This window comes from Nocardioides lijunqiniae (assembly GCF_015024225.1).
Lineage (GTDB): Bacteria > Actinomycetota > Actinomycetes > Propionibacteriales > Nocardioidaceae > Nocardioides > Nocardioides lijunqiniae.
In genome coordinates, this window is record NZ_JACJGM010000027.1 from 1 (window position 1) to 56368 (window position 56368).

Consider the following 56368-nt stretch of genomic DNA (forward strand, 5'->3'; position numbering starts at 1 on the left):
GCGCAGCCCGAGGCGCCCGCCGCTGCGGCGACGCCCTCGCCCGCCCGCCCGAAGGCGCCGACCCCGGCGCCCCGTCCGGTCGGCAAGCCCAGCGGCACGCCGCGTCCGGGCAACAACCCCTTCTCGTCCAGCCAGGGGATGGGCAAGCGTCCCGCCCCGGCCCCGCGCGACCCCGAGGTCGACGAGGCTCCCGCCGACAACCGCCCGCCGCGGCCGCCCGCCGCGCGTGAGGGTGGCGCGCCCGGTCGCCCGGGCATGCCGCGCCCCAACCCGGCGATGATGCCCAAGTCCCCGTCCGCCTTCGGTCCCGGCCCTGCCGGTCGTGGCGGCCCCGGTGGTCCCGGTCGCGGAGGCCCCGGTGGCGCTCCCGGTCGCGGTGGCCCCGGTGGTGCTCCCGGTCGCGGTGCGCCCGGTCGTGGCGCCCCCGCGGGTGCCGGTGCCCCGGGTCGTCCCGGCGGCTTCGGCCCGAGCGGTGGCGGTCGTCCCGGTGGCGGCAACCGCCCCGGCCAGCGCGGTCAGACCCAGGGTGCCTTCGGTCGCCCCGGCGGCCCGTCGCGTCGTGGACGCAAGTCCAAGCGGGCGCGTCGCCAGGAGTTCGAGGCCATGGAGGCTCCGACCCTGGGCGGCATGCGCGTCCGCAAGGGCAACGGCGAGACCGTGCGTCTCGCCCGTGGCGCCTCGCTGACGGACTTCGCCGACAAGGTCGGCGTCGACGCCGCCCAGCTGGTGCAGATGCTCTTCCACCTCGGCGAGATGGTCACCGCGACCGAGTCGGTGAACGACGCGACGCTCGAGCTGCTCGGTGAGGAGCTCAACTACACCGTCGAGGTCGTCTCCCCGGAGGACGAGGACCGCGAGCTGCTGGAGTCGTTCGACATCGACTTCGGCACCGACGAGGGCGACGAGAGCGACCTGGTCATCCGGCCGCCGGTCGTCACCGTCATGGGTCACGTCGACCACGGAAAGACCAAGCTCCTCGACGCGCTGCGCAACGCCAACGTCGTCGACAAGGAGGCCGGTGGCATCACCCAGCACATCGGTGCCTACCAGGTCGCGACCGAGGTCGACGGCACGGAGCGTCGGATCACCCTGATCGACACCCCCGGTCACGAGGCGTTCACCGCCATGCGTGCTCGTGGTGCCCAGGCGACCGACATCGCGATCCTCGTGGTCGCGGCCGACGACGGCGTCATGCCGCAGACGGTGGAGGCGCTCAACCACGCCCGAGCCGCCGGTGTGCCGATCGTGGTCGCGGTCAACAAGATCGACAAGCCCGACGCCGACCCGACCAAGGTCCGCGGTCAGCTGACCGAGTACGGCCTGATCCCCGAGGAGTACGGCGGCGACGCGATGTTCGTCGACGTCTCGGCCAAGTCCGAGCTCAACCTGGACAAGCTCCTCGAGGCGGTCGTCCTGACGGCCGACGCGTCCCTGGACCTGCGGGCCAACCCCACGCAGGACGCCCAGGGCCTGGTCGTCGAGGCGCACCTCGACCGCGGCCGCGGCCCGGTCGCGACCGTCCTGGTCCAGCGCGGCACGCTCCGCGTCGGCGACTCGATCGTGGCGGGCGCCGGCTACGGCCGCGTGCGCGCCATGCTCGACGAGCACGGCGAGAACATCGAGCAGGCCGACCCGTCGCGTCCCGCGATGGTGCTGGGTCTGACCGCGGTGCCTGGCGCAGGCCAGAACTTCATCGTGGTCGAGGACGACCGCATGGCGCGCCAGATCGCCGAGAAGCGCGAGGCGCGCGAGCGTGCGGCCATGCAGGCCAAGCGTCGCGTGCGTCGCACCCTCGAGGACTTCATGGCCTCCATGGAGAAGGGCGAGAGCCAGGAGCTCAACCTCATCCTCAAGGGCGACGTGTCCGGCTCGGTCGAGGCTCTCGAGGACGCCCTCGCGCAGATCGACGTCGGCGACGAGGTCAGCCTGCGGGTCATCGACCGCGGTGTCGGTGCGATCACCGAGACCAACGTCGACCTGGCGGCCGCCTCCGACGCGATCATCATCGGCTTCAACGTCCGGCCCCAGGGCAAGGCGGGCCAGATGGCCGACAAGGAGGGCGTGGAGATCCGGTACTACTCGGTCATCTACAACGCCATCGAGGAGATCGAGGCAGCGCTCAAGGGCATGCTCAAGCCGGTCTACGAGGAGTCGACCCTGGGTCAGGCGGAGATCCGTGCGATCTTCCGCTCGTCCAAGCTCGGCAACATCGCGGGCTGCATGGTCACCTCGGGTGTCATCCGTCGCAACGCGAAGGTCCGCATCCTGCGCGACAGCAAGGTGATCGCCGACAACCTCGACCTGACCTCGCTGAAGCGGGAGAAGGACGACGCGTCCGAGGTCCGCGAGGGCTTCGAGTGCGGCCTGGTGCTCCGGAACTTCCAGGACATCAAGGAAGGCGACATCGTCGAGGCGTTCGAGATGCGCGAGATCGCCCGCACCTGATCCACCCGTGACGAGTCGGCGCAGTCCCTGCCGGGGCTGCGCCGACTCGTTCGTTTGAGAGAGTAGGAAGCATGACCAGCCCACGCGTGCGCAAGATCGCCGACCGGATCCAGGTGATCGTCGCGGAGATGCTCGAACGCCGGATCAAGGACCCGCGGCTGGGGTTCGTGACCCTGACCGACGTCCGCCTGACCGGTGACGGCCAGCAGGCCACGATCTTCTACACCGTCCTGGGCGGCGACGAGGAGATGGCCGGCACGGCGGTGGCCCTGGAGTCGGCCAAGGGCGTCCTGCGCTCCGAGGTCGCCAAGCAGCTCGGCACCCGCACCGCCCCCACCCTGACCTTCGTCCACGACGCCCTGCCCGAGGAGGCGCGCGCCCTCGACGAGGTGCTCGCCCGCGCCAAGGCGCAGGACGAGGCGGTCGCCGCCGCCCGCGCCAACGCCGCCTACGCCGGCGAGGTCGACCCGTACAAGAAGCCCCGTGAGGACGACGAGGACGACGAGGACGACGAGCTGGACCAGGCCGACGACCTGGCCGGTGCCGCCGATGACGAGGACGACCGGCTCTCGTGACGACCGCCTCCGGCCTGGTCGTCGTCGACAAGCCGGCGGGGGTCACCTCGCACGACGTGGTGGCCCGTGTGCGCCGGCTCGCGGGCACCCGCAAGGTGGGCCACGCCGGCACGCTCGACCCGATGGCCACCGGGGTGCTCGTGCTCGGCGTCAACCGCGCCACCCGGCTCCTGGGGCACCTGATGCTCACGGAGAAGGGCTACGACGCCACGGTGCGCCTCGGCGCCGCGACGACCACCGACGACGCCGAGGGCGAGGTGGTCTCGACGGCCTCGACCGCGGCGCTCACGGAGCCGGTCGTGCGGGAGGCCCTCGCCGGCTTCGTCGGCGAGCTCCAGCAGGTGCCGACGGCCGTGTCGGCGATCAAGGTCGACGGCAAGCGCGCCTACCAGCGCGTGCGCGACGGCGAGGAGGTCGAGCTGAAGGCGCGCGCCGTCACGGTGCACGAGCTGACCGTCGGCGAGGTGCGCCTCGGCGACGACCACGTCGACGTCGACGTCTCGATGCGCTGCTCCAGCGGCACCTACGTCCGCGCCATCGCCCGCGACGCCGGCCGTCTGCTCGGCGTGGGCGGGCACCTCACCGCCCTGCGACGCACGGCGGTCGGGTCCTTCGACCTCGCCGCCGCCTCGACGCTCGACGAGCTGGCCGAGTCGTTCGCGATGCTGCCGATCGCGGACGCCGCCCGCAGCACGTTCCCCAGCCGCGAGCTCGACGACGAGCAGGCCGCCGACGTACGCGTCGGCCGCGCGCTCGACGTGCCCCTCGACGGTCTCACCGCGGTCTTCGCACCCGAGGGGGAGTTCCTCGCCCTCTACGAGCCGCGTGACGGCGTGGCCCGCGCGGCGGCGGTCTTCGTCTGACCGGCGGAGCACCGCCAGTAAGGTTCCTGACGTGCAGATCTGGCGTTCGCTCGACGACATCCCCGCCGACCTCGGGCCCACCGCGGTCGTGGTCGGCAACTTCGACGGCGTCCACCTCGGTCACCAGCAGGTGCTCGCCCGCGCGCGCAGCCTCGCCGACGAGCGCGGGCTGCCGGTCGTGGCGGTGACCTTCGAGCCGCACCCCATGGCGGTGCTGCGCCCCGAGCACGCGCCGACGATGCTCACGACCGTCGAGCGCCGCGCCGAGCTGCTGGCGGAGGCCGGCGCCGACGACGTGCTCGCGCTGCCCTTCGACCGCGACGTCGCCGGCTGGCCGCCGGAGGACTTCGTCCGCCGGGTGCTGGTGGACGGGCTCCGTGCGGCGCTGGTCGTGGTCGGCGCCAACTTCCGCTTCGGCCACCGGGCGGCGGGCGCCGTCGGCACGCTGGTCGCCGAGGGTGCCAAGCACGGCTTCGACGCCGAGGGCATCGCGCTCGACGGCGGGCCCATGGTCTGGTCCTCCACCTACGTGCGCACCTGCCTGGCGGCCGGCGACGTCGCCGGGGCCGCCGAGGCCCTCGGGCGCCCCTACGCCGTACGCGGCGTCGTGGTCCAGGGCGACCAGCGCGGGCGCGAGCTCGGCTACCCGACCGCCAACGTCCCGACCGACGGCCTGACCGCGGCCCCCGCCGACGGGGTCTACGCCGGCCGGCTGCGTCGCCTCGACACCGGCGAGATCCACCCGGCCGCCATCAGCGTCGGGACCAACCCGACCTTCGACGGCGTGCGCGCGCGCCGGGTGGAGAGCTACGTCCTGGACCGCACCGACCTCGAGCTCTACGGAGTCGAGGTCGAGGTGTCCTTCGTCGACCGGCTGCGCGGGATGGTGGCCTTCGACTCCGTCGACGCGCTCGTCGTGCAGATGGAGGCCGACGTCGACCGCGCCCGCGAGATCCTGGGCGCCTGAGGTGTCCCACCCTGCGACGACCGGCGACCCGGTCGCCGACACCGATGCGTGGTTCGAGGCGCAGGGGCTGACTTACTTCGTGCCCGAGAAGCGGGTCTCGGTGCGCTCGGCGATGCGGCCGCGCAGGCTCGCGCCGCTGCTGGTGCTGACGGCGCTGGTGGCCGGGGGAGCCGTGACGGTCCTGGCGCTGGTCGACGAGGGCAGCCTCATCCCGGCGGTCCTGTGGACGCTCGTGGGGGCGGCGTCGACGTGGTACGCGCTCATCGCCCTGGAGGCCCGCTCCATCGTCACCTGGGCGCTGGCCCGCACGTTCGGCAGCCTGTGGACCCTGCTGCCGATGATGACCCGCGCGCTGCCGATGTTGCTGGTCTTCGTGACGTTCCTCTTCATCAACGCCGAGGTGTGGGAGGTCGCGTCCTACCTCGAGACCGGCGAGCTCTGGCTGGTGGCGCTGCTCTTCGGCACCATGGCCGGCGCCTTCCTGCTCGTGCGGCTGCCCGAGGAGGTCGACCGCACCGACGACGACGTCGACGAGGCGCTGCTCCTGCAGTCGACCGCCGGCACCCCGCTGGAGCACGTGGCGCGCGAGCTGGTCGACGACCCGGACGCGGACCCGGCGTCGTACGCCGAGGTGGGCGGCTACGAGCGCTGGAACCTGATCCTGGTGCTGGTCGTCATCCAGGCCACGCAGGTGCTGCTGCTGGCGGTCACGGTCTTCGCGTTCTTCATGGTGTTCGGCTCGCTGATCGTGCAGCCCGAGATCGTCAAGACGTGGACCGGCGGCGCGCCCGACAGCATCCCGTTCCTGCAGGACATCCGTTACCTCGACAACATCTCGGCCGAGCTGGTCAAGGTGTCGGTGTTCCTCGCGGCGTTCTCCAGCCTCTATCTCACCGTGTCGACGGTGACCGACGAGACCTACCGCGAGCAGTTCTTCGGCAGCGTCCTGCACGAGATGGAACGGGCCGTCGGCGTGCGCGCGGTGTACCTCGCGCTGCGCGACCGACGGCCCGCCCCTCCTGAGGTCGACTAGGCGTCCAGGTCCTTCTCGACGAGCGCCGCGATGGTCTCGACGTCGGCCTCGTTGTCGCCCGAGACCTCGACGGTGTCGCCGTTGCCGGCGCCCAGGGTCATCAGCAGCAGCGCGGAGCTCGCGTCGACGGCCTCGTCGCCGGGGATCCCGATGGTGACCTCGGAGTCGAGGTCGCCGGCGGCCTCGGAGATGATCGCGGCGGGGCGGGCGTGGAGGCCGACAGCGGAGCCGACCTTGACGGACTTCGTGGGCATGGTTCTCCTTCGGTGGGTGCTGCGATGGGTGGGTCAGACGGTGGCGAGCTCGGTGCGGCGTGAGCCCGTGGACTTGAGCGCGATGACGGCGGCGGCCCCGACCAGGACGCCGGCGATCAGCGCGATGAAGTAGCCCCAGACGCCATCGACCGCGAAGATCACGAAGATGCCGCCGTGCGGGGCGCGGACGGTGACGTCGAAGGCCTGGGACAGGCCGCCGGTCACCGCGCTGCCGAGCATGATGGCCGGGATGACGCGCAGCGGGTCGCCCGCGGCGAACGGGATGGCGCCCTCGGTGATGAAGGAGGCGCCGAGCAGCCAGCCGGCCTTGCCGTTCTCGCGCTCGGGCTGGGTGAACAGGCCCGGGCGCACCACGGTGGCGAGCGCCAGGGCGATCGGCGGCACCATGCCGGCCAGCATGACCGCGGCCATGATCTTGAGCTCGGGGGCGTCGGCGGCCAGGGAGGCGCCACCGACACCGGCGGCCGCGAAGCTGTAGGCGACCTTGTTGAGCGGACCGCCCATGTCGAAGGCCATCATCAGGCCGAGCACGACGCCGAGCAGGACGGCGTAGCTGCCGCTCATCGAGTTCAGGCCGTCGTTGAGCTGGTCCATGAGCCAGCCGATCGGCTTGCCGAAGACCACGATCATGAGCAGCCCGGCGATGATCGAGGTCAGCAGCGGGATGACCAGGACCGGCATCAGCCCGCGGGCCCAGGTCGGCACCTTCCAGCCGGCGATCCAGTGGGCGATGACACCGGCGAGCACGCCGCCGACGATCGCGCCGAGGAAGCCGGTGGCCGGGAGTGCGGCGGCGTTGTCGAAGTCACCCTCGACCACGCCGAAGATGTTGGCCGCCAGGCCGCCCATGATGAAGCCGGGGGCGATGCCGGGCCGGTCGGCGATCGCGTAGGCGATGTAGCCGGCGAGGGCCGGGATGAAGAAGAGGAACGCGGTCTTGCCGATGATGAAGAAGAGCGCCCCGATGTAGGCCATGAGGCCCGAGCCGAACAGCGCGTGGTCGAGGCCGAGCGCCTCGGGGTCGGGAAGGTCGAAGAGCGTGTTGTTGACGGCGATGTCGCCGTAGGGGCCGACGATCTCGTAGCCGCCGAGCAGGAACGACAGGGCGATCAGCAGACCGCCGGCCGCGACGAACGGGATCATGTAGGAGACGCCGGTCATCAGCACGCGCCGCGTGCGTCCGCCCCAGCTCTCGTGGGCGCTGCCGCCGCCCTCTCCGGCGGTGACCTCGCCCTCGACGCGTGGGGAGCCCGGGTCGTCGGCGTAGCGCAGCGCCTCGGCGATCATCTTGTCGCCCTCGTCGATGGGGCGCTTGACGCCCGAGGAGACGACGGGCTTGCCGGCGAAGCGGCCGCGGTCGCGGACGCCCACGTCGACGGCGAAGATCACCGCGTCGGCCGCGGCGATGGTCGCGGGGGCGAGCGGGGTCGCCCCGGCGGAGCCCTGGGTCTCGACCTCGATGTCGACGCCGGCGCGTGCGGCCGCGGCCTCGAGGGCCTCGGCCGCCATGTAGGTGTGGGCGATGCCGGTGGGGCAGGCGGTGACGGCGACGAGGCGTCGGCGGGCCTGCGGGTCGGCGACGGGGGTCGCGTCGCCGGCGGGCTCGGCGGAGGCGGTGGGCTGGGAAGCGCCGCCGGCCGCGTTGCCGGCGTCCGTGCCCACGCCGGCGCCGCCGGCGGCCGGGGCAGGGGCCTTCTTGGCGGGAGCCGGTGCGTCGACCACGCGGCTGACGACGTCGACGACGTCCTCGGGGGTCTCGGCGGCGCGCAGCCCGTCGGTGAACTCCGGCTTCACCAGCGCGCGGGCCAGCTTGGTGAGGATCTGGAGGTGGGTGTTGTCACCGCCCGCCGGGGCGGCGATGAGGAACGCCAGGTCGGCGGGGCCGTCCTTGGCGCCGAAGTCGACCTTCGGGGACAGCCGGGCGAAGACCAGCGTGGGGACCTCGACGCCGGTGGTGCGGCAGTGGGGGATGGCGATGCCGTCCTTCAGGCCGGTCGAGGACTTCTCCTCGCGGGCCAGGGCGTCGGCGACGAGTGCCTCGACGTCCACGGCGCGGTCGGCCTGCGCGACGACGTCGGCGAGGGCGCGGATGACCGCGTGCTTGTCGGCGCCCAGGTCGGCGTCGAGCCGGACCAGGTCGGTGGTGATCAGGTCGTTCATGTAGGTCAACCTTCGGTGGTGAGGAGGATCTCGCGGACCGGGACCAGGGCGGCGTCGACCTGGGAGGGGCGGGGGATGGTCGTGCCGGGGAGTCCGGCCGCCGCGCTGCCGTAGGCCACGGCCAGCGCGAGTCGTTGGGCGGGTGGCTGGCGGCGCAGGTCCCCGAGGAGGTAGCCGAAGAGGCTGGAGTCGCCCGCGCCGACGGTGCTGACCACCGTCGTCGGCGGGGGAGAGGCGTGCCAGGCGCCGTCGGCGTTGACGAGCACCGCCCCGTGGGGGCCGAGCGTGACCAGGACCTCGTCGACGCCGGCCGCGACCAGGGAGCCGGCGGCGCGTGCCGCCGCGGCCGGGTCGGCCTCGAGGGTGACCGGGTCGTCGCCGGTGAACGAGGCGAGCTCCTCGCCGTTGGGCTTCATCAGGTGCGGCGCGCCGTGGGCCAGCCGCGCGACGAGCTCGCGCAGCGGGGCGTTGCTGGTGTCGACGGCGACCCGGACGCCGCCCGCGCGCAGGCGGGCGACCAGCTCGGCGTACCAGCCGTCGGGCGCGCCCGGCGGCAGCGAGCCGGCGAGCACGACCCAGTCGGCGCCGCTCGCGTGGCGGGTGACGGTCTCGGCGAGCGAGGCGAGGTCGGAGGCGGCCACGTTGGCGCCGGGGCTGTTGAGCTTGGTGGTGGTGCCGTCGGGCTCGCTGATGGTGACGTTGACGCGCATGGGTCCGGCCGGAGGCACGGGCTCGCACGGGATGTGGGCGGCGTGCAGCTCGTGCACGAACGGGTCGTCCGGGTCGGCCGGCAGCACCGCGAGGGTGGCCACCGACGCGCTGACGGCGGCACGCGAGATGTTGACGCCCTTGCCGCCGGCCTGGGAGGTCACGGTCTCGGCGCGCTGGACGGCGCCGCGACGCAGCTCCCCGGCCAGCGTGACCGTGCGGTCGACGCTGGGGTTGGGGGTGAGGGTGACGATCACACGACCACGACCTCGACGTCGGCCTTGCGCAGCTGCTCGAGGTCGTGCTCCGCGATGCCGTCGTCGGTCACGACCGTGTCGACGTCGTCGAGGGTCGCGAAGCGGACCGCGAGCTCACGGCCCAGCTTGCTGGAGTCGGCGAGCACCACGACGCGTCCCGCGGCGCGCACCAGCGCGCGCTTGGTCGCGGCCTCGTCGCGGTCGGGGGTGGTGAGCCCGTGGTCGGGGGACAGCCCGTTGGTGCCGAGGAACACCAGGTCGGCGCGCAGGTCGTCGAGCGCGGCCACGGTGTCGGCTCCCACGGCGGCCTGGGTGGTGGCGCGGACGCGGCCGGGGAGCAGGTGCAGCTCGACCTGCGGGTGCACCACGAGCCGGGCCGCGATCGGCACCGCGTGCGTGATCACCGTGAGGCGCAGGTCGCGGGGGAGGTTGCCGGCCAGCCGCATGGTGGTGCTGCCCGCGTCCAGCAGGACGGTGCCCCCGGCGGTCGGCAGCAGCGACACGGCGGCGCGGGCGATGCGGTCCTTGCTCTCGGTGTTGGCGGCGTCGCGCTCGCCCAGGCCGGACTCGATCGCGGCGAGGGCGCCGGCCGGGACGGCCCCGCCGTGCACGCGGTGCACCAGGCCGAGCCGCTCGAGGGCCGTCAGGTCGCGGCGCACGGTCTCGGTCGTGACGGCGTACTCCTCGGCCAGCGCGTTGACCGACAGTCGTCCGCGTGTGGCGACGAGCTGTGCGATCGCCTGCTGCCGCTCCTCGGCGTACATTGACATGCCCGGTGGCCTCCCTCGCTTCTGTGTATATGTTGTTTTACGTCCGTTTCTGTTGACTGTCAAGGTCCTGGGCGTTTTACTTGTGACCATGGTCACCGACACCAGCACGTCCAGCCCCGACGGCACCGGTCTGCGCGGCACTCCCGTGGTCGGGGGGCTGGCCTACGGCCCGGCCCTCGTCATCCGCACCGAGGTCCCGGCCGAGGCGGTCGAGCGGTTCGGGGACGGCGGCTTCGCCGACGAGGCCGAGGCCCTGGCGGCGTACGACGTCGCGGTGGAGCAGGTCTCCTCGGGCTTCGGGGCCAAGGCCGCGAGCGCGTCGGGGGCGGCGGCGGAGGTCCTCACGGCCAGCGCCGGCCTGGCGCGCGACAAGGGGCTGCGCTCGGCGGTGCGCAAGTCGTTGCGCAGCGGGGACGACCTGCTCGCGGCCGTGCACGCGGCGGTGGAGCAGTTCGTCGGGGTGTTCACCACGATGGGCGGCCTCATGGCCGAGCGCGCCACCGACCTGCGCGACATCGAGCGTCGCCTCGTGGCGCGCCTCATCGGCGAGGCCGAGCCCGGCGTCCCCACCCCCGACCGCCCCTCGGTGGTCGTCGCCGAGGACCTCGCGCCCGCCGACACGGCCGGTCTCGACCCGGCGATCGTGCTCGCGCTGGTGACCGAGCGCGGCGGGCCGACCAGCCACACCGCGATCATCGCCCGCCAGCTCGGGATCCCGTGCGTCGTCGGCACCGCCGGCGCGCTCGAGCTCGACGCCGGGCGACCGCTGCTCGTCGACGGCACGGCCGGCACGGTGCGGCTGGACGCGGACCCGGCCGAGGCCGAGCGTCTCGTCGCGGCCGACAAGGAGGAGCGCGCGGCGCTCGCGACGTGGGCGGGACCCGGCGCCACGGCCAGCGGCGAGGCCGTCAAGCTGCTCGCCAACGTGGCCGACGGCCCGTCGGCGGCGAGCGCGTCGGGCGCGCCCGTGGAGGGCGTCGGGCTGTTCCGCACCGAGCTCTGCTTCCTGAACCGCACCGAGGAGCCCAGCGTCGAGGAGCAGGCCGACATCTACGAGACGGTGCTCGCGCCGTTCAAGGACGTCGGCTACGTCGTCGTCCGCACCCTCGACGCCGGCAGCGACAAGCCCGTCGCGTTCGCCACCCACGAGGGCGAGGAGAACCCCGCCCTCGGCGTCCGCGGCCTGCGCCTCTCCTTCGACAACCCGGGTCTGCTGGAGCGCCAGCTCGACGCGATCGCGCTGGCCGCGGAGCGCTCCGGCACCGAGACGTGGGTGATGGCGCCGATGGTCGCCACCGTCGCCGAGGCGCGCGACTTCTCCGCCGCCGTGCGCGAGCGCGGCCTCAAGGCCGGCGTCATGGTCGAGGTGCCCTCGGCCGCGCTGCTGGCCCCGCGGATGCTGGAGGTCGTCGACTTCATGTCGATCGGCACCAACGACCTCACGCAGTACACGATGGCCGCCGACCGCATGGCCACCGACCTCGCCCACCTCACCGACCCGTGGCAGCCCGCGGTGCTGCAGCTGATCGCGATCACCGCCGAGGCCGGCCGCCTGGCCGGCAAGCCGGTCGGCGTCTGCGGCGAGGCCGCCGCCGACCCGCTGCTCGCCTGCGCGCTCGTCGGCATGGGCGTCACCTCGCTGTCGATGGCGGCCGCTGCCGTCCGCCAGGTCGGCGCCCGGCTGGGCACCACCACCTCCGAGCAGTGCGAGGACGTCGCCGAGGCGGCCCTCGGTGCCGACGACCCCGCCGCCGGGCGGGCCGCGGTGCTGGAGATCCTCGCGCGGTAGCGGCCGAGCAGGGTTTTCAGCAGCTGCTGTTATCCCTGCTCGCTCCTGGGCATTTCCCTGACGTTCTGGGGCGAAATTCCGGCCCAGAACCTCAGGCTTTTCAGCATCTGCGGAAAAACCTGCTCAGGCCCGCAGCCACGCGAGCACGGCCCGCACGCGCCGGTGGTCGTCCTCGGCGGCGGCGAGGTCAAGCTTGGCGAAGATGTTGTTGATGTGCTTGGCGACGGCCTTCTCGGTGACGACCAGGTGGGTGGCGATGGCGGCGTTGCCGCGGCCCTCGGCCATGAGGGCGAGCACCTCGCGCTCGCGGGGCGTCAGCCGGTCCAGCGGCTGGGTGCGGCGCTGGGCCATGATCGAGGCGACGACCTCGGGGTCCAGCACGGTGGCGCCCGCCGCCACCCGCCGTACGCCGTCGACGAACTCCGCCACGTCGGAGACCCGGTCCTTGAGCAGGTAGCCGACGGCGCCCTCGCCGCTGGCGAGGAGCTCGCGGGCGTAGAGGTGCTCGACGTACTGCGAGATCACCATGACCGGGAAGCCGGGTCGGGCGATCCGGGCGGCGATGGCGGCGCGCAGGCCCTCGTCGGTCTGCGTGGGCGGCAGTCGTACGTCGACCACGGCGGCGTCGGCGTCCGGGTCGCGCAGCGCCTCGGTCAGGGCGGGACCGTCCTCGACGGCGTGCAGGATGGTGAAGCCGTTGCTCTCGAGGAGCTGCGTCATGCCGGCCCGGAGGAGGGCGTGGTCCTCGGCGAGGACAAGTCGCACGGAACCTCCAAGGTGACCAGGGTCGGGCCGCGGGGCGGGCTGCTGACCGTCATCGTGCCGTCGAAGGCGGCCAGCCGGCGGCGGACCCCCAGCATGCCCGACCCGCGCGCCGGATCGGCGCCGCCGCTCCCGTCGTCGCCGACGACCGCGCGCAGCCGCCCGTCCTCGTGGCCGAGCGTCACCCAGGCGTGCTCGGCGCGTGCGTGCTTGGCGACGTTCGTCAGGCACTCGGCGACGGCGAAGTAGACCGCCGACTCGACCGGTGCCGCGGGACGCCCGTCGAGGACGGCGTCGACCTGCACCGGGAGCGCCATGTCGAGGGCGAGCGCCTGCACGGCTCCGACCAGGCCGCGGTCGGCGAGCACCGGCGGGTGGATGCCGCGCACCACCGAGCGCAGGTCGCCGATCGCCGCGGAGGTCGTCGCGCGGGCGTCGCTGACCAGTCGGCGGGCGCCTTCGGGGTCGTCGGCGAAGAGCTGGTCGGCCAGGCCCAGGCTCATCGAGAGCGCCACGAGCCGCGCCTGCGCGCCGTCGTGCAGGTCGCGCTCCAGCCGCCGCAGCTCGGCGGCGGAGTGGTCGACGAGGTCGGCCCGGGTCTCGGTGAGCACCTGCACGCGCTGCTCGAGGTGCTCGGTGCGGCTCGCCGCCAGGAACCACAGGTCCACCGAGGACCGGGCCCGCATCTTGGGCCGGAGGCCGAACCACCAGATCGGGAACGTCACCACCAGCAGCAGCTCGAGCAGGCAGATCAGCGCCACCGCGAACCCGAAGGTCGCCGCCCACACCGACCAGGCCAGGTCGCGCCACGTCATCGGGTCGCGCAGCACCACCAGCAGCGCCTCGACCGGACGGCCTCGGGGGAGCGGGCGGTAGGGCCGCGGGACCGGGATGTCGAGCACCCGGGCGGCCATCAGCCGGTGCCGGTCCGCGATCCAGCGCATCGACGGCACCGAGATCGCCAGGATCGCGACGCCCACCCAGACCACGAGCGTCGCCGTGCCGACGATCCCCAGCACGAGGAAGACCAGGGCCGGCACCGCCAGCACCACCTGCGCGAGCGCGTACGCCGTCAGGCGCAGGCGGCTCGGCGGCGCCGGGGTGCTCGGGCTCGGGGTGGTCACCGCCCCATCCTCCCCGAGAACGACCACCGCGGCAGGGGTGCAGGCACCACCTCGGACCGGGGCTCCTGGGCCCCTGACCCCGGGCCTCCGCGTCACGAGGCTGGTGGCACCGCCGACGGGAAGGACCCGCCGGCCGAGTCCCGAAGGGGAGCACCATGTCCGTCACGAACCCGCTCACCGTGCTGCCGCTGCGCGCAGCCCGCTGGAGCGCCCTGCACCCCTGGCGCGCCATCTCGGCCTGGCTGGCCTTCGTCGTGCTCGCGGTCGCCCTGGCCTCCGTCGTGTCGACGGTGGAGACCGACGACACCGACTACCGGCTGGGCGACTCCGGCCGCGCCGACGAGCTCGTGGCCGAGGCCGGCCTCGAGCGCCCCGACTCCGAGAACGTCCTGGTGACCTCCGCCGACGGTCCCGTCGACCGCGCCGCGGCCCAGCAGGCCGCCGACGAGCTCGTCGCCGGCATGACCGGCCTGCCGGGCGTCGACTCCGTCGCGGAGCCGCAGTGGAGCCCCGACGGGAGCGCGCTGCTGGTCGCCGCCCAGCTGGCCCGTGACGGGGACGACGACGTCGACGTCGCGCCGCTGACCGAGGTCACCCGCGACGTGCAGCGGGCCCACCCGGACCTCCAGGTGCGCCAGAGCGGCGACGTGTCGCTCGACGAGGCGATCGACGACCGGGTCGGCGAGGACCTCGCGTCCGCGGAGGGCATCAGCGTCCCGATCACGCTCGTGCTGATGCTGGTCGCCTTCGGCGCCCTCATCGCCGCCGGCCTCCCGGTGCTGCTCGCCTTCACCAGCGTCGCGGCCACGATCGGCATCATGGCGCCGATCTCGCACCTCGTGCCCTCCGAGGGCACGGTCACCAGCATGATCGTGCTGATCGGCATGGCCGTCGGCGTCGACTACTCCCTCTTCTACCTCAAGCGCGAGCGCGAGGAGCGTGCCAACGGCCGTACGACGCTCGAGGCCGTCGAGATCGCCGCGCAGACCTCCGGCCACTCGATCCTGGTCTCCGGCGGCGCGGTCATCGCCTCCATGACGGGGCTGTTCGTGATGGGCGGCGCGACCTTCAACTCCCTGGCCGTCGGCTCGATCATCGTGGTCGCGGTGGCGGTGCTCGGCTCGATCACCGTCCTGCCGGCGCTCCTGGTCAAGCTCGGCCGGTGGGTGGACCGCCCCCGCGTCCCGCTGCTGTGGCGCCTCAACCGGCGCGTCGGTCGGGGCGGCCTGAGCCGCCGCCTGCTGGGCCCCGTGGTGCGCCACCCGCGCGTCGCCCTCGCCCTGTCGAGCGTCGTCGTCATCGCCCTCGCCGCGCCGGCGCTGGGCCTGCGCACGAACGCCGCCAACCTCGAGACGCTGCCGGGCGACATCCCCGAGGTGGCGACCATGCGTGCCCTCACCTCCGCCTTCCCCGCCGAGGGCGCCGCGGCGACCGTCGTGGTCCGTGCCGAGGGAGGACAGCAGGACGAGGTGGCCGCCGCCCTGGCCGACCTCGAGCGGCAGGCGGTCGCGACCGGCGACTTCGCGGCCTCCGACGAGCAATCCGTGACGTCCGAGGACGGCCGCACGACGGTGCTCCGCATCGGCATGCCCTACGACGAGGCCGACGAGCGTGTCAACGAGGCGCTGCGCGACCTGCGCAGCGACCTGGTGCCGGCGTCCTTCGGCGGGCTGCGGGGGACCGAGGTCGTCGTCGGTGGCGGTGCCGCCTCCAACCTGGACTACCTCGACCGGCAGTCCGACCGGCTCCCGCTGGTGATCGCGTTCGTGCTGCTGCTGACCTTCCTGATGATGCTCGCGACGTTCCGCAGCCTGCCGATCGCCCTGCTGTCGACCCTGCTCAACCTGGCCTCGGTCGGGGTGTCGTTCGGGTTCCTCGTGCTGGTCTTCCAGCACGGCTGGGGCGCCGACCTGCTCGACTTCGACAACCCGGGCTTCGTCATCGACTGGCTTCCGCTGTTCGTGCTGGTGGTGCTGCTCGGGCTGTCGATGGACTACCACGTGTTCGTGGTCAGCCGGATCCGCGAGCACCTCGACGCCGGCCTCCCGGCGCGGCTGGCCGTGCAGCGCGGCATCGCGGACACCGCCGGCGTGGTCACCAGCGCGGCGGCGGTCATGGTGTCGGTGTTCGCCATCTTCGCCACGCTGTCGATGCTCGAGATGAAGATGATGGGCGTGGGCCTCTCGGCGGCGATCCTCCTCGACGCCACGCTGGTCCGGCTGGTCATGCTGCCGGCGGCCCTGGTCCTGATGGGCGACCGGGCCTGGTGGCCGCGATGCCCGGAGTCCCCGCGCGGGGACCTCGTGGAGGACCCGGCGTACCAGCTGGCGACCAGCCGCTAGGCCGGGCTCAGGCGGGCGCCACGCTCACCGGGACGCCGGTGAGCGCGGCGTTGCCGGAGAGGTCGAGCAGCGCGGGGTCGGTGAGGTCGTTGATCGAGACGCCCTCGACCCCGCTGGCGTGGCGCAGGCGGGTGCCGGGGACCTGGTGGCCGTAGCCGTGGGGGAGCGAGACCACCCCCGGCATCAGGTCGTCGGACCCGCTCACCTCGACCTCGACGGCGCCGACCCGCGACGTCACGGTGACGCGGCCGCCGTCGGTGATGCCCCGGGCGGCGAGGTCGTCGGGGTGCATCAGCAGGTGGTGGCGCGGGCGTCCCCGCGTCAGTCGCGGGGTGTTGTGCATCCAGGAGTTGTTGTCTCGCTGGTGCCGCCGGCCGATGAGCAGCAGCTCCCCGTCAGGTACGACGGTCGCCGCCAGCGCGGCCCGCAGCCGCTCGAGGTCGCCCACCAACAGCGGTGGCGCGAGGTCGATGCGGTGGTCGGCGGTCTGCAGCCGCCCGGGCAGCGTGGGGCGCAGCGGGCCGAGGTCGACGCCCTCAGGCGTGGCGCGCAGTCGTCGCATCGACACCCGGCGGCCGGTCGCGAGCAGCCCGGTGAGCACGACCGCGGGCGACGCGGCGAGCCGGGCCCTGGCCACCGCGCGGGCGCGCCAGGGCATCCGCACGCCGAGCCGGCGGCCCAGCCGCGTGGCGAGACCGGCGAAGATCTGCCAGTCGTGGCGCTGGTCGCGGGCCTTGGCGAAGACCGCCGGCGTGTAGCGGGCGGTGTTGCGCACCGCGAAGTTGTGGAAGACCAGGTCGTACTGGTCGCGCTCCAGCGCCGAGGTGGGCGGCAGGATGACGTCGGCGTGGCGCGTCGTCTCGTTGACGTAGAAGTCGACCGACACCATGAAGTCCAGCCCCTCGAGGGCCCGCGCCAGGCTCTTGCCGTCGGGCGTGGACAGGACCGGGTTGCCGGCCATCGTCACCATCGCCCGCACCTGTCCCTCGCCGGGCGTCTCGATCTCCTCGCGCAGCACCGACACCGGCAGCTCGCCGCCGAACTCCGGGCTGTCGCGCACGCGGCTGCGCCACGCGTCGAAGTGGCCGGGTCCGATGATGCGCCGCCCGACGATGTCGACGGCCGGCTCGGGGAAGAGCACGCCGCCCTCGCGGTCGAGGTTGCCGGTGAGGATGTTGAGGCACTGGATGGCCCACTGGCAGACCGACCCGAAGCCGTGGGTGGAGACGCCCACCCGGCCGTAGGCGGCGGCGCCCTCGGCGGCGGCCAGCTCGCGCGCGAGCCGGCGGACGACCTCGGCCGGCACGCCGCTGGCCGCCTCGGCGCGCTCGGGGGTGAAGTCGGCGACCGCGGCCTCCAGCCGGTCGACGCCGTCGACGTAGGCCGCCGGGCTGGTGAGTCCCTCGTCGAGCAGCACGTGCACCATCGCCAGCAGCACCGCGGCGTCGCTGCCCGGGCGCACGAAGTGGTGCTCGCTGGCGACCTTGGCGGTCTCGGTGCGCCGCGGGTCGAGCACGACCATGCGCCCGCCGCGCGCCTTGAGGTCGCGCAGCCGCTGCGGGAAGTCGGGCACCGTCATCAGCGAGCCGTTGGAGGCCATCGGGTTGGCGCCCACGACCAGGAAGTACGACGTGCGGTCGAGGTCGGGCACCGGCACCAGCAGCTGGTGGCCGTAGAGCTGCCACGACACCAGCTGGTGGGGGACCTGGTCGACCGACGAGGCGCTGAAGCGGTTGCGCGTGCGCAGCGACCGCACGAACGCGGTGCCGTGCGTGGACGAGCCGAGCGAGTGGGCGCTGGGGTTGCCGAGGTAGACGCCCACGGCATCGCGACCGTGCTCGGTGATCGTCGCGGCGAGCCGGTCGGCCACCAGGTCGAGGGCCTCGTCCCACCCCAGCTCGACCCACTCCTCGCCCACGCGCCGCACGGGGCGGCGCAGCCGGTCGGGGTCGGTGTAGACGTCGGCCAGGGACACGCCCTTGGGGCAGACGTGGCCACGGGAGAGCGGGTCGGCGTCGTTGCCGCGCACGGCGGTCACGGCACCGCGCTCGATCGTCAGCTCGAGGCCGCAGATCGCCTCGCACAGGTTGCAGGCCGCGAGGCGCGTCCCGGAGTAGTCGGACGGGACGGGTGACGCGCTCAGGAGGCCCACGTCGGCATCGTGCCACGGATCCTGCACCGGCCCCGGGGCGATCGCGAGCCGCCGCCGGGGCGCCGCAGGTTTCATCCGCCCGTCGGGCGGAACGCTGGTGGCATGTCCTCAGACGGCGAGACCCTGCAGCCGGCGGCCGACCCGGTGTCCCGTCGGATGCTGGGCGCCTTCCTGTGCGGCCTGGTGCTGGTGCTGCCCCTGCACGGGGCGCTGGGGGCCACCTCGAAGCGGGACCTCCTGCTCTGGCTGCTCGCCGCGGTGCTCCTCGCGGTCGCCGTCGGCATGGTGCTGCGCGTCGTCGGCGTGCCGCAGGCGCTCGGGACCTCCCTGGCGGCCGGTGGCGCCTTCGGCGTCGCCGCGGTGCTGGTCGTGACGGTGATGAGCTGGGTCGGCCTGCCGAGCGGCGACGTCGAGCTGACGCTCCTGGCGGGGGTCCCGGCGGCGGCCGTCGCGGCGCTGGCGGTCGCGGTGGTCCAGCGAGGCACCGGCGATGACGAGCGGTTCGCCGGCACGGTCGGGATCTTCGGGCTGGTGGCGGTGCTGATCGGGTCGTGGCCCCTCTCCGGGCTGCTGGGGGACGCCCGCGACGACATCGCCCAGGGGCGGGTGCTCGAGGCCACCGGGCTGACGCCGTACCTCCCGGAGCTCGACGGGATGCAGCCCAGGTACGAGGGCACCGTCGACGACGAGCTCGAGGGCGGCGGCCCCCAGGTCTCCGGCTACCGCCTGCTCTACCTGGACGAGTCGCTGGACGGCCGCCTGGGGTTCGACGACGCCTACCTCGACCTGGAGGTGGGCTGGGCCCAGGGCGCGCCCTGCGACGAGATCGACACCCTGTACTCCTGCACCGAGAGCGACGGCTACGCCACCGGCAGCCGAGAGGGTGAGCCGGACGTGGTCATCGTCTACCGCGACGACGTGCGGCTGATCGCCCGCCTCCAGGAGGGCGACGGGAAGCTGCCCTCGCCGGACGACGTCGGGGGCGCGCTGTCCGACGCGCGAGCCGCGGACTGGCTCGACGTCGTGTCGCTCCAGGAGGACTGACCGCGCGTGCGTTTTTGGGCCTGCTCGGCCTGCGCGATACGCTTCCTCGGTTGCCCTAGGGCGACACCCCTGCCGTGAAACGGCCGCGGAACGAGAGTGCCCGGGTGAACAGGCCCCGGCGCGCCGCGCAACGAGTGAACCAGAAGGAGCCGCATGTCCATCGGAACCGATGCAGCGACGAAGAAGAAGATCATCGCCGAGTACGGCACGACCGAGGGCGACACTGGTTCGCCGGAGGTGCAGATCGCGCTGCTCAGCCACCGCATCGCCCACCTCACCGAGCACCTCAAGACGCACAAGCACGACCACCACAGCCGTCGTGGCCTGCTGCTGCTCGTCGGCCAGCGCCGGCGGCTGCTCAACTACCTGCGCAAGACGGAGATCGAGCGCTACCGCTCGATCGTCGAGCGCCTCGGCCTGCGCCGCTGACTCACACGTTGGGACTCACCACCTGGTGGGTCCCAACGTTGCATTGCAGGCTCATCACAACTGAACACCCATCACAGGAGCGATCCGCGCCATGCAGGCCCGGTCCTCGGTAGTGATCTTCAGGAGCCCGGTACGCCGGCCTGCTGCGGGTCTCGATCGAAGATCGGCCACCGCTCCCGGCAGATGCCGGGGCACCGTGCGCACGTCGCGGATCGCGCCGCGAACAGGAAGATCAACGTGACAGAACCCGTCATCTCCGCCGTCGAGACCGTTCTCGACAACGGCAAGTTCGGCACCCGCACCGTCAAGTTCGAGACCGGGCTCCTCGCCCGCCAGGCCGCCGGTTCGGTGACCGCCTACCTCGACGACGACACCATGCTGCTCTCGGCCACCACGGCCGGCAAGCACCCCAAGGACCACTTCGACTTCTTCCCCCTGACGATCGACGTCGAGGAGCGGATGTACGCCGCGGGCCAGATCCCCGGCTCGTTCTTCCGCAGCGAGGGTCGTCCGGGCGAGGACGCGATCCTCACCTGCCGCCTCATCGACCGCCCGCTGCGCCCGACCTTCAAGAAGGGTCTGCGCAACGAGGTCCAGGTCGTCATCACCGTCATGGCGCTCAACCCCGACGCCCCCTACGACGTGCTGGCCATCAACGCCGCGTCGCTCTCCACCCAGCTCTCCGGCCTGCCGTTCTCCGGCCCCGTCGGCGGCGTCCGCGTCGCCCTCATCGAGGGCCAGTGGGTCGCCTTCCCGAGCCACAGCCAGCTCGAGAACGCCGTCTTCGACATGGTCGTCGCCGGCCGCGTCACCGACACCGGCGACGTCGCGATCATGATGGTCGAGGCCGAGGCCACCGAGCAGACCTGGACCCTGGTCCAGGGCGGTGTCCAGGCGCCGACCGAGGAGGTCGTGGCCGGTGGCCTCGACGCCGCGAAGCCCTTCATCAAGCAGCTGTGCGACGCCCAGGCCGAGCTGGCCAAGGAGGCCGCCAAGCCGGTGCAGGACTTCCCGGTCTTCCTCGACTACGAGGACGACGTCTACGACGCCGTCGAGGCCGCGGCCTCCGAGGGCGCCTCCGCCGCGCTGGTCATCGCCGACAAGCTCGAGCGCGAGGCCGCGCTCGACACCGTCAAGGCGTCGCTGCTCGACCAGCTCGGCTCGCAGTTCGAGGGTCGCGAGAAGGAGGTCGGGGCGGCGTTCAAGTCCGTCACGAAGTCCCTCATGCGCACCCGCGTGCTGCGCGACAAGGTCCGCATGGACGGACGCGGCCTGGCCGACATCCGCCCGCTGCACGCCGAGGTCGGCGTCATCCCGCGCGTCCACGGCTCGGCGCTGTTCGAGCGCGGCGAGACCCAGATCCTGGGTGTCACCACGCTCAACATGCTGACCCTGGAGCAGAAGCTGGACACGCTCTCCCCGGAGAAGTCGCGCCGCTACATGCACAAGTACATCTTCCCGCCGTTCTCCACCGGCGAGACCGGCCGCGTGGGCTCGCCCAAGCGCCGCGAGGTCGGCCACGGTGCGCTCGCGCGCCGCGCGCTGCTGCCCGTCCTGCCGACGCGCGAGGAGTTCCCCTACGCGATCCGCCAGCTCTCCGAGGCCATGGGCTCCAACGGCTCCACCTCGATGGGCTCGGTCTGCGCCTCCACCCTGTCGCTGCTGCAGGCCGGTGTCCCGCTCCGGGCCCCCGTCGCCGGCATCGCGATGGGCCTCATCTCCGGTGAGGTCGACGGCAAGACCGAGTACGTCGCGCTGACCGACATCCTCGGTGCCGAGGACGCCATGGGCGACATGGACTTCAAGGTCGCCGGCACCCCGGAGTTCGTCACCGCGCTCCAGCTCGACACCAAGCTCGACGGGATCCCCGCCGAGGTCCTGGCCGCCGCGCTGACGCAGGCCAAGGACGCCCGCACGGCGATCCTGGCCGTCATGGACGAGGAGATCAGCGTCCCCGAGGAGATGTCGCTGCACGCGCCGCGCATCATCACGGTGCGCATCCCCGTCGACAAGATCGGTGAGGTCATCGGCCCGAAGGGCAAGATCATCAACCAGATCCAGGACGACACCGGTGCGTCGCTGTCCATCGAGGACGACGGCACGATCTACATCGGTGCGACCAACGGCGAGGCCGCCGAGGCCGCCCGCCAGGCCGTCAACGCGATCGCCAACCCGACCCTGCCCGAGGTCGGCGAGCGCTACCTCGGCACGGTCGTCAAGACGACCAACTTCGGTGCGTTCGTCTCGCTGATGCCCGGCAAGGACGGCCTGCTGCACATCAGCAAGCTGCGTGGCCTGGCCGGCGGCAAGCGCGTCGAGGCCGTCGAGGACGTCCTGTCCGTGGGCCAGAAGGTCCAGGTCGAGATCGCCGAGGTCGACGACCGCGGCAAGCTGTCGCTGATCCCCGTGGTCGAGGAGGCCGGCGACGACGCCGCGTCCGAGCCGACCGCGGACGCCGGGGTCTCGGACTCCGAGTGACCGACGCTCCACAGTCGACCCGCCCGAGCCTCTCGGGGGGGTCGACGCCTTCTCGGGGTGCGGGCCGGACCGCCGGCGCTCAGCCGGTCGGCTCGACCCGCACCCTGCAGACGGTCCGCGACGCCGAGGGACAGGTGACCTCGCGCGTGCGCCGTACCGTCCTGCCCGGCGGCCTCCGGGTCGTCACCGAGCAGCTCGCCGGCGCCCGCTCGGCCAGCATCGGCGTCTGGGTCGGCATCGGTTCGCGCGACGAGACCGGCCAGCTCCACGGTGCCTCGCACTTCCTCGAGCACCTGCTCTTCAAGGGCACGCCCGAGCGCACCGCGCTCGACATCTCGATCGCGCTGGACGCGGTGGGCGGCGAGTTCAACGCCTTCACCGCCAAGGAGTACACCTGCTTCCACGCGCGGGTCCTGGACGAGGACCTGCCGCTGGCCGTCGACGTGCTCGGCGACATGATCACCAGCTCGCGGATCACCGACGAGGACGTCGAGGCCGAGCGCGACGTCATCCTCGATGAGATCGCGATGCACGACGACGACCCCGACGACGTCGTCCACAACCTCTTCGCGGAGCAGGCGTGGGGGAGCGGCTCCCCGCTGGGTCGGCCGATCGCGGGCTCGGTCGAGTCCATCGAGGCCCTGACCCGCACCCAGATCGTGCGCTTCTACCGGCGCCACTACCGCGCCCAGAACATGGTCGTCGCGGTCGCGGGCAACCTCGACCACGCTGCCGTCGTGCGGCAGGTGCGCCGCTCCTTCGCCCGCAACGACTTCCTGAGCGGCGACGCCACCCCCACACCGCCGCGCACCTCGCGCCGTACGACGCGCGTGCAGCCGGGCACGGTCACCGCGACCCGGCCCTTCGAGCAGGTCAACCTCGTGCTCGGCATGCAGGGCCTGGCGCGCAGCGACGAGCGCCGCTTCGCGCTCGGGGTGCTCAACACCGCCCTCGGCGGCGGCACGTCCAGCCGGCTCTTCCAGGAGGTCCGCGAGCAGCGCGGCCTGGCCTACTCGGTGTTCTCCTTCGCCAGCAACCACGCCGACTCCGGCGTGGTCGGGGTCTCGGTCGGCTGCCTGCCGGCCAAGCTCGACGACGTGCTGGCCGTCGTCCGCGCCGAGCTGGCCAAGGTCGCCGCCGACGGGATCACCGCCCAGGAGCTCGCCATCGGCAAGGGCCAGCTGCGCGGCGGCCTGGTCCTCGGCCTCGAGGACTCGGGCTCGCGGATGTCGCGCCTGGGCAAGGCCGAGCTCGTCCACGACGAGCTGCTCGGCATCGACGAGGTCCTCGCCCGCATCGACGCCGTCACCCTCGACGACGTCCGGGCCGTCGCCGCGCACGTCTTCTCGCAGCCGGAGATCCTCGCGGTCGTCGGGCCGGCGTAGCGGGCAGGCTTTTCAGCAGATGCTGAAAAACCTGACGTTCTGGGCCAGAATTCCGGCCCAGAAGCGACAGTTCTCGCCCAGAACCTCCGGCAGAAGGACCGGCCCTACGTCGCCAGCAGGACGACGCCGGCGCACGCGGCCGCCCACAGCACGCTGGTGAAGGTGCCGATGATGAAGCGCTCGGCGGTGCCGGTGTTGTCCTGGTTGCGCAGCTCGGGGTAGCGGCCCAGGCCCTTGAGGGCCAGGGAGATCGCCACCCCCTCGGGCCAGCCGGCGAGCAGGCTGGCGGTGATCGCCGCGCGCTCCAGGCCGCCGATCCAGGCCCCTCCGCGCAGCACGGCCGCGGCGTGGGCCATGCCCTGGCGCCCCGGGGCGTCGTGCCGGTCGACGAACGCAAAGACCCAGGCCGTCACCGGGCCGCCGCCGGCGACCGCGAGCAGCCCGGCGAGCGCCATCGCGACCGCGACCGGGGTCTGCTCCTCCACGTGGGCGGGTACGGCGGTCGCGAGCGCGGCGGCCAGCACGGCCAGCGAGGCCGGCGGCCAGATCGTCCGCCCCGCGGACGTCCACCCCCAGGCCGCCGCCACGACGCCGGCCCCCAGGAGGGCGAGGACGAGGGCACCGGTCTCCTCAGGCGTCATGGCGGTCTCCTGGGGTGTCGGTGGGCTGGTCGAGGAGCTGGTCGATGAGCTGGCCGGCGAGGTAGGTGACGAGCTCCCGGGCGCGGCGGCCCTCCACGATGCCGGCCGCCTGCGCGCGCTGGCTCACGGCCGACTGGGTGATGCCCAGACGGCGCCCGGCCTCCTCGTAGGACAGGCCGCCCGCGTCGACGAGGTCGGCGACCTCCCACCCGCGCGGCGTGCGGCGGGCCAGCACGGCCGCCCACAGCCACAGGGTGGTCTCGAGCGCCCTCGCCGGACCGGCGCCGGTGCCGTCGACGACCCGCAGGTGCCACGGGCTGGACTTGGCAGCGGTGACCGCGTCGCGAGCGTGCAGGAAGGCCGGTCCCGAGCCGGCGCGGGTGGAGCTGGGGAGGGGCAGGTCGACCTCGCCGAGGCCGAGGCCGACGTTCCACTCCCCGGAGCGCAGCAGCAGCTCCAGCGCGGCGGCGAGGGCGGCCGGGTCGTCGAGCACGCCCTGGAACTCGTCGCCCGCGGTGCGCTCGAAGGCCCGCAGCTGCGGTACGTCGGCGAGGCGCTCGAGAGCGTCGGGGACGCGGTCGGGCCCGGTGCGGCTGTGCTGCTGGTCAGCCGTCAGCACGGCGGGCATCGCGTCACCTCCTCGATCAGGCTCCTGCCTGATGACCACCTTACATTAGGCGATAACCTAATGTCGAGGACTCATAAGGTTCAGGCCTTATCGCCGGCCGATGATCCCGACGACCGCCGGCTGCTTCTGGTCGATGACCGAGACGCGGAAGCCGCCGCCCGCCAGTGCGGCCGAGGCCCGCTCGACCACGCGCGGCACGTCCTGCGGGGCGGTGGTCTCGTAGAAGAGGTAGACGGCACCGCCGGGAAGGACCCGCTCGTGGAGCAGGGCCACCTCGTCGGCGCAGTCGCGCACCCAGAACAGGTTGACGTTGAAGCTGAAGACCTTGGTCAACCGCTTCACCGGCACCCGCAGGGTCGCGAGGTCGATCTGACGCACCGTGAGCCGGCCGGACTCCACGTGAGCGGCGTTGCGGCGCTTCGTGCGGTCGACGCCGGACTCCGAGCGGTCGATGGCGAAGAGCTTGCCGGTCTCGAGCTTCGCGCAGATCAGCTCCGCCGCAGCGCCCGGTCCGCACCCGATCTCGAGGACGTGGTCGGCCGGCTGGACGTCCATGAACTCCACCGCCCAGCGGATCCGCGCGGGGATCGTGTTCGCAGCCATGGCTCCAGCCTGCCAGACGCGGGCGTCCCCTGCGCGCAGGGGACGCCCTGGCGTCGCGCTAGATTGCTCGCGTGGCGACGACGATCAGGGTGGGTGTGCTGGGTGCGCGCGGCAAGGTCGGGGCCGAGGTGTGCGCCGCCGTCGAGGCCGCCGCCGACACCGAGCTGGTCGCCGCGGTCGACCAGGGCGACGACATCGCCGCCCTCGTCGACGGGGGTGCGGAGGTCGTCGTCGACTTCACCCACCCCGACGTGGTCATGGACAACCTCGCCTTCTGCGTCGACCACGGGCTGCATGCCGTCGTCGGCACCACCGGCTTCGACGACGGCCGGCTCGCGGTCCTGCGCGAGCGGCTCGCGGACGCCCCGGGCGTCGGCATCCTGATCGCCCCCAACTTCTCGATCGGCGCGATCCTGATGATGCGCTTCGCCGCCGTCGCCGCGCCGTTCTACGAGTCGGTCGAGATCACCGAGCTGCACCACCCCGACAAGGCCGACGCGCCCTCCGGGACCGCACGCCGTACGGCGGAGCTGGTCGCGGCCGCGCGCCGCGACGCCGGCACCCCGCCCTCGCCCGACGCCACCTCCACGTCGCTGGACGGCGCTCGCGGCGCCGACGTGGACGGCGTGCGCGTCCACGCCCTGCGCCTGCGCGGCCTGGTCGCCCACCAGGAGGTGCTGCTCGGCGGCGTGGGGGAGACGCTCACGATCCGCCACGACTCGATGGACCGGGCGTCGTTCACGCCGGGCGTGCTCACCGGCGTGCGCCAGGTCGCGGCCCACCCCGGCCTGACCGTGGGGCTCGAGCACTTCCTCGACCTCGACTGAGGCGCCGCGGCCGGCCCGCCGGCACCGGTTCTGCAACTTTGTGCAGTGCACACACGTGCACCAGTCTCACCGGTGCGCGGGCCGCGCGGATGCGCCACAGTGGACAAGGGCCCGTGCCGGACGGAACCGGCACGGGCCCTCCATGTCAGCCCGTCGGCCTACGGCTCGACGGTCACCTTGATCGCGGCGCCGCGCTTGACGATGTCGAAGGCGTCGAGCACCCGCTCGAGCGGGATGTGCTCGGTGATCAGGTCCTTGACCGGGACCTGGCCGCTGGAGATGTACTCCAGCGCCCGCTTGTTGTGCTCGGGGGCGGAGCCGTTGGCGCCGTGGATGTGCAGCTGGCGGTAGTGCACGACGTTGGAGTCGAGCGTGATGGTCGGGTCGGTCTTGGGCAGGCCGCCGAAGAAGGAGATCCGACCGTTGCGGGCGGCCATGGCGACGGCCTGCTCCTGGGTGACGTTGGCGGCGGTCGCGGTGATGACGACGTCCGCGCCGCGGCCGCCCGTGAGCTCCATGACGCGCTCGACGACGTCGACCTCGGCGCCGTTGATGACCTTGTCGGGCTGCACGGCGTCGGCCGACATCGCCAGGCGCTCGGCGTTGACGTCGATCAGGAAGACCTTGCCGACCCGGTGGACGCCGCGGGCGATCCGGATGTGCATGCACCCGATCGGCCCGGCGCCGAAGACGACGACGGTGTCTCCCTCCTCGATGCCCATCAGCTCCTGGGCGTTGATCGCGCAGGCGAACGGCTCCGCCGCCGAGGCCTCGTCGTAGCCGACGTTGTCGGGGATCCGGTTGAGGCCGTCGACCTTGAGGACCTGCTTCGGGACGATCATGTACTCCGCGAAGCCGCCGTCGTACTGGTAGCCGACCGAGGTCTGGTTCTGGCACACGGCCATCCAGCCCTTGCGGCACTCGTGGCACTCGCCGCACGGCACGGCCGCGATGACCTGCGCGCGGTCGCCGACCTTCCAGTCGCCGCCGTACGTCGCCTGGACGTCGGCGCCGACCTCCACGACCTCGCCCGCGATCTCGTGGCCGATGGTGCGCGGGGGAGTGAGGTTCTGGTGGCCGTTGTGGAAGATCTTGACGTCGGTGCCGCAGGTGGAGCAGTTCTTCACCTTCAGCTTGACCTCGTCGGGGCCGCAGGTGGGCTCCGGGACGTCCTCGATGCGCACGTCCTCGGGGGCGTAGAACCTCAGGGCCTTCATTCGTCCTCCAGCTGCTGGTGTGGGTGCGGGGTGTGCCCTCCGTCACTGTAGAGCGGCGGGCGAGCGGCCCAGACTACTACCGCATCTGTGGATTTGTCTCTGATCATGTGGGTTTCAACCCTTGACGCGCCCAATGGCGCCGGGATATGAAGACATTCAAAGATCGTGATCGGCATCACACGCCGCTCACCTCGCCCGGTCGCCTCAAGGGAGAGCTCGATGACCACCAGCACCACCACAGCACCCGCCGCCGGCGGGATGCGGATCCAGGTCCAGCGCTTCGGCACGTTCCTGTCCAACATGGTCCTGCCCAACATCGGCGCGTTCATCGCGTGGGGCCTGATCACCGCCCTGTTCATCGAGACCGGCTGGATCACGCTGATCGGCAAGGACGTGTTCGGCTACGAGGGCGGCTACGGCTTCGTCGAGGACCTCGGGGCCTGGGGGTCCGGGGCCGACGGCACCGGGATCGTCGGGCCGATGATCACCTACCTGTTGCCGCTGCTCATCGGCTACACCGGCGGCCGGATGATGTACGACGACAACATCCGCGGCGGCGTCGTCGGCGCGATCGCCACGATGGGCGCCATCGCGGGAGCGACCGTGCCGATGTTCCTCGGCGCCATGGTCATGGGACCGCTCGCCGGCTGGTCGATGAAGCGGCTCGACGCCCTGTGGGCGCACAAGATCCGGCCCGGCTTCGAGATGCTGGTCAACAACTTCTCGGCCGGCATCTGGGCGGGCTTCCTGGCGATCATCGGCTTCGTCCTGGCCGGCCCGTTCGTCGAGGAGTTCAGCAAGCTCGCCTCCAACGTCGTCAACACGCTGGTCGACAACAACGTCCTGCCGCTGACCTCGATCTTCATCGAGCCGGCCAAGATCCTCTTCCTCAACAACGCCATCAACCAGGGCATCCTGACCCCGCTCGGCACCACCGAGGCCCGCGACACCGGCGAGTCCATCCTGTTCCTGCTGGAGGCCAACCCCGGCCCGGGCCTCGGTCTCCTGCTGGCGTTCGCGGTCTTCGGCAAGGGCGCGGCCAAGGCCTCGGCCCCCGGCGCGATCCTGATCCAGTTCGTCGGCGGCATCCACGAGATCTACTTCCCCTACGTCCTGATGAAGCCGATCCTGGTGCTGGCCGTCATCGCCGGCGGCATGTCCGGCGTCGCGGTCAACGTCGCCTTCGACTCCGGCCTGCGCTCCCCGGCCTCGCCGGGCTCGATCATCGCGGTCTGGACCGCCTCGCCCCCGGGAAGCCTGCTGGGGGTCACCCTGTCGGTCGTCGTGGCCGCGGCCGTCTCGTTCGTCGTCGCGTCGTTCCTGCTGAAGATCGACCGCAAGGGCGACGGCGACCTGAGCGCCGCCACGGCCGACATGGAGGCCCGCAAGGGCAAGCGGTCGTCCGTCGCCGGGATGCTCACCGGCGACGGTGCCCGCCCGGGGGCGATCCGCTCGATCGTCTTCGCCTGCGACGCCGGCATGGGCTCCTCGGCCATGGGCGCGTCGGTGCTGCGCAAGAAGATCCACGCGGCCGGCCACCCCGAGGTCACGGTCGTCAACAAGGCGATCTCCAACCTCACCGACACCTACGACCTGGTGGTCACCCACCAGGACCTCACCGATCGCGCCCGGCAGAGGACGGGCTCGGCCGTGCACGTGTCGGTCGAGAACTTCATGAACAGCCCGCGCTACGACGAGATCGTCGAGCTGGTCGATCAGTCCGCCGACGGCGGTGCCGGGCCGACCGGGGCAGCCTCCTCCGCGGAGGCGTCGGCCGGCGTGGGCGACCTGCTGTCCGCCGAGTCCATCGTGCTCGACGGCGGCACCGGCAGCCGCGAGGAGGCGATCACCCGCGCCGGGGAGCTCCTGGTGGCCGCGGGGGCCGTCGAGCCGTCGTACGTCGACGCGATGCACGCCCGCGAGCAGTCGGTGTCGACGTACATGGGCAACCTGCTCGCGATCCCGCACGGCACCAACGAGGCCAAGCCCGCCATCAAGCGGACCGCGATCTCGTTCGTGCGCTACGCGGACGGGGTGCAGTGGAAGAACAAGGAGGTCAAGTTCGTCATCGGCATCGCGGCCCAGGGCGACGACCACCTCAAGCTGCTCGGGCAGATCGCGGAGGTCTTCCTCGACTCCGAGCAGGTGGCCCGCCTCGAGGCGGCCACGACCCCCGACGAGGTCCAGCAGGTCCTCGGCGCGGTCCAGCCGGTCTGACGCGTGGTCGGTGCCGCCCTCACAGCAGCCGCAGCAGGGCGGCGACGAGGGCGGCACCGAACACCACGACGAGGAACGGCGCACGCAGCAGGAGGAGCACGACCGCCACGGCCAGGGCCGCGGCCCGGGCGTCGAGCGCCAGGTCCGGGCCGGTGCTGAACACCTGCACCGCCACCAGCCCCGCGAGCAGAGCCACCGGGATCAAGTCGGCCACCCGGGCGACCAGCGGCCGCTCCAGCACGCTCGGCGGGACCGAGAGCCCCGCGAGCTTCAGCAGGTAGCAGCCCACGCCGGCTACCAGGATGGCGAGCCAGGTCATGCGTCCGCCCCCTGTCGCAGGAGCAGGCCGGCCAGCAGCGCCACGCCGCCCGCGACCAGGACCGGCACGCCGGCCGAGGTGATCGGCACCGCCCCGAGCGCGACGAGCGCCGCCAGCAGACCGACCACGAGGTTGCGCCGCTCGCGCAGGCGCGGCCACAGCAGCGCCAGGAACGCCGCCCCCACGGCCGCGTCGAGACCGTAGGTGCGGGGGTCGCCCATGGCCGTGCCGGCGAGGGCGCCCACGAGCGTGAACAGGTTCCAGAGCACGAAGATCGAGATCCCGGTGGTGAGGAAGCCGGTGCGGGCGCCCTCCCGGGTCGTGCGGGTCACCGCCATCGCGGTCGACTCGTCGATGAGGACATGCGCGGCCGCGAGCCGCCGCCGTCCGGTCCAGCCCAGCAGGGGGGCCAGGCGCAGCCCGTAGAGCGTGTTGCGGGTGCCGAGCAGCAGGGCGGTCAGCGCTCCCGACAGCGGGGCGCCGCCGGAGGCCAGCACACCCACCAGGGCGAACTGCGAGGCGCCGGTGAACATCAGCAGCGACAGCGCGCACGTCTGCAGCACGTCGAGCCCGGAGCCGACCGCGACGGCGCCGAACGACACGCCGTACGTGCCTGTCGCGACGCCGACGCCGAGGCTGTCGCGGACGATCTGCCGGCGATCGTCCTCGGGCGGCTCGCTCACGAGAACGCGGTGTGGAGACGCACCTGCTTGACCTGGGTCGTGCCGCTGCCGTCGAGGTCGAGGGTGCGGTGGGCGCCGTCGGGGGCCCAGCCGGCCTCGCTGAGGAACACCCGGGTGGCGTCGTCGGTGGACATCGTCCAGGTCACGGCGCGGTTGAACCGGTCGGCCAGCAGGGTGTCGACGGCCGCCTGGAGCAGCCGCGAGCCGTGGCCCTTGCCCCGCTCCTCGGGCGCCACGGTGAGCTCCTGCATCTCGCCGTCGGCGACGGGGTCGCAGTCGGGGTCGGCGGCCGGGCCGACGACGACGAAGCCGCAGACCCGGTTGCGCTCGAGGGCGACGAGCACCCGGTTGCGGGCGTCGCGGGGCTTGCGCAGCGAGTCGGCCCACGCCGCCGCGGCCGCCTCGACGTCCTGGGGGAGCGCCTCGGGCGGCAGCACCCCGGCGTACTGCTCCGGCCACGTGCGCAGCTGCAGGCCGGCGATGGCCGGGGCGTCGTCGGCCCAGGCGATGCGCACGGAGACGTCGGCGGTGGGGCTGCTCACCGCAGCATCCTGACAGGCGGAGGGTGGAGCCGCTGGGGTGGGCGTCCTAGTGTCGAGGTCATGGAGATTCGTAACCTCGGAGCAAGCGGCCTGAAGATCTCGGCCATCTCGTACGGCAACTGGCTGACCCACGGGTCGCAGGTGGAGGAGGACGCCGCGCTGGCGTGCGTGCGGCAGGCGCTGGAGGAGGGCATCACCACGTTCGACACCGCCGACGTCTACGCCAACACCGCCGCCGAGACCGTCCTCGGCAAGGCGCTCGCGGGCGAGCGGCGCGCGGGCCTGGAGATCTTCACCAAGGTCTACTGGCCGACCGGGCCCGGCGCCCACAACGACCACGGGCTCTCGCGCAAGCACATCATGGAGTCGATCGACGGCTCGCTGTCGCGGCTCGGCACCGACTACGTCGACCTCTACCAGGCCCACCGCTACGACCACGAGACCCCGCTCGAGGAGACGATGGAGGCCTTCGCCGACGTCGTGCGCGCCGGCAAGGCGCTCTACATCGGCGTCTCGGAGTGGCGCGCGGAGGAGATCCGGGCCGCCCACGCGCTGGCGCGCGAGCTGCGCGTGCCGCTCGTCTCGAACCAGCCGCAGTACAACATGCTGTGGCGCGTGATCGAGGCCGAGGTCGTGCCCACCTGCGAGGAGCTCGGGATGGGTCAGGTCGTGTGGTCCCCGATCGCCCAAGGCGCGCTGACCGGCAAGTACAAGCCGGGCGAGCAGCCGCCCCCGGGCTCGCGCGGCACCGACGAGAAGGGCGGGTCGAACATGATCTCGCGCTGGCTCAAGGACGACGTGCTCGAGCGCGTGCAGCGCCTGCAGCCGATCGCGGACGAGGCCGGGCTGAGCCTGGCGCAGCTCGCGGTGGCGTGGGTCCTGCAGAACCCCAACGTCTCCAGCGCGATCATCGGCGCGAGCCGCCCCGAGCAGGTGACCGAGAACGTCAAGGCGGCGGGCGTGACGCTCGACGCGTCGACGCTGAGCGCCATCGACGAGGTCGTGGGCGACGTCGCCGAGCGCGACCCGCAGAAGACCCAGTCGCCGGCTAAGCGCGACTTCGGCTGACCGCGACGGCGCCGGCGGTCGCGAGCACGAGCCCGACCGCCACGCCGGGGGCCCAGCCCTCCCGGACGCCGTCACCGAGGAGCACCACCCCGATCGCCGCCGGCACCAGCGTCTGGCCGACGATCATGGGGGCGGTGGTCCCGGTGACGGCGCTGGAGTGCATGCCCAGCGAGTACAGCCAGAACGACACCAGCCCGAACGCCGGCACCGCCAGGCCCGCCAGCACGACCGCCGGCTCCAGCGGCCACGTCACCCCGCGCACCGCCAGCGCCGACCCGGCGTACCCGAGGCCCGCGAGGGTGCCGAGCAGGGGCCCGGGCCAGTCCCGGCCCACGAGCGCGACGGCCACCAGCGCCACGACGCCGAGGACGACGGGGACCGCGAAGGTCCAGGTGGTGACCACGTCACCCGGCTCCCCGGAGCCGAGCGCGGTGAGCACCAGTCCGCCGGTCACGGCGGCGACCCCCAGCCAGTCGGCGGGACGGAGCTGCTCGCTCACCCGTCGCGACGCCAGCGCCGTCACCGGCAGCGACAGGGAGATCAGCGCCTGCGCCAGGTAGAGCGGCACCAGCCAGATCGCGACGGCGTGCAGCACGAAGCCGCCGAGGTAGGCCGCCACGACGAGCATCGTGAGCGGGTCGCGCACGGAGCGGGTGACGAATGCGACGAGGTGCGTGGGGCGCTCGTCCGCCCGGCGTACGGCGGAGGCCTGCGCGACGGCGGCCACCCCGAACAGCCCGGCGGCCACCAGACCCGCGAGGAGCCCGGCGACCTGGTCCGTCACGAGTAGTGCTCGGGCAGCTCCTGGCCGATCTTGACCTTGGACTTGGGCATCCGCATGAACTTCATCTGCATCGCGCGGGTGACGGTGTAGTACGTCGTGCCCTTGAGCGGCTCACCCGGGAAGCGCCGCGCGATCTCCTTGCGCACGCGCCGGCGCAGCAGGAGCAGGTCGACGATGACCAGCAGCAGGGTGCCGAGCAGCAGCGTGTTGCCCATGCTGCGCAGGTCGGGGTTGCCGGAGTAGCCCAGGACCATGGTGACGATCAGCAGCGGGATCATCAGCTCGACGATGGAGAACCGCGCGTCGACGTAGTCGCGGATGAAGCGCCGCACCGGGCCCTTGTCGCGCGGCATCAGGTAGCGCTCGTCGCCGGTCTTCATCGCCGAGCGCACCTGCTGGCTGGACTCCATGCGCGCCTGGCGCTGCGCCTGCGCGAGCTCCTTGCGCGTGCGCGGCACCTTGGCCCGGGCCTTGGCCGCGGCCTCGGCCTCCCGGCGGGTCGGGGTCGGTCGACCCTTGCCGCCTTCCTTGACGACGAGCGGCTCGGTGGCGGTGGACTCTGACTTGCTACGACGGAACACGAATGGCCTTCAGCGCGAGGACGGGACGACAGGCCCCAGACTACTGGTGCCACGCTCCCGCCGAGACCCCCTGACCCGAGCGCCGCCACCACGGTGGTTGAGGTGCGAGCGCAGCGAGCCTCGAAACCACCCCGCCGGTGGTCGAGCAGCGAGGAGCGCCAGCGACGAGCGGCCGTCGGGACCCGGTGAGCCACGCGCCGCCCTTCGGTGGTTGAGGTGCGAGCGCAGCGAGCCTCGAAACCACTTACCGGTGGTCGAGCAGCGAGCGCCAGCGAGCGGCCGTCGAGACCCCCGCACCTCTGAAGGTGGCCTCGGGGCCGGACTGGGGTGCCGCGCGCGTAGCCGGTCGCGTCTCCGCGTCAATGAGCTTCGCCCGCTTCGCGGCGGCCTGCGGCCGTCCTTGACCCGGAGCCTCTCTCGACCGGCTTGACGGCGCACGGGGCGGACACGGCTTCGCCGCGCCGCCCGCGCAATGCGCGGCACCCCCCTGGTGGGGCTGGTGTGACTGGTGGTGCGTCCACCGACACTCAGCGTCGGCAGTTGGTCACCACCCCGGCCCGGCCAAGCGTGGAGAGGCCGGCCCGAGGCTCGAACTGCCGACATGGGTGCCTAATCGCGCGGGCCACCCGAGCCACGCAGAGACCAGGTGGTTTCGAGGCTCGCTGCGCTCGCACCTCAACCACCGAAGGTCGGCGCTTGGCTACGGGGTCTCGACGGGCGCTCGTCGCTGGCGCTCCTCGCTGCTCGACCACCGGCAGAGACGCACCGCAGGTGACGCACGCCGCGGGCCGATCACCGCAGCCGCTCGACCAGCACGCCCTCGCGGTCCTCACCGCTCGCGCCGTAGGGTGAGGGGGCCACGCCGTTGTGTCCGCTCCATCTGAGAGGGATCGTCCGAATGAGCCTCATGAAGCGCGTCAGCCTGATCTTCCGGTCGAAGGCCAACACGGCCCTCGACCGCGCCGAGGACCCGCGCGAGACGCTTGACTACAGCTACCAGCGCCAGCTCGACCTCCTCTCGAAGGTACGCCGGGGCGTCGCCGACGTGGCGACGAGCCGCAAGCGCGTCGAGCTCCAGGTCGCCCAGCTCGAGCAGCAGGCCGGCAAGCTCCAGTCGCAGGCCGAGAAGGCGCTGAGCATGGACCGCGAGGACCTCGCCCGCGAGGCGCTGACCCGCAAGTCCGCCCTGGCCGGCCAGATCAACGACCTCAAGGTCCAGCACGCCAACCTCCAGGGCGAGGAGGAGAAGCTCACGCTGGCCCAGCAGCGCCTGCAGGCCAAGGTCGAGTCCTTCCGCACCCGCAAGGAGACGATCAAGGCCAACTACACGGCCGCGGAGGCGCAGACCCGCATCGGCGAGGCCATGTCCGGCATCGGCGAGGAGATGGGCGACGTCGGCATGGCGATCCAGCGCGCCGAGGACAAGACGGCCAACATGCAGGCGCGTGCGGGCGCGATCGACGAGCTCATCGCCTCCGGCGCGCTCGACGACGCCTCGTCCCTCAACGCCGGCGACGACATCAGCCGCGAGCTGGAGTCGATGAGCTCGCAGTCCGACGTCGAGGCCGAGCTGGCACGCATGAAGGGGCTGTCGTCCGCGCCGGCCCCCGACGCGATCGAGGCCGGGTCGGAGCAGCCGGAGGGGGAGCAGCCGCGATGACCGCGCTGATCATCCGGATCCTCGGAGAGGGCCAGTACGACGTGGCCGACCACGCGATCGACAAGCTCAACGACCTCGACGCGACGCTCGAGGCGGCCGTGGAGAAGGGCGACGAGGCGTCGTTCCGCGACGCCCTCGGCGCGCTGCTCGACGGCGTGCGCACCGTCGGCGTCGCCCACCCGCTGGACTCCCTCGACGAGTCCGACCTGATCCTGCCGCCGCCCGACGCGACCATCGAGCAGGTGCGCGAGCTGCTGGCGGGCGACGGTCTGATCCCCGGCTGAGCGTTCGCACGGGTCGCTCAGGTGGCTCTTGGGTGGACCGGGGAGAATGGCCCCATGGCTCGCACACGGTTCGTCGGTGACTCGGGACTCACCGCCCGCATGACGCTCGTGATGTTCCTGCTCGGGGCGGTCTTCGTCGCCCTGATCGGGGGCCTCATGGTGATCCTCGGCGGTCAGGGAGGCATGGGACTCGCGGTGCTCGTCGGGCTCGCCGGCATCGGCGTCGCGATCTACCAGTGGTACTCCTCGGACAAGGTCGCGATGCGCGCGATGCGGGCCCGCGAGGTCAGCCCGCAGGAGGCCCCGGAGCTGCACGGCATGATCGACCGGCTGTGCGCGCTGGCCGACATGCCCAAGCCCCGCGTCGGCATCGCCGACTCGCGCGTGCCCAACGCCTTCGCCACCGGCCGGTCCCCGGACCGCGCGGTCGTCTGCGTCACGACCGGCATCCTGCAGACCCTCACTGCCGAGGAGCTGGAGGGGGTCCTGGCGCACGAGCTGTCCCACGTCGCCCACCGCGACGTCCTCGTGATGACCGTCGCCTCGTCGGCCGGCATCGCTGCCGGGATGCTCACCCAGGGCGCGCAGTACGGCGCGTTCTTCGGCGGCAACCGCCGCGACAACAACAGCAACGGCCTGCCCATCTGGCTGGTCGTGCTCGTCGTCAGCCTGGTCGTCTACGCCGTCAGCTTCGTGCTGCTGCGCATCCTCTCGCGCTACCGCGAGCTGTCCGCCGACCGCGCGGGCGCCTACCTCACGATGAAGCCCGCCGCCCTGGCCTCGGCCCTGCAGAAGATCACCGGCGAGATCAACCAGATACCGCAGAAGGACCTCCGCCAGATGGCCGCCGCGAGCGCGCTGTGCATCGCCCCGGCCGCGGCCGGCGTCTCGCTGCGCACGCTCACCTCGACCCACCCGTCGCTCGAGCAGCGCCTCGAGCAGCTCGCCAAGATCCAGGCCGAGCTCGGCCGGCCGACCGTCTGATGGGCTTCTGGCAGGCGGTCACGGGCCGCTCCCGGCCCAAGCAGGCCGACCTCGACGCGCTGTTCCTCATCCCCAGCGCCGCGATCACGCTGCAGACCACCATCGGGCTCACGCCCACCGGGGTCGGCTCGGTCTGCTACCGGGCGGCCGACGGGGCCGGCTTCGCCGACACCCAGAAGGACGTCGTCTCGTTGATCACCGGCGCGGTCGACGCGCCGGAGGTCGAGGTCTCCGGCGACGGCTTCGGCTTCACCTGGCTGACCGTGCACCGCGAGCCCGACGACGTCGGGGGGCTCTGCACCGACCTGCACGCGGTCAACACGACGTTGGAGGCGGAGGGGTTCGGCCCCTCGCTGCTGTGCTCCCTCGTGCCGTTCGCCGACTCCGCCGGCCGTCGGATCGGTCTGGTCTACCTCTACAAGCAGTCGTCGTTCTACGCCTTCGCCCCGACCGGACCGCAGCAGCGGGACAACCTGCTGGAGATCCAGGTGCGCGACACCCTCGCCTCCGAGATCCCGATGGAGCAGGACCTCTCCCGGTGGCTGGCCGTCTGGGGCGCCCCCGGCCTCTGAGGACCGCCCGTTCCCGCACGAAAGGATGGGAGACTCCTGGGATGACGACCAGCACTCTCGAGGACCAGCGACGCGCGGCAGGCATCGCGGCCTACGACCTGCTCGAGCGGCCGCCCCGGCGCGACCTGGTCGCCCTGGTCGAGCTCGCGGCGCTGGTGTGCGACGTCCCGATGGCCACGATCAACCTGATCACCGACGCCCACCAGCACCAGGTGGCTGCGGTCGGCTTCGACGCCTCGGTGTGCCGGCGCGAGGACTCCATGTGCGCGGCGGTGCTGGACGCCGACACCCCGATCGTTGTCACCGACGCGCGGCTGGACCCCCGTTTCCAGGACAACCCGTTCGTCACGGGCGCGATCGGCGACGTGCGCTTCTACGCCTCGCACAAGCTCGTGACGCCCGCGGGCATCGCCATCGGCACCCTGTGCGTGTTCGACACCGAGCCGCGTGCGCTCGACACCCAGCAGGTGGGCGCGCTCGCGACCCTCGCCGACCGGGTCGTCGACGTCCTGGAGCTCTCGCTCACGACCAAGCGCCTGGCCGAGACCCTGTCGCAGGTCGAGGACTCCAACCAGCGGCTGGCGTCGTTCGCCGGTCAGGTCAGCCACGACCTGAAGTCGCCGCTGACCAGCGTCACCATGTCGCTGGAGCTCGTGCACGACCACCTCACCGAGGGCGCCGACCCCCAGGAGGCCCGGTGGCTGGTCGACCGTGCGCTCCAGGGCTCGCAGCGCATGGCCCTGCTGATCGACGACGTCCTCGACTTCGCCCGCGTGAGCGGCTCCCTCAAGCTCACGTCGGTCGACGTCGGCGCCCTGCTGGGTGACGTGCGCGTCGACCTCGAGTCGGCTCTCGCCGACGTGCGGCTCGAGGCGGGGCCGCTCCCGACCGTCCCGGGCGACGAGGTCCAGCTCCGCGCCCTGCTGCAGAACCTCGTCGGCAACGCCGCCAAGTTCCGGGTCGCCGGCCGTCCGCCGGTGGTACGGGTCGGGGCTCGTCCCACCGCCGGCGGCTGGCGGATCGAGGTCACCGACAACGGGCCGGGCGTCCCGGCCGGCGACCGCGAGCGGGTCTTCCTGCCGCTGGCACGGGCCGCGAGCAGCGTCGACGGCTCCGGCATCGGGCTGGCGACCTGCCGGCGGATCGTCGAGGCCCACGGCGGAGCCATCGGGCTCGACGAGGCCGATGGCGGCGGCACCGTCGCGTGGTTCGAGCTGCCCCAGTGACGGGGGAGTGACGGCGGAGTGACGGGGGCCCGGGTCAGTCCTTGTGGGACTTGCCGGGCAGGTCGAGCATCCGCTGCAGCGCGACGAGCGCGTCGCGCTCGGTGTCGTCGTCGACGTCGATCTGGTTGACCACGATCCCGTTGACCAGCGACTCCAGCGCCCACACCAGGTGCGGGAGGTCGATCCGGTTCATCGTGGAGCAGTAGCAGACGTTCTTCTCGAGAAAGACGATGTTCTTGTCCGGGTGGTCCTGCGCGAGCCGCTTCACGAGGTTCAGCTCGGTGCCGATCGCCCAGGTGGAGCCGGCAGGCGCCGCCTCGATCGTCTTGATGATGAACTCCGTCGACCCCACCAGGTCGGCCTTGAGCACGACCTCGTGCGTGCACTCGGGGTGCACCAGGATCTGGATGTCCGGCACGGTGGCGCGCAGGGTGTCGATGACCTCGGGGGAGAAGCGGCCGTGCACCGAGCAGTGGCCCTTCCACAGGATCATCGTCGCGTCGACCAGCTGCTGCTGCGTCAGGCCGCCGTTGGGCTTCTGCGGGTCCCACACGACGCAGTCGTCGAGGGTGAGGCCCATCTTCAGCACGGCGGTGTTGCGACCGAGGTGCTGGTCGGGGAAGAAGAGCACCTTGCGCCCGGGGCCGCCGGCCTCGAGGGGCTGCTTCTGGTCGAAGGCCCACTCCAGCGCGGTCTCGGCGTTGGAGGAGGTGCACACGATGCCGCCGTTGCGGCCGCAGAACGCCTTGATGTCGGCGCTGGAGTTCATGTAGGTCACCGGGACGACGGCGTCCTGGACGCCGGCCTCGGCGAGCGCGTCCCAGGCGTCCTCGACCTGGGAGAGCACGGCCATGTCGGCCATGGAGCACCCGGCGGAGAGGTCGGGCAGCACCACGCGCTGGTGCGGGCCGGTGAGGATGTCGGCCGACTCGGCCATGAAGTGGACGCCGCAGAAGACGATGTACTCGGCCTCGGGGCGCCCGGCCGCGTCGCGGGCCAGCTTGAACGAGTCGCCGGTGACGTCGGCGAACTGGATGACCTCGTCGCGCTGGTAGTGGTGGCCGAGCACGAACACGCGCTCGCCCAGCGCCTCCTTCGCGGCCCGGGCTCGGGCGACGAGCGAGGGGTCGGAGGTCTCGGGCAGGTCGCCCGGGCACTCGACGCCCCGCTCGGAGGAGAGGTCGACCCCGCGGCCGAGCGGCAGGAGGGGCAGGTCGACGGTCGTCATGGCACCGATCCTAGTTCGCTGGGAGGTCCGCTAGAGCAGGGCACCGGAGTGAACGTACGGCGACGGCGGGCTCATTCCCCGCAGTCCGAGGTAGCCCTCGGAGTGCAGCTCGAGGCGCGCGGCCATCCCCACGTCGATCGCCCACTCGTTGGCGGCCGTGACGTGGGCGATCGTCTGCTCCGCCGGACCGTCCGCGACCGCCGCCCAGAGCAGCCGCGTGGCGGTCGCGCGCGTGGTCGCCGCGAGCAGCTGGACGGCCCCGCTGCCGTCGACGTAGGCGTAGCCGGAGCCCGTGGTCGAGTCGGACACGAGGGGGCGCCAGAGCCGCTGCATCAGCGGGTGGTCGGGGCCGTGCGCCGCGTCGCGCACCTGGCGGTCGATCGAGTCCATCAGGTCGGTGTCGGAGGCCGAGCCCTCACGCACCCGTTCGACGACCGGGATCGCCGAGCGGTCGACGGTGCCGGTGAGGTGCATCTGCGGGTGCAGCGTGAAGCCGGCCAGCCGGTAGCGCCGCGCCGACCTCGGGTCGCTGCCCGCCGACAGCATCCCGCGCAGGCAGCCCCGCCCGTGGTGCAGGGCCGCCTCCAGCAGCTGGCGGCCGATCCCGCGCGACTGCAGCCCCGGCCGCACGGCGTACGTCGCCAGGCACCAGGTCTTGTCGCGGACGAACGACGTCGCCATGCCGATCAGGCCGCTGTCGTCGTCGGCCACCCAGCAGCCGCCGGGGTCGGTCTCCAGGAGGTGCCGGGTGCGGAGCAGCCACGCCTCGCGCCGCGCGGGCGGGCGCAGCTCGGGATCGGGCGCGTCGCGGCGCTGCATCCTCCGGTCGAGGTCGAGGAAGCTCTCGGCGCTGAGGCGCTCGGCGTCCGCGACGTCCTCGGGCCGCATCGGGCGGATCGTCACCTCGGTCACGTGACGAGCCTAGGTCTCGGTCAGGATGGGCCGCATGCGAGTTCTGGTGGCGCCCGACAAGTTCGCCGGCACGTTGACGGCGGTGGAGGCGGCGCGTGCCATCGCCGAGGGCTGGGCCCGGCGGGCGCCCGCCGACGAGCTGGATCTCGCTCCGATGTCGGACGGGGGCCCGGGCTTCGTCGACGTGCTGCACGCGAGCCTCGGCGGGGAGCTGCTCGCGGTCACGGTCAGCGGCCCGTTCGGCGCGCCGACGCCCGCGACCGTCCTGGTGGTCGGGGACACCGCCTACGTCGAGACCGCCCAGGCCTGCGGGCAGCCGCTCGTGGCGGGGCAGGACGTCGAGCGCGCCAGCACCGTCGGCGTCGGCGAGCTGCTGCTGGCCGCCGCCGGGACCGGCGCCACGACGGTGGTCGTGGGCCTGGGCGGCAGCGGCACCAACGACGGGGGAGCCGGCCTGCTCGCGGCGCTGGGCGCCACCTCCAACGGGGTGCTCGACGGCGGTCCCGCCGCTCTCGCCGGCCTCACGGAGGTCGACCTCGGCCCCGCGCGCGAGCGCGTGGCCGGCCTGAGGCTGGTGGCCGCCACCGACGTGGACATCCCCCTGGCCGGGCTCTTCGGGGCGACCAAGGCGTTCGGGGCGCAACGCGGCATCGCCGAGGACCGGCTCCTGACGGTGGACGGCTGGCTGGAGGCCCTCGCGGTCGCCACCGACCGTCGTACGGCGCTGGACAAGGGCGCCGGTGCGGCGGGCGGGCTCGGCTTCGCGCTGCTGTGCCTCGGGGCCGTCCGCGAGCCCGGCATCGCGCTGGTGGCCGCGGCCGTCGGTCTCGCCGACCGGGCACGGACCGCCGACCTGGTCCTGACCGGGGAGGGCGCCTTCGACTTCTCCAGCCGCTCCGGCAAGGTGCCCTACGGCGTGGCCGAGGTGGCGCAGCAGGCGCTGCGCCCGTGCGTGGCGCTGGCCGGCCAGGTGCTCGTCGGCTCCCGCGAGATGCGCGCGCTCGGCGTCGAGTCGGCGTACTCGCTGGTCGACCTGGTGGGCGATGAGCGTGCCTTCGCCGACCCGGCCGGCTCCCTGGCCGCGCTCGCGGAGCGCGTCGCGCGCACCTGGTCTCCTCGAACAGAGGAATAACCGGGCGTGTGCGACGATTGGAACCGGTAAGAAACCCGCACACGGACTGGGAGTCACCACATGACCGAGCAGGTCGAGACCACCACAGAGCGCCGCACCGACCAGATCAACCTGAGCCCGGTCGCCGCTGCGAAGGTGCAGAGCCTTCTCGCGCAGGAGGGTCGTGACGACCTCCAGCTGCGCATCTCGGTGCAGCCCGGCGGTTGCAGCGGCCTGCGCTACCAGCTGTTCTTCGACGAGCGCAGCCTCGACGGTGACGTCGTCACCGACTTCGACAGCGTCAGCGTCGTGGTCGACCGGATGAGCGTCCCCTACCTCAACGGCGCGATGATCGACTTCGTCGACAGCATCGAGAAGCAGGGCTTCACGATCGACAACCCCAACGCCACGGGCTCGTGCGCGTGTGGAGACTCGTTCCACTGATCGCAGCCGCCGATCCCTCGGCAGCAGCAGCCTGACGCACCAAGCAACAGCCCCCCGCCGGTCACCGGCGGGGGGCTGTTCGGTCTCAACAGGCCTGAGGGAGAGGAGGGGTCGGCCTGTCGAGGGTTGGGGGGATCAGTCGAGATGGAGCTGCAGCGCATTGGCGAGGCGGGTCGCCGCGTCGGAGATCCGGATCTCGCGCTTGGGGACCTCGCGGGGGAAGTCGGCGAACAGGATGCTCGGCGCGGGCCGCGAGGCGTCGCGGGCGACGCGCTCGAGCCGCGACTCGAGGCGCAGGTTGCGGCCCGCCGCCTCGCAGTCGGCGCGCATCTGCTGGGGGCTGGTGAGCTCCTCGTACGGCGTCATGCCTCGACGCTATTGGCTACTCCCGCGTAGCCCCAGCAGTACCCGTCGGTAGTGTTCCGTGTCATGTCCTCTGGCTCGCTCCTCATCGCCGGCTCCATCGCCTCCGACCACCTGATGACCTTCGGGGGGAGGTTCGAGGACTCGCTCGTCGTCGAGCAGCTGCACAACATCTCCGTGTCGTTCCTCGTCAACGACCTCGAGATCCGGCGCGGGGGAGTGGCGCCCAACATGTGCTTCGGTCTCGGGCGCCTCGGGCTGCGGCCCGTCCTGGTCGGGGCGGCCGGCGAGGACTTCGCCGACTACCGCTCCTGGCTCGAGCGCCACCACGTCGACTGCCACTCGGTGCACATCTCCACGACCAAGCACACCGCGCGCTTCGTCTGCACCACCGACTCGACGATGGCGCAGTTCGCGTCGTTCTACCCCGGGGCGATGAGCGAAGCCCGCCAGATCGAGCTGCAGCCCATCGTGCAGCGGGTCGGCGAGCCCGACTACGTCCTGATCGGCGCCGACGACCCCGAGGCGATGCGCCGCCACACGCACGAGTGCCGGCAGCGCGCCTACCCGTTCATCTCCGACTGCTCCCAGCAGCTGGCCTTCTCCGACGGCGAGCTGATCCGCGACCTCATCGACGGCGCCGCGATCCTCTTCTCCAACGAGTACGAGTCGCACATGATCGAGCAGAAGACCGGCTGGTCGGCCGAGGAGATCCTGTCCCGGGTCGGCACCCAGGTGGTCACGCTCGGCGCGCAGGGCGCCCGCATCACCCGCGCCGGCGAGCCCGTCATCGAGGTGCCCGCCGCCAAGGACGTCACGGCCGTGGAGCCGACCGGCGTCGGCGACGCCTTCCGGGCCGGCTTCCTGGCCGGCCTCAGCTGGGAGCTCGGCCTGGAGCGGGCCGCGCAGGTCGGCTGCGTGCTGGCGGCGTACGTCGTCGAGACGGTCGGCACGCAGGAGTACACGTTCTCCCACGCCCAGTTCGTCGCCCGGGTCGAGGACTCCTACGGCCCGGAGGCCGCGGCCGACGTGGCCGCGCACCTCTGACGGCTAGGACAGCCGGCGCACCACGAAGCGGGGCGCGCCGTCGTCGGCGGTGTCCTCGCCGACGTACTCCTGGCCGCGCATGCGGCACCACGCCGGTACGTCGTGACGTGCGGCGGGGTCGTGGGCGACCACCGCGAGCAGCTCGCCCACGCCCACGTCGGCGAGGTGACGGCCCAGCTCGATGATCGGTCGGGGGCACGGCAGCTCGCGGCAGTCGAGCTCGACGGCGGGGGTCACAGCCCGACGTCCGCGCGGATCTCGGCCACCGCGCCGGGCAGCACGGCCAGGAACCGCTCGACCTCCTCGGGGCTGGTGTCGCGGGCGAGGGAGAGCCGCACGTTGCCGTGCGTGAGGGCGCCCATGGCCGCCAGGACGTGGCTGGGCTCCAGCGTCGAGGCCGTGCAGGCCGAGCCGCTCGCGACGCCGAAGCCGTGGCGCCCCAGGGCGTGCACGAGCGCCTCGCCATCGACGTAGAGGAACGAGAAGGTCACGAGGTGGGGGAGCCGGTCGACGGGGTCGCCCACCACGTCGGTGTCGGGGATCTCGAGCACCGCCGCGCGCACCCGGTCGACCAGGGCGGCCTGGCGTGCGGCGGTCTCGTCGCGCTCGGCCACGACGGCCTGCAGCGCGGCAGCTGCGGCCAGGGCGGCCGGGACGTTCTCGAAGCCGCTCGCCCGGTCGTCGACGCGGTCGTCGCGCGGGAAGGGGCTGGTCCAGCGCGCGCCCTTGCGCACGAGCAGGACGCCGACGCCTGCCGGGCCTCCCCACTTGTGGGCCGACGCGGCGGCGGCCGACCATCCCGTCGGCAGCCCCACCCGGCCGGCGGCCGCACAGGCGTCCACGAACAGCGGGACGCCGGGGAGCCGCTCGGCGACGTCGCCGACCGGCTGGAGGGTCCCGACCTCGTGGTTGGCGGCCTGCAGGGCGACGACCGCGGCGCCCTCGGACGCCGCGACCAGCTCGTCGACGAGGACCCGCCCCAGGGCGTCCACGGGCGCGGAGACCGTCTCGCCGGGCGCCCACGCGGCGGCGTGCAGCACCGCCGAGTGCTCGACCGCACTGTGCACGATCCGGTCCGAGACGCGAGCCCTGGCACGGTGCAGGCCGAGCAGGCCGCGATGCACGGCCTCGGTGCCCGAGGAGGTGAACGTGACCTCGTCGGGGCGCACCCCCAGCGCGTCGGCCAAGACGGCGCGCGCGTTGTCGAGCAGGAGGCGCGCGTTGCGCCCCGGGCGGTGCAGCCGCCGCGGGTCGGCGTAGCCCTGGTCAAGCGCGGCGAGGAGGGTGTCGCGAGCCGCCGGGTGGAGGGGCTCGGCGGACGCCGAGTCGAGGTACCCGCCGCCGGGTCCGGTGGCGGCGTCCGCGGGATTGGTCACAGTCGGAGGCTACCGGCGACCCGGTCCGTCATCGGAGGCACGATTCGGATAGTCTTCCGAGTGTTCGTGACCGTCTGAGAGGAAGGCTCGTTCGTGGGTCTGCAACTCCCCGAGCGCAAGGCAGGATCCGGCGTTCTCGGTCGCCGGCTGACGCTCCTCGCCCTGCTTGGCCTCGGCCTGCTCGCCCTCACCGGGTGCGGCTCCGACTCAGGTGAGTGGGAGCGCCTCGCCATGCCCGACCCGGGCACCGAGCAGGGTGAGTCCATTCTCGCCCTGTGGCAGGGCGCGTGGATCGCTGCGCTCATCACCGGCGTCGTCGTGTGGGGCCTGATCTTCTACGCCTCCTGGCACTTCCGCCGGCGCAGCGACGACGAGATCCCGATCCAGACGCGCTACAACCTGCCGCTGGAGATCTTCTACACGATCTTCCCGGTCATCATGGTGATCGTCTTCTTCTCGCACACCGTCCGTGTGCAGAACGAGGTCCTCGACGACTCCCCGCCCGACAACACGATCACCGTCGTGGGGCAGCAGTGGAGCTGGACCTTCAACCACCCCTACGACGACGAGAACGTCTACGTCCAGGGTGACGGCAACACCATCCCGACCCTCTACCTCCCGGTCGGCGAGACGACGCGCTTCAACCTGGTCACCCCCGACGTCATCCACGACTTCGGCGTGCCCGGCTTCCTGATGAAGATGGACGTCGTCCCCGGCCAGATGAACCACTACCAGGTGACCCCGACGCGCACCGGCGAGTACGCCGGCAAGTGCTTCGAGCTCTGCGGCACCTACCACTCGCGCATGCTGTTCAACGTCGAGGTCGTGACGCGCGCCGAGTACGACGACTACCTCGAGGGCCTCGCCGAGAACCCCGAGAACGTCAGCGAGGAGCCCGTCATCGGCGGCTCCTACGCCGACACTCCCGCCGGCCTGGAGTCCGACGAGTCCGAGAAGGGGGCCGAGTGACCACCACCGCGGCGCGACCGACAGAGCCGACCGACCTGAGCGCCGGGCGCAAGCCCCTGGGTCAGCAGCTGGTCACGATCATGACCACGACCGATCACAAGCTGATCGGCAAGCTCTACCTGATCACGTCGTTCGCCTGGTTCATGGTCGGCGGCCTCATGGCCATGCTGATCCGCTCCGAGCTCGCCTACCCCGGCCAGCAGGTCGTCAACGAGGAGCTCTACAACCAGCTCTTCACGATGCACGGCACGATCATGCTGCTGCTGTTCGCGACGCCGCTGTTCTTCGGGTTCGCCAACGTGATCATGCCGATCCAGATCGGCTCGCCCGACGTGGCGTTCCCGCGGCTCAACATGTTCAGCTACTGGCTGTTCCTCTTCGGCGGCCTGATCGCCGCGTCCGGCTTCCTGACGCCCCAGGGCGCGGCCGACTTCGGCTGGTTCGCCTACACCCCGCTCTCCGACGCGATCCGCTCGCCCGGCGTCGGCGGTGACCTGTGGATCATGGGTCTGTGGATGGCCGGTCTCGGCACGATCCTGGGTGCGGTCAACTTCATCACCACGATCATCTGCATGCGCGCGCCCGGCATGACGATGTTCCGGATGCCGCTGTTCGTGTGGAACACGCTGATCACCAGTCTGCTGGTCCTGATCGCGTTCCCCGTGCTGGCCGGCGCGCTGCTCTCGCTCGAGGCCGACCGGATGCTCGGCGCCCACGTCTTCGACACCGCCCACGGCGGCGCGATCCTGTGGCAGCACCTGTTCTGGTTCTTCGGGCACCCCGAGGTCTACATCATCGCGCTGCCGTTCTTCGGCATCGTGACCGAGATCCTCCCGGTCTTCAGCCGCAAGCCGATCTTCGGCTACGTCGGCCTGGTCGGCGCCACCCTCGGCATCGCGATCCTGTCCGTCGCCGTGTGGGCCCACCACATGTTCGTGACGGGGTCGGTCAACCTGGCCTTCTTCTCCGGCATGACGTTCCTCATCGCGGTCCCGACCGGAGTGAAGTTCTTCAACTGGATCGGGACGATGTGGGGCGGGTCCATCTCGTTCGACACGCCCATGCTCTGGTCGATCGGCTTCCTGACGACGTTCCTCTTCGGTGGCCTGACCGGCATCATCCTGGCCTCGCCGCCGCTCGACTTCCACGTGTCCGACTCCTACTTCGTGGTGGCGCACTTCCACTACGTCGTGTTCGGCACGGTGGTGTTCGCGATGTTCGCGGGCTTCTACTTCTGGTGGCCGAAGATGACCGGCCGGATGCTCGACGAGCGCCTGGGCAAGGTCCACTTCTGGCTGCTCTTCGTGGGCTTCCACCTGACGTTCCTCGTGCAGCACTGGCTGGGCGTCGAGGGCATGCCGCGGCGCTACGCCGACTACCTGCCGGGCGACGGGTTCACCGTGCTCAACCAGGTGTCCACGGTCGGAGCGTTCCTCCTGGGCGCCTCCACGCTGCCCTTCCTCTACAACGTCTACATCTCCCGGCGTTCGCCGCTGGTGGGCGTGGACGACCCGTGGGGCTGGGGCCGGTCGCTGGAGTGGGCCACGAGCTCGCCCCCGCCGCGCCACAACTTCGTGACGATCCCGCGGATCCGCTCGGAGTCGCCGGCGTTCGACCTGCACCACCCCGAGATCGCCGCGATCGAGCTGGACGAGAACGCCTCGGCCCGCGACGGCGACTTCGCCGACGCCCCCGACATGGAGGGTCGCGAGCAGCTCATCGAGGAGAACCTGGACGGCGACACCGACCAGAGCCAGCGCCAGCGCCCGGAGGATGACGCTCGATGAAGTCCGAGACCTGGATCTTCGCCATCTGCACCGTCTTCCTGGTGCTGGTGACGCCGGCCTACTGGTTCATCACGGACGGGTCCGACAAGGGCCCGGACTGGACCGGCACGTCCGCGCTGACGATGACGGCGCTGCTGACGCTCATGGTCGCCCTCTACCTCGGCTTCCACGCCCGGAAGATGGACCCGCGTCCCGAGGACCGCAAGGACGCCGAGATCGCGGACGGTGCCGGCGAGCTCGGCTTCTTCCCGCCCTACAGCTGGTGGCCCCTGTGGTGTGCCCTCACGCTCGGCGTGATGGTGGCCGGGGTGGCCGCCGGTGCCTGGTGGCTGGTCATCATCGGCAGCGTCCTGGGTGCGATCGCGCTCAGCGGCCTGGTCTTCGAGTACTACCGCGGCGAGCACGCCCACTGACCGTCGGGGCGCGCGCACGCCCCGGTGATCCAGGATTCTCGGCCTCGCCGCGTATCCTGGCTGCGGTCGACCGCACGGTCGGCCCCTGTCGCGTCCAGCAACATCTCCGGGAGTTCCACCATGTCCAGCCGCCGCCTGGTCGGCGCCTCCGCGCTGCTCCTCGCCAGCCTCACCCTCGCCGCCTGCGACGCCGGGTCGGCGCTCTCGGGTGATCCCGACGACGGGTCGTCGAGCTCCTCGGGGGCCTCGGGCGGCTCTGGCGGCGCGGACGCAGCGGGGCAGAAGCCCGCGGGCCGCGTGGCCACCAACGTCAAGCGCGGTGCCACGGTGGGTGTCGACAGGGTCGTGCAGGTCACCGCGAAGGACGCCCGTCTGACGTCCGTCACTCTCTCGTCGGCCTCCGGTGCCGTCGACGGGGCGATCGCCGACGACGGCGCCCGCTGGACCGCCTCCGACCGCCTGGAGCCGGGGGAGACCTACACGGTCAAGGCCCTTGCGGAGGGCGCCGACGGCAAGCCCGTCCGGCGTACGTCGCGCTTCGAGACGTCCCCGCTCTCGCTCGAGCAGCAGACCTACCCGTCGGTGTCGCCGCTGGCGGGGGAGACCGTCGGCGTCGGGATGCCGGTCGTCGTCTCCTTCGACGTGCCCGTGACCGACCAGGCGGAGTTCGAGCGGCACATGACGGTGACCTCGAAGCCCGCCCAGCGCGGCACCTGGCACTGGCTGAGCGCCACCGAGGCGCACTGGCGCCCCGCGATGTACTGGCAGGCCGGCACGAAGGTCTCCGTGGCGGTCGACGTCAACGGCGTCGCCGCCGGCAACGGCATCTACGGGCAGGAGGACCGCGTGGTCGACTTCGAGGTCGGCGACGCCCACGTCTACAAGGTCAACGCCAAGACCCACCAGATGAAGGTCTACTCCAACGGCAAGCTGCTGCGCACCCTGCCCATCACGACGGGCAAGCCCGGCTTCACCACCCGCTCCGGCACGAAGGTGATCCTGGAGAAGTTCGACCGCAAGCGGATGAACTCCGAGACGGTCGGCATCGCGGCCGGCAGCGCCGAGGCCTACGACATCGACGACGTCCAGTGGGCCATGCGCGTCACCTACTCCGGCGAGTTCATCCACGCCGCCCCCTGGTCGACCGGCTCCCAGGGTCACGCCAACGTCTCCCACGGCTGCACCGGCATGAGCACCGCCGACGCCGGCTGGCTCTACGACCTCTCCCGCCGCGGCGACGTCGTCGAGTACACCGGCACCGACCGCCCCATGACCCTCGACAACGGCTACGGCGACTGGAACGCCTCCTTCAAGGACTACGCCCAAGGCTCCGCCCTCCGCTGACCATGGCTTTCGGTGGTTGAGGTGCGCGCGCCAGCGAGCCTCGAAACCACTTACCGGTGGTCGAGCAGTGAGGAGCGCCAGCGACGAGCGCCCGTCGAGACCCCGTGAGCCGAACGCCGACGTTCGGTGGTTGAGGTGCGAGCGCAGCGAGCCTCGAAACCACCCGCCTGTGCGGGGCTGGTGTTGGCCCGCGCGCTAGCAGCCCGGGTCTCGGCGTCAAGGAGCTTCGCCCGCTTCGCGGCGGCTTCGCCGTCCTTGACTCCGAGCCTCTCCCGGGCTGCTGTGGCGGCGCACGGGCGGCGGCGGCTTCGCCGCGCCGCCCGCAACAGCGCGGGCCCTGCCTATCGGTCACCTATGTCGGCAGTTCGAGCCTGACGCCGAGCTCTCGACGCTCGGTCAGCCTGGTGTGGTGACGAACTGCCGACGCTGAGTGTCGGTCGTCGCACCACCAGTCACACCAGCCTCATGAGGAGGGGTGCCGCGCTTTGCGCGGGCGGCGCGGGCGGAGCCCGTGTCGCCCCGTGCGCCGTCAAGCCGGTCGAGAGAGGCTCCGGGTCAAGGACGACCGCGGGCCGCCGCGAAGCGGGCGAAGCTCCTTGACGCGGAGACGCGACCGGCTACGCGCGCGGCACCCCAGTCCGGCCCCGAGGAGACAGCCAGAGGTGCAGGGGTCTCGACGGGCGCTCGTCGCTGGCGCTCCTCGCTGCTCGACCACCGGTCGGGTGCGGCGGCGTGGTTTCGAGGCTCGCTTCGCTCGCACCTCAACCACCGTGGGTCGCCGCTGGGCGGTCGGGTCACCGGGTCTCGACGGGCGCTCGTCGCTGGCGCTCCTCACTGCTCGACCACCGGAGGCGTGGTTTCGAGGCTCGCTTCGCTCGCACCTCAACCACCGTGGGTCGCCCCTGGGCGGTCGGGTCACGGGGTCTCGACGGGCGCTCGTCGCTGGCGCTCCTCACTGCTCGACCACCGACGCTGGGGGAGGGGCCGAAATGACACTGACCCGCCCGAGAGGCTCGGGCGGGTCAGCGGTGGTGCGGTGGGTCAGTGGTCGCCGCGAAGGTTCTCGCCGTCGACCGCGTGGTGACCGTCGAACTGGTGTCCGTCGGCGGGCTGGCCGTCGAGGGAGGCCTGGAGCTCGTGCTCGTGGTCCGCGTGGTGGTGGGCGGCCTCGAGCTCCTCCTTGGTCACCGGCTGCACGTTGTCGGCGTACATCAGCGTCGACAGCTTGGCGCGCAGGCCGTCGAAGCGACCACGCTTGGCCGGCACGCCGTTCGCGTCGGTCTCGTCGCCCGGGGTCCAGACCTCCTCGCGCTCACGCGCGGTGAGGGTGTAGGCCTCGGTCTCGTTGACCGGCAGGTGCCGCTCGGAGTAGCCGCCCTCGGCCGAGCGCATGATGATGCCCGTCTCGTAGCCGTGGAGGAGCTTCTGCTCGTCGTGGCGCTGGAGCGAGATGCACCAACGGCGCGTGATGATGAACGCGATCACCGGCCCGATGAACACCGCAGCACGCATGAAGTACGTGATCTGGTTGATGCTCAGGTGCAGCTTGATGGCGATGATGTCGTTGCCGCCCGCAGCCCACATGAGGCCGTAGAACGTCATCAGCGCGACCATGACCGCGGTCCGGGTCGGAGCGTTGCGGGGACGCTGCAGCAGGTGGTGGTCCCGCTTGTCGCCGGTGATCCAGGACTCCAGGAACGGCAGCATCATCAGGATCGTGAACATCAGTCCGGGCAGCACGATGATCGGCAGGAAGACGTTCCAGGACAGGGTGACGCCCCAGAAGTGGGACTCCCATCCCGGCATGATCCGCAGCGCGCCGTCGGGCCAGCCCATGTACCAGTCAGGTTGCGAGCCCGCCGTCACCTTCGTGGGGTCGTAGGGCCCGAACTTCCACACCGGGTTGATCGTCAGCAGACCACCCATGAGGGCGCTCACGCCGAAGACGATGAAGAAGAAGCCGCCGGCCTTGGCCGCGTAGACGGGGAGCATCGGGAACCCGACGACATTCTCCTCGGTGCGTCCGGGGCCGGGCCACTGCGTGTGCTTGTGGTAGACGAGCAGCAGCATGTGGGCCGCGATCAGCGCCAGCAGGATGCCCGGGATCAGCAGCACGTGGACGGTGTAGAGGCGGGGGATGATCGACTCGCCCGGGAACTCGCCGCCGAACAGGAAGAACGACATGTAGGTACCGACGACGGGCATCGACTTCATGAAGCCGTCGGCGGCGCGGATGCCGGTGCCGGAGAGCAGGTCGTCGGGGAGCGAGTAGCCGGTGAAGCCCTCGAGCGTGCCGAGCAGCAGCAGCAGGCTGCCGATGACCCAGTTGAGCTCACGCGGCTTGCGGAACGCGCCCGTGAAGTAGACGCGGAGCAGGTGGATCATCATCGAGGCGATGAACAGCATCGCCGCCCAGTGGTGCATCTGCCGCATGAGCAGACCGCCACGGACGTCGAAGGAGAGTCTGAGCGTCGAGGCCATGGCCTCGGACATCTCCACCCCGCGCAGGGGGTTGTAAGACCCCTGGTACTCGACCTCACCCATGCTCGGCGTGTACCACAGCGTGAGGAAGACACCGCTCAGGAGCAGGACGACGAAGCTCCACAGCGCGATCTCGCCGAGCATGAACGACCAGTGGTCGGGGAAGACCTTCCGCAGGTTCTTCTTCATCAGGGTGCCGAGCCCCAGGCGCTCGTCGGCCCAGTTGGCGACGACGCCCGCCTTGCCCGGCTTCTTCGGCGTGGCGGCGGTCCCGGCGTTGGTGTCGGCGACCTTGCTGGTATCGACGCTCATCAGCCACGCTCCCAAAAGCTTGGTCCCACGGGTTCGGTGAAGTCGCTCTGGGCGACGAGGAAGCCCTCTTCGTCGACCATCAGCGGCAGCTGGGGAAGGGCCCGTGCCGCAGGACCGAACACGACCTTCCCCGAGTCGGCCAGGTCGAACGTGGACTGGTGGCAGGGGCACAGCAGGTGGTGGGTCTTGCGCTCGTTGAGCGAGATGGGGCACCCGACGTGCGTGCAGATCTTCGAGTAGCAGACGATGCCGTCGACGGACCAGTTCTCACGGCCCTTGCCGGGCGTGATGTCCGAGGGGTCCATGCGGAGCAGGATGACGGCGGCCTTGGACTTGGCCACCTGCAGCTCCACGCCGTGCAGGACGTGCTCGCCGTCCTCGTCGACCGCGAACACGATCTCGGGCTCGGCGTTGACCAGGTCGCCGATCTCCAGGTCGGCCTGGTTGATCGGGGTGCCCACGACGTCGCGGACGACACGCATGCCCTTCTCCCAGACCGTGCTGTAGAGCTTGTTGCCGGGCAGCGGGCCCAGGTCGCGCAGCATCACGATGGCCGGGAGGCCGAGCAGGCCGACCGCGCCGAGCAGCGAGTTGCGCACGAGCGGGCGCCGGCCGATGCCGGACTCCTCGGCACCGAGGGCGAGGGCCTTGAGCGTCTCCTCGCGGTCCTCGTCGGAGGAGCGGGCGGGGTGACGCATCTCCGAGATCTCGTGGTCGCCCATGAGCTTGCGGGCCCACTGGATGATGCCGATGCCGATGAACAGCAGCGCGCCACCGAGCGTGGAGCCCAGTGCGATCGTGGAGGCGCCGAAGCCGGCGAACGTCGTGTGGTTGTCGCCGACGTCGAGGGTGAAGTAGGAGACGAGGAAGAGCAGCACGCAGACCGAGGAGAGGCCGAACAGCGTCGCGACCTGGCGCTCCGCGCGCTTGGCGAGACGCTCGTCGACGTCGGTGGGACGCCAGGTGTGCTCGGGAAGACCCGGGTCCGGGATCGCCGGCAGGTTCTTCTCCGAGTCGGCCGCGCGGGTCACGTCCCGGCCGTGGTCGATGCTCACGCGTCGGCTCCCTTCGAGGGCTGCTTGGTCGAGCGGGTGGTGTGGGCCGCGATCCAGACCGCGAAGCCGACCAGGGAGCCGATGCCCACGAGCCAGGCGAACATGCCCTCGCTCACGGGGCCGAGGCCGCCGAGGCCGAAGCCGCCGTACTCGGGCTGCTCACGCAGCTGGCTGACGTAGGCGATCACGTCGCGCTTCTCCTCCGGCGAGAGGTTGCCGTTGGAGAACACGTCCATGTTGCCGGGGCCGGTGAGCATGGCCTCGTAGATGTGCTCGGGGGTGGTGCCCAGGATGCTGGGCGCCGCGCCACCGCGCGGCATGGCGCCGCCGTTGCCGCTGAAGTTGTGGCAGGCGGTGCAGTTGGTCAGGAAGATCTGGCTGCCGCGGGTGACCGCCTCCTGGCGCTCCTCCGCGGTGAGGCCCTCGACGCTGTAGTCGGACTCGTCGGGCACCGCGGGGCCGGGGCCCAGCGAGGCGACGTACGCCGACAGCGCCTCGATCTCGTCGTCGTTGAAGACCGGCGTCTTGACCGCGACCTGCTGGCCGGGGCGGGCCAGCGGCATGCGGCCGGTGCCGAGCTGGAAGTCGGCCGACGCGGCGCCGACGCCCGCCAGGGACGGGCCGTACTGCGTGCCGCCCTCGGTGAGGACGCCCTCGCCGTTCTTGCCGTGGCAGAAGGAGCAGCTGACGAGGAACAGCTCGCGGCCCTCGGCCACCAGCGCGGCGTCGGACTCGGCGGAGTCGGCCTGCGCCGGGGCGAAGACGGTGTAGAGACCGCCGGTCAGCACGAGGCCGACCATCAGCATCACCACACCGGCGAGGCGGCCGCGGCGGTGCCGGGAGATGCGTCCGGCGGTTCGGTTCAGGAGGCGCACAATGAGTCCTTGCGAGTCACTGGATGAGGTAGATCGTGGCGAACAGCCCGATCCACACGACGTCGACGAAGTGCCAGTAGTAGGAGACGACGATCGCGCTGACCGCCTGCTCGTGGGTGAACTTGCGCGCGATGTAGGTGCGCCCGAGAACGAAGAGGAAGGCGATGAGCCCGCCGGTCACGTGGATCCCGTGGAAGCCGGTCGTGAGGTAGAACATCGTGCCGTAGGCCGAGTCGGGGATGGTGATCCCCTCCTGGATGAGCGTGGCGTACTCGACGGCCTGGCCGGCGATGAAGATGGCCCCCATCAGGTAGGTCAGGATGAACCACTCGCGCAGGCCCCAGCCCTTGATGCGCAGCACCGAGCCGGTGCGACCGACCTGGCCCCGCTCGGCGGCGAAGACGCCCAGCTGGCAGGTCAGCGACGACAGCACGAGGATCGTGGTGTTGACGGCCGCGAAGGGCACGTCGAGGAAGGCGGTGTTCTGCGCCCAGAGGTCCGTGCTCACCGCCCGGATCGTGAAGTACGACGCGAAGAGGGCAGCGAAGAACATCAGCTCACTGGAGAGCCAGATGATCGTCCCCACCGCGACCATGCTCGGACGGTCGTGATGCCCGTGCAGCCGGGATGCTGGAATCGAAGCTGAAGCAGTCGTCGCCACGCCCTCATTATGTCCGTCCCCGGAGCCGAGGGCGACCCGACCCCCTCACTGACGGGGTCATAAAGTTCACACTGTGCCCGGACCACCCCTGATCGCCGCTCTGACCGCCGCCGAGAGCCTGCCCGAACCCTCCTTCGGGGCGTTCTTCACGCAGTGGTCCCTGGCGCCGCTCCCGCTGGTCCTGACGGTCTGGGCGGTGGGGCTCTACGTCCTCGGGCTGCGTGCGCTGCGACGGCGCGGGGACCGCTGGCCGGTGGGCCGCACGATCGCGTTCGGCGTCGGGATCGGGGCCTTCTACGTCGCGACCTCGTCGGGCCTGGCGGCGTACGACACGACGCTGCTGAGCCTGCACATGGTCCAGCACATGGTGCTCTCGATGGTGGTGCCGCTGGCCCTGGCGCTCTCGGCCCCGGTGACCCTGGCGCTGCGCACCCTGCCGAAGGCGCCGCGCCGCTGGCTGCTCGCCGCACTGCACTCCCGGGTCGCCAAGGTCCTGGCCTTCCCGCCGCTGGCGTTCGGCCTGTACGTCGTGTCGCCCTGGGCGCTCTACTTCACCGGCTGGTACGACGCCTCGCTGGAGTCGGTCTTCGTGCACGAGATGATGCACGTGCACCTGGTGCTCGTCGGCAGCCTCTTCTTCTGGCCGCTCATGGGCGTCGACCCGCTGCCGGGCCGGGTGGGCTACCCGTTCCGCGTCCTGCTCACGATGATGACGCTGCCCTTCCACGCCTTCCTCGGCGTCACGATCATGGGCCAGGACACGCTGCTGGGCGGCGACTGGTACCCGTCGCTGGCCGACGGGCCGATGGGCGCGTGGCTGCCCGACCCCTACGACGACCAGCGTCTGGCCGGCGGGATCCTCTGGGGCGCCGGCGACCTGGTGGGCCTGTCGTTCTTCGCCGTGCTCTTCGCGCAGTGGGTCCGCTCGTCGTTCTCCGAGGCCCGCCGAGAGGACCGTCGCCTCGACCTGGAGGAGGCCCGCGAGCGCGCCGCCGCGCCTACCGGGGGCGGGACCGACCCCGAGCGGTAGCATCTGGCGCGTGAGCGACTCGACGAACCGCAAGCTCAAGGTCCTGGTCTACAGCGACGACGTCACCACGCGCGAGCAGGTGATCCTCGCCTTGGGGCGACGGCCGCACCCCGACCTGCCCGAGCTGACCTACGTCGAGGTGGCCACCGAGCCGGTCGTCATCCAGAACATGGACTCCGGGACGATCGACCTGGTCATCCTCGACGGCGAGGCCGTCCCCGCCGGCGGCATGGGCATCGCCAAGCAGCTCAAGGACGAGATCTACCAGTGCCCGCCGGTGCTCGTGCTCATCGGCCGCCCCCAGGACGCCTGGCTGGCGACGTGGTCGCGCGCGGAGGCGGCGGTCCCGCACCCGATCGACCCGATCCAGCTCGCCGAGTCCGTGGTCGCGCTGCTGCGGGCACGCGTCCCCGCCCAGGCGTGACCTGGCCCGACGTCCTCAGCGCCCTCGTCGCGGGCTCCGACCTCACCGCGGAGCAGACCACCTGGGCGATGGGCGAGATCCTCTCCGGCGAGGCAACCCCGGCCCAGATCGCCGGCTTCGCGGTGGCGCTGCGCGCCAAGGG

The 56368-nt window shown here is 72.0% G+C and carries 54 protein-coding genes (1 of these 54 cut by a window edge); 29 read left to right on the plus strand and 25 right to left on the minus strand.

The window, feature by feature from the left end; all coding sequences use genetic code 11:
- From infB to IRQ30_RS15835, 5 genes are all read left to right on the plus strand, one after another.
- On the plus strand, positions 1-2445 hold a 2445-nt coding region (gene infB, locus IRQ30_RS15815; RefSeq protein WP_193613972.1), incomplete at its 5' end, for a translation initiation factor IF-2.
- Positions 2446-2516: 71 nt separating this feature from the next.
- Positions 2517-3020, plus strand: a complete 504-nt coding sequence (gene rbfA, locus IRQ30_RS15820; protein ID WP_193613973.1) for a 30S ribosome-binding factor RbfA — start codon at positions 2517-2519, stop codon at positions 3018-3020.
- On the plus strand, positions 3017-3883 hold the full coding sequence (gene truB, locus IRQ30_RS15825; RefSeq protein WP_193613974.1) for a tRNA pseudouridine(55) synthase TruB: 867 nt from the start codon (positions 3017-3019) through the stop codon (positions 3881-3883). The genes rbfA and truB overlap by 4 nt, the downstream gene beginning before the upstream one ends.
- 31 nt (positions 3884-3914) lie before the next feature.
- On the plus strand, positions 3915-4850 hold the full coding sequence (locus tag IRQ30_RS15830) for a bifunctional riboflavin kinase/FAD synthetase (RefSeq protein ID WP_193613975.1): 936 nt from the start codon (positions 3915-3917) through the stop codon (positions 4848-4850).
- A gap of 1 nt (position 4851) precedes the next feature.
- On the plus strand, positions 4852-5883 hold the full coding sequence (locus tag IRQ30_RS15835; protein WP_193613976.1) for a hypothetical protein: 1032 nt from the start codon (positions 4852-4854) through the stop codon (positions 5881-5883).
- Here IRQ30_RS15835 and IRQ30_RS15840 read toward each other — a convergent pair.
- From IRQ30_RS15840 to IRQ30_RS15855, 4 genes are read right to left on the minus strand one after another with little or no spacing between them, the layout of a single operon-like run.
- A complete protein-coding gene (locus tag IRQ30_RS15840) occupies positions 5880-6137 on the minus strand; it encodes an HPr family phosphocarrier protein (protein ID WP_193609374.1) in 258 nt (85 codons plus the stop codon). The two genes, IRQ30_RS15835 and IRQ30_RS15840, sit on opposite strands and share 4 nt — an antisense overlap.
- 33 nt (positions 6138-6170) lie before the next feature.
- On the minus strand, positions 6171-8318 hold the full coding sequence (locus tag IRQ30_RS15845) for a PTS fructose transporter subunit IIABC (RefSeq protein WP_193613977.1): 2148 nt from the start codon (positions 8316-8318) through the stop codon (positions 6171-6173).
- Between the two features lie 5 nt (positions 8319-8323).
- Entirely contained in the window at positions 8324-9283 is a 960-nt protein-coding gene (locus IRQ30_RS15850) for a hexose kinase (RefSeq protein WP_193613978.1), read from the minus strand.
- Positions 9280-10053: a DeoR/GlpR family DNA-binding transcription regulator gene (locus IRQ30_RS15855; protein ID WP_227464395.1), complete on the minus strand. Its 774-nt coding sequence runs from the start codon at positions 10051-10053 to the stop codon at positions 9280-9282. Before IRQ30_RS15855 ends, IRQ30_RS15850 begins: the two co-directional genes overlap by 4 nt.
- Before the next feature lie 88 nt (positions 10054-10141).
- Between IRQ30_RS15855 and ptsP the strand changes: the two genes are divergently transcribed.
- Positions 10142-11842, plus strand: coding sequence for a phosphoenolpyruvate--protein phosphotransferase (gene ptsP, locus IRQ30_RS15860; protein ID WP_193613979.1), 1701 nt, complete (start codon positions 10142-10144; stop codon positions 11840-11842).
- 123 nt (positions 11843-11965) lie between these two features.
- On the opposite strand, the gene IRQ30_RS15865 is transcribed toward ptsP, so the two are convergent.
- Together IRQ30_RS15865 and IRQ30_RS15870 are read right to left on the minus strand one after the other, a co-directional pair.
- Entirely contained in the window at positions 11966-12607 is a 642-nt protein-coding gene (locus IRQ30_RS15865) for a LuxR C-terminal-related transcriptional regulator (RefSeq protein WP_193609370.1), read from the minus strand.
- Complete coding sequence (locus IRQ30_RS15870) at positions 12559-13728, minus strand: sensor domain-containing protein (protein ID WP_193613980.1); 1170 nt, start codon at positions 13726-13728, stop codon at positions 12559-12561. The genes IRQ30_RS15865 and IRQ30_RS15870 overlap by 49 nt, the downstream gene beginning before the upstream one ends.
- A gap of 155 nt (positions 13729-13883) precedes the next feature.
- Here IRQ30_RS15870 and IRQ30_RS15875 point away from each other — a divergent pair, with 155 nt between their 5' ends.
- Positions 13884-16070 (plus strand): MMPL family transporter, encoded by a 2187-nt coding sequence (locus IRQ30_RS15875; protein ID WP_227467689.1) that lies wholly within the window; start codon positions 13884-13886, stop codon positions 16068-16070.
- Positions 16071-16077: 7 nt separating this feature from the next.
- Here the strand turns inward: IRQ30_RS15875 and IRQ30_RS15880 are convergent, their stop codons facing one another.
- Positions 16078-18222, minus strand: a complete 2145-nt coding sequence (locus IRQ30_RS15880; RefSeq protein WP_338089742.1) for a molybdopterin-dependent oxidoreductase — start codon at positions 18220-18222, stop codon at positions 16078-16080.
- Positions 18223-18324: 102 nt separating this feature from the next.
- On the opposite strand from IRQ30_RS15880, the gene IRQ30_RS15885 reads away from it, so the two are divergent.
- The 4 genes from IRQ30_RS15885 (at position 18325) to IRQ30_RS15900 (ending at position 23558) form a co-directional block, all read left to right on the plus strand.
- A complete protein-coding gene (locus IRQ30_RS15885; RefSeq protein WP_193613982.1) occupies positions 18325-19266 on the plus strand; it encodes a hypothetical protein in 942 nt (313 codons plus the stop codon).
- 153 nt (positions 19267-19419) lie between these two features.
- Positions 19420-19695, plus strand: coding sequence for a 30S ribosomal protein S15 (rpsO, locus tag IRQ30_RS15890; protein WP_134738691.1), 276 nt, complete (start codon positions 19420-19422; stop codon positions 19693-19695).
- A gap of 237 nt (positions 19696-19932) precedes the next feature.
- Positions 19933-22173 (plus strand): polyribonucleotide nucleotidyltransferase, encoded by a 2241-nt coding sequence (locus tag IRQ30_RS15895; RefSeq protein ID WP_338087922.1) that lies wholly within the window; start codon positions 19933-19935, stop codon positions 22171-22173.
- Positions 22174-22319: 146 nt separating this feature from the next.
- Positions 22320-23558, plus strand: a complete 1239-nt coding sequence (locus tag IRQ30_RS15900) for a M16 family metallopeptidase (protein WP_338089743.1) — start codon at positions 22320-22322, stop codon at positions 23556-23558.
- Between the two features lie 104 nt (positions 23559-23662).
- Here IRQ30_RS15900 and IRQ30_RS15905 read toward each other — a convergent pair whose 3' ends face one another.
- From IRQ30_RS15905 to IRQ30_RS15915, 3 genes are all read right to left on the minus strand, one after another.
- Positions 23663-24199, minus strand: a complete 537-nt coding sequence (locus tag IRQ30_RS15905) for a hypothetical protein (protein ID WP_193609366.1) — start codon at positions 24197-24199, stop codon at positions 23663-23665.
- Positions 24189-24827: a transposase gene (locus tag IRQ30_RS15910; RefSeq protein ID WP_193613984.1), complete on the minus strand. Its 639-nt coding sequence runs from the start codon at positions 24825-24827 to the stop codon at positions 24189-24191. The genes IRQ30_RS15905 and IRQ30_RS15910 overlap by 11 nt, the downstream gene beginning before the upstream one ends.
- A gap of 87 nt (positions 24828-24914) precedes the next feature.
- On the minus strand, positions 24915-25430 hold the full coding sequence (locus IRQ30_RS15915; protein ID WP_193609364.1) for a class I SAM-dependent methyltransferase: 516 nt from the start codon (positions 25428-25430) through the stop codon (positions 24915-24917).
- 71 nt (positions 25431-25501) lie between these two features.
- On the opposite strand from IRQ30_RS15915, the gene dapB reads away from it, so the two are divergent.
- Positions 25502-26257, plus strand: coding sequence for a 4-hydroxy-tetrahydrodipicolinate reductase (gene dapB / locus IRQ30_RS15920; RefSeq protein ID WP_338089744.1), 756 nt, complete (start codon positions 25502-25504; stop codon positions 26255-26257).
- A gap of 158 nt (positions 26258-26415) precedes the next feature.
- Here dapB and IRQ30_RS15925 read toward each other — a convergent pair whose 3' ends face one another.
- The gene (locus tag IRQ30_RS15925; RefSeq protein ID WP_193613985.1) at positions 26416-27474 is read right to left on the minus strand and encodes a zinc-dependent dehydrogenase; all 1059 of its coding nucleotides are present in this window, start codon (positions 27472-27474) and stop codon (positions 26416-26418) included.
- A gap of 219 nt (positions 27475-27693) precedes the next feature.
- Between IRQ30_RS15925 and IRQ30_RS15930 the strand changes: the two genes are divergently transcribed.
- Complete coding sequence (locus IRQ30_RS15930) at positions 27694-29691, plus strand: PTS mannitol transporter subunit IICBA (RefSeq protein ID WP_193613986.1); 1998 nt, start codon at positions 27694-27696, stop codon at positions 29689-29691.
- Positions 29692-29710: 19 nt separating this feature from the next.
- Here IRQ30_RS15930 and IRQ30_RS15935 read toward each other — a convergent pair whose 3' ends face one another.
- From IRQ30_RS15935 to IRQ30_RS15945, 3 genes are read right to left on the minus strand one after another with little or no spacing between them, the layout of a single operon-like run.
- The gene (locus tag IRQ30_RS15935) at positions 29711-30010 is read right to left on the minus strand and encodes an AzlD domain-containing protein (protein WP_193609361.1); all 300 of its coding nucleotides are present in this window, start codon (positions 30008-30010) and stop codon (positions 29711-29713) included.
- The gene (locus IRQ30_RS15940) at positions 30007-30693 is read right to left on the minus strand and encodes an AzlC family ABC transporter permease (protein ID WP_193613987.1); all 687 of its coding nucleotides are present in this window, start codon (positions 30691-30693) and stop codon (positions 30007-30009) included. The genes IRQ30_RS15935 and IRQ30_RS15940 overlap by 4 nt, the downstream gene beginning before the upstream one ends.
- Entirely contained in the window at positions 30690-31235 is a 546-nt protein-coding gene (locus tag IRQ30_RS15945) for a GNAT family N-acetyltransferase (RefSeq protein ID WP_193609359.1), read from the minus strand. Before IRQ30_RS15945 ends, IRQ30_RS15940 begins: the two co-directional genes overlap by 4 nt.
- Before the next feature lie 60 nt (positions 31236-31295).
- On the opposite strand from IRQ30_RS15945, the gene IRQ30_RS15950 reads away from it, so the two are divergent.
- Entirely contained in the window at positions 31296-32303 is a 1008-nt protein-coding gene (locus IRQ30_RS15950; RefSeq protein WP_193613988.1) for an aldo/keto reductase family protein, read from the plus strand.
- Here the strand turns inward: IRQ30_RS15950 and IRQ30_RS15955 are convergent.
- On the minus strand, positions 32284-33087 hold the full coding sequence (locus IRQ30_RS15955) for a hypothetical protein (RefSeq protein ID WP_193613989.1): 804 nt from the start codon (positions 33085-33087) through the stop codon (positions 32284-32286). The two genes, IRQ30_RS15950 and IRQ30_RS15955, sit on opposite strands and share 20 nt — an antisense overlap.
- Complete coding sequence (locus IRQ30_RS15960) at positions 33084-33668, minus strand: DUF3043 domain-containing protein (RefSeq protein WP_193613990.1); 585 nt, start codon at positions 33666-33668, stop codon at positions 33084-33086. Before IRQ30_RS15960 ends, IRQ30_RS15955 begins: the two co-directional genes overlap by 4 nt.
- 898 nt (positions 33669-34566) lie before the next feature.
- Here IRQ30_RS15960 and IRQ30_RS15965 point away from each other — a divergent pair.
- The 5 genes from IRQ30_RS15965 to IRQ30_RS15985 are packed head-to-tail and all read left to right on the plus strand — an operon-like array spanning position 34567 to position 38394.
- Positions 34567-35328, plus strand: a complete 762-nt coding sequence (locus IRQ30_RS15965) for a PspA/IM30 family protein (RefSeq protein WP_193613991.1) — start codon at positions 34567-34569, stop codon at positions 35326-35328.
- On the plus strand, positions 35325-35612 hold the full coding sequence (pspAA, locus tag IRQ30_RS15970; protein ID WP_338089745.1) for a PspA-associated protein PspAA: 288 nt from the start codon (positions 35325-35327) through the stop codon (positions 35610-35612). The genes IRQ30_RS15965 and pspAA overlap by 4 nt, the downstream gene beginning before the upstream one ends.
- A gap of 54 nt (positions 35613-35666) precedes the next feature.
- Positions 35667-36596: a zinc metalloprotease HtpX gene (gene htpX / locus IRQ30_RS15975; protein ID WP_193613992.1), complete on the plus strand. Its 930-nt coding sequence runs from the start codon at positions 35667-35669 to the stop codon at positions 36594-36596.
- A complete protein-coding gene (gene pspAB, locus IRQ30_RS15980) occupies positions 36596-37168 on the plus strand; it encodes a PspA-associated protein PspAB (RefSeq protein WP_193609353.1) in 573 nt (190 codons plus the stop codon). The genes htpX and pspAB overlap by 1 nt, the downstream gene beginning before the upstream one ends.
- A 41-nt stretch (positions 37169-37209) precedes the next feature.
- A complete protein-coding gene (locus tag IRQ30_RS15985; RefSeq protein WP_193613993.1) occupies positions 37210-38394 on the plus strand; it encodes a sensor histidine kinase in 1185 nt (394 codons plus the stop codon).
- A gap of 34 nt (positions 38395-38428) precedes the next feature.
- Here the strand turns inward: IRQ30_RS15985 and nadA are convergent, their stop codons facing one another.
- Positions 38429-39622 carry a quinolinate synthase NadA gene (gene nadA, locus IRQ30_RS15990; RefSeq protein ID WP_193613994.1) on the minus strand — a complete coding sequence of 398 codons (1194 nt, stop codon included), beginning with the start codon at positions 39620-39622 and terminating at the stop codon, positions 38429-38431.
- A 30-nt stretch (positions 39623-39652) separates the two neighbouring features.
- Positions 39653-40534 (minus strand): GNAT family N-acetyltransferase, encoded by an 882-nt coding sequence (locus IRQ30_RS15995; RefSeq protein WP_338089746.1) that lies wholly within the window; start codon positions 40532-40534, stop codon positions 39653-39655.
- A gap of 34 nt (positions 40535-40568) precedes the next feature.
- On the opposite strand from IRQ30_RS15995, the gene IRQ30_RS16000 reads away from it, so the two are divergent.
- Both IRQ30_RS16000 and erpA read left to right on the plus strand, forming a co-directional pair.
- Positions 40569-41666 carry a glycerate kinase family protein gene (locus IRQ30_RS16000; protein ID WP_193613995.1) on the plus strand — a complete coding sequence of 366 codons (1098 nt, stop codon included), beginning with the start codon at positions 40569-40571 and terminating at the stop codon, positions 41664-41666.
- 60 nt (positions 41667-41726) lie between these two features.
- Positions 41727-42089, plus strand: a complete 363-nt coding sequence (gene erpA / locus IRQ30_RS16005) for an iron-sulfur cluster insertion protein ErpA (protein ID WP_134738713.1) — start codon at positions 41727-41729, stop codon at positions 42087-42089.
- Positions 42090-42224: 135 nt separating this feature from the next.
- On the opposite strand, the gene IRQ30_RS16010 is transcribed toward erpA, so the two are convergent.
- Complete coding sequence (locus IRQ30_RS16010) at positions 42225-42455, minus strand: hypothetical protein (RefSeq protein WP_193609348.1); 231 nt, start codon at positions 42453-42455, stop codon at positions 42225-42227.
- Positions 42456-42518: 63 nt separating this feature from the next.
- On the opposite strand from IRQ30_RS16010, the gene IRQ30_RS16015 reads away from it, so the two are divergent.
- On the plus strand, positions 42519-43499 hold the full coding sequence (locus IRQ30_RS16015) for a carbohydrate kinase family protein (RefSeq protein WP_193613996.1): 981 nt from the start codon (positions 42519-42521) through the stop codon (positions 43497-43499).
- Positions 43500-43502: 3 nt separating this feature from the next.
- Here the strand turns inward: IRQ30_RS16015 and IRQ30_RS24265 are convergent, their stop codons facing one another.
- A complete protein-coding gene (locus IRQ30_RS24265; protein WP_193613997.1) occupies positions 43503-43736 on the minus strand; it encodes a sulfurtransferase TusA family protein in 234 nt (77 codons plus the stop codon).
- A complete protein-coding gene (locus tag IRQ30_RS16025; protein WP_193613998.1) occupies positions 43733-44875 on the minus strand; it encodes an aminotransferase class V-fold PLP-dependent enzyme in 1143 nt (380 codons plus the stop codon). The genes IRQ30_RS24265 and IRQ30_RS16025 overlap by 4 nt, the downstream gene beginning before the upstream one ends.
- Positions 44876-44968: 93 nt before the next feature.
- Between IRQ30_RS16025 and ctaC the strand changes: the two genes are divergently transcribed.
- From ctaC to IRQ30_RS16045, 4 genes are all read left to right on the plus strand, one after another.
- Positions 44969-45844, plus strand: coding sequence for an aa3-type cytochrome oxidase subunit II (gene ctaC, locus IRQ30_RS16030; RefSeq protein WP_193609344.1), 876 nt, complete (start codon positions 44969-44971; stop codon positions 45842-45844).
- Positions 45841-47631: an aa3-type cytochrome oxidase subunit I gene (gene ctaD / locus IRQ30_RS16035; RefSeq protein WP_193613999.1), complete on the plus strand. Its 1791-nt coding sequence runs from the start codon at positions 45841-45843 to the stop codon at positions 47629-47631. Before ctaC ends, ctaD begins: the two co-directional genes overlap by 4 nt.
- Positions 47628-48044 (plus strand): cytochrome c oxidase subunit 4, encoded by a 417-nt coding sequence (locus IRQ30_RS16040; RefSeq protein WP_193614000.1) that lies wholly within the window; start codon positions 47628-47630, stop codon positions 48042-48044. Before ctaD ends, IRQ30_RS16040 begins: the two co-directional genes overlap by 4 nt.
- Positions 48045-48164: 120 nt before the next feature.
- The gene (locus tag IRQ30_RS16045) at positions 48165-49388 is read left to right on the plus strand and encodes a L,D-transpeptidase (RefSeq protein WP_193614001.1); all 1224 of its coding nucleotides are present in this window, start codon (positions 48165-48167) and stop codon (positions 49386-49388) included.
- A gap of 1041 nt (positions 49389-50429) precedes the next feature.
- Here IRQ30_RS16045 and qcrB read toward each other — a convergent pair.
- From qcrB to ctaE, 4 genes are read right to left on the minus strand one after another with little or no spacing between them, the layout of a single operon-like run.
- A complete protein-coding gene (gene qcrB / locus IRQ30_RS16050) occupies positions 50430-52181 on the minus strand; it encodes a cytochrome bc1 complex cytochrome b subunit (protein WP_193614002.1) in 1752 nt (583 codons plus the stop codon).
- Positions 52181-53230, minus strand: coding sequence for a cytochrome bc1 complex Rieske iron-sulfur subunit (gene qcrA, locus IRQ30_RS16055; protein WP_338089751.1), 1050 nt, complete (start codon positions 53228-53230; stop codon positions 52181-52183). Before qcrA ends, qcrB begins: the two co-directional genes overlap by 1 nt.
- 2 nt (positions 53231-53232) lie before the next feature.
- Positions 53233-54111, minus strand: a complete 879-nt coding sequence (gene qcrC / locus IRQ30_RS16060) for a cytochrome bc1 complex diheme cytochrome c subunit (RefSeq protein ID WP_338087917.1) — start codon at positions 54109-54111, stop codon at positions 53233-53235.
- 16 nt (positions 54112-54127) lie between these two features.
- The gene (gene ctaE / locus IRQ30_RS16065; protein ID WP_193609339.1) at positions 54128-54772 is read right to left on the minus strand and encodes an aa3-type cytochrome oxidase subunit III; all 645 of its coding nucleotides are present in this window, start codon (positions 54770-54772) and stop codon (positions 54128-54130) included.
- A gap of 73 nt (positions 54773-54845) precedes the next feature.
- Between ctaE and IRQ30_RS16070 the strand changes: the two genes are divergently transcribed.
- The 3 genes in view from IRQ30_RS16070 to trpD are tightly spaced (at most 10 nt apart) and all read left to right on the plus strand, a layout consistent with a single transcriptional unit that may run on beyond the window.
- Positions 54846-55802, plus strand: coding sequence for a cytochrome c oxidase assembly protein (locus tag IRQ30_RS16070; protein ID WP_338089747.1), 957 nt, complete (start codon positions 54846-54848; stop codon positions 55800-55802).
- A 10-nt stretch (positions 55803-55812) separates the two neighbouring features.
- Complete coding sequence (locus IRQ30_RS23505) at positions 55813-56226, plus strand: Rv3143 family two-component system response regulator (RefSeq protein ID WP_338089748.1); 414 nt, start codon at positions 55813-55815, stop codon at positions 56224-56226.
- Positions 56223-56368: the 5' portion of an anthranilate phosphoribosyltransferase gene (gene trpD / locus IRQ30_RS16075; protein WP_338089749.1), read on the plus strand. It continues 877 nt past the right edge of the window; 146 of the gene's 1023 nt are visible here — the first part of the coding sequence; the start codon lies at positions 56223-56225; the stop codon falls past the right edge of the window. Before IRQ30_RS23505 ends, trpD begins: the two co-directional genes overlap by 4 nt.

Bases quoted from the DNA above. Each gene is read 5' to 3' on its own strand.
- rbfA (WP_193613973.1), top strand. From the start codon at position 2,517: ATGACCAGCCCACGCGTGCGCAAGATCGCCGACCGGATCCAGGTGATC.
- erpA (WP_134738713.1), top strand. From the start codon at position 41,727: ATGACCGAGCAGGTCGAGACCACCACAGAGCGCCGCACCGACCAGATC.
- qcrB (WP_193614002.1), bottom strand. From the start codon at position 52,181: ATGAGCGTCGATACCAGCAAGGTCGCCGACACCAACGCCGGGACCGCC.
- IRQ30_RS15845 (WP_193613977.1), bottom strand. From the start codon at position 8,318: ATGAACGACCTGATCACCACCGACCTGGTCCGGCTCGACGCCGACCTG.
- htpX (WP_193613992.1), top strand. From the start codon at position 35,667: ATGGCTCGCACACGGTTCGTCGGTGACTCGGGACTCACCGCCCGCATG.
- rpsO (WP_134738691.1), top strand. From the start codon at position 19,420: ATGTCCATCGGAACCGATGCAGCGACGAAGAAGAAGATCATCGCCGAG.
- IRQ30_RS15910 (WP_193613984.1), bottom strand. From the start codon at position 24,827: ATGCCCGCCGTGCTGACGGCTGACCAGCAGCACAGCCGCACCGGGCCC.
- IRQ30_RS15855 (WP_227464395.1), bottom strand. From the start codon at position 10,053: ATGTCAATGTACGCCGAGGAGCGGCAGCAGGCGATCGCACAGCTCGTC.
- IRQ30_RS15930 (WP_193613986.1), top strand. From the start codon at position 27,694: ATGACCACCAGCACCACCACAGCACCCGCCGCCGGCGGGATGCGGATC.
- pspAB (WP_193609353.1), top strand. From the start codon at position 36,596: ATGGGCTTCTGGCAGGCGGTCACGGGCCGCTCCCGGCCCAAGCAGGCC.
- IRQ30_RS16015 (WP_193613996.1), top strand. From the start codon at position 42,519: ATGTCCTCTGGCTCGCTCCTCATCGCCGGCTCCATCGCCTCCGACCAC.
- IRQ30_RS15965 (WP_193613991.1), top strand. From the start codon at position 34,567: ATGAGCCTCATGAAGCGCGTCAGCCTGATCTTCCGGTCGAAGGCCAAC.
- IRQ30_RS16000 (WP_193613995.1), top strand. From the start codon at position 40,569: ATGCGAGTTCTGGTGGCGCCCGACAAGTTCGCCGGCACGTTGACGGCG.
- IRQ30_RS16040 (WP_193614000.1), top strand. From the start codon at position 47,628: ATGAAGTCCGAGACCTGGATCTTCGCCATCTGCACCGTCTTCCTGGTG.
- IRQ30_RS15925 (WP_193613985.1), bottom strand. From the start codon at position 27,474: ATGAAGGCCCTGAGGTTCTACGCCCCCGAGGACGTGCGCATCGAGGAC.
- ptsP (WP_193613979.1), top strand. From the start codon at position 10,142: ATGGTCACCGACACCAGCACGTCCAGCCCCGACGGCACCGGTCTGCGC.
- IRQ30_RS16045 (WP_193614001.1), top strand. From the start codon at position 48,165: ATGTCCAGCCGCCGCCTGGTCGGCGCCTCCGCGCTGCTCCTCGCCAGC.
- IRQ30_RS15915 (WP_193609364.1), bottom strand. From the start codon at position 25,430: ATGGCTGCGAACACGATCCCCGCGCGGATCCGCTGGGCGGTGGAGTTC.
- IRQ30_RS15950 (WP_193613988.1), top strand. From the start codon at position 31,296: ATGGAGATTCGTAACCTCGGAGCAAGCGGCCTGAAGATCTCGGCCATC.
- pspAA (WP_338089745.1), top strand. From the start codon at position 35,325: ATGACCGCGCTGATCATCCGGATCCTCGGAGAGGGCCAGTACGACGTG.
- IRQ30_RS15840 (WP_193609374.1), bottom strand. From the start codon at position 6,137: ATGCCCACGAAGTCCGTCAAGGTCGGCTCCGCTGTCGGCCTCCACGCC.
- IRQ30_RS15875 (WP_227467689.1), top strand. From the start codon at position 13,884: ATGTCCGTCACGAACCCGCTCACCGTGCTGCCGCTGCGCGCAGCCCGC.
- IRQ30_RS15905 (WP_193609366.1), bottom strand. From the start codon at position 24,199: ATGACGCCTGAGGAGACCGGTGCCCTCGTCCTCGCCCTCCTGGGGGCC.
- IRQ30_RS16010 (WP_193609348.1), bottom strand. From the start codon at position 42,455: ATGACGCCGTACGAGGAGCTCACCAGCCCCCAGCAGATGCGCGCCGAC.
- IRQ30_RS15985 (WP_193613993.1), top strand. From the start codon at position 37,210: ATGACGACCAGCACTCTCGAGGACCAGCGACGCGCGGCAGGCATCGCG.
- IRQ30_RS15885 (WP_193613982.1), top strand. From the start codon at position 18,325: ATGTCCTCAGACGGCGAGACCCTGCAGCCGGCGGCCGACCCGGTGTCC.
- nadA (WP_193613994.1), bottom strand. From the start codon at position 39,622: ATGACGACCGTCGACCTGCCCCTCCTGCCGCTCGGCCGCGGGGTCGAC.
- IRQ30_RS15935 (WP_193609361.1), bottom strand. From the start codon at position 30,010: ATGACCTGGCTCGCCATCCTGGTAGCCGGCGTGGGCTGCTACCTGCTG.